Here is a 57,671-nt window from a genome sequence, read left to right as displayed (position 1 = left end):
AATGCTTTGGAAGTGTATAAAAACATAAATACCCTTAAACATTATTCTGAAAAAGATTTTTTAAAAGCGCATAAAATGCTGATGAAAGGTCTTATAGAAAATTCAGGAAAATACAGAACAAAAGGAGTTGGAATTGTGAAAGGCTCAAAAATCGAGCATGTTGCTCCTCCTTATGAAAATGTACCATTTTTAATGAACGATTTATTTCAATATGTAAAGGATGAATCAGAAATTTCATTAATTAAAAGTTGTGTATTTCACTACGAAATGGAATTCATTCATCCCTTTATGGATGGGAACGGAAGAATGGGAAGATTATGGCAAACGTTGATTTTAATGGAAGAATATCAGGTATTTGAATTTTTACCTTTTGAAACTTTAATTTCAAAAAACCAAACAGCCTATTACAATGCATTATCTGCTTCTGACAAAGAAGGAAAATCTACTAAATTCATTGAGTATATGCTCAGTGTTATGGATCAATCTTTGAATGAACTTTTAGAGAATGCAACAAAAAAACTTTCTATTGAAGATAGAATTCAAATTTTTATTGAAGATTTTGATGAAGAATTTACAAGAAAGGATTATTTACATTATTTCAAGGATTTATCATCAGCAACAGCGAGCAGAGATTTAAAAAAAGCGGTTGAAATGGGAATCATTACAAAATATGGAGATAAAAAAACAACCACTTATAGAAAGCATTAAAACTACGCACAACAGCGGTTTGTTACTATTGTGGGTCTCAGGCATATTTTGAAAATGAATCGTTTAACCAGAAACTGTTTATATTTGTTATGTTATGAGAACAAATACTTCAACGGCAGGCCAAACCAGCGGGAAGTACTATTGCTAAAAAATAAAGTAGCAAAAAAATCAAACAAAGAAACGATTGTTTTGAATCACAGCTTCCAAAGCTTTAGTATCTTTGATTAAAACCCTTTGTTGAAATGCATTGATGTGTTTCTGATGGTGTACATCGGAACCCACAAAATCATAGAGACCTTGTTCCAAGAGTTTTTTGGCCGCTTCCGCTACGTCACTGCCATAGTAACCAACAGTAGCTAACAGATTGAGTTGCAGATAACACCCTGCATTTTTCAACTTTCGGTATTCGTCAAAGTTTTTATGGTAAAAAGCATAGCGTTCCGGATGGGCCAACACGGGCTGGTACCCGGCTACTTGCAAATCAAAAAGCAAATCATATAAATGAATAGGAGCATTCAGGTACGACATTTCCACGAGTACCAAATTGTCTTTTAGGGTCAATAGCTCTCCTTTTTTAAAAAGCGTGGCAAAGTGATCGTCTAACAAATACTCAGAGGCCGCTTGCAAAGGCATGTCGAACTGCTTGGTAGCGAGATGTTGCTGGGTTTCTTGTGCTTTGGCTTCAATCCCTTCCTTGGTATTGTCCCAAAATCCACTAAAAGTATGCGGCGTGGTAATGAATTTTGTAAAACCAATTTTTTGAAGGGCTCCAATCAGATATTCGGTGTCTTCTATCGTTTTGGCTCCATCATCGATACCCGGTAACAGGTGAGAATGAATATCGATAGCGCCATCTGGGATAAGGTCTTGAAGAATGGGTCTGTTTTTGGTAAAGAAAAACATAAAGATATTTTTGTGCAAAGATAAGGAAAATTTAAACTAACCAAGAGACAAGAAGATTTTGTACTCTCCTCGTCACTTCGAGTGTTTTTTCGAAGTGGAACGGAGAAAAAATGTATCGAGAAGCGACCCAACGAGATAACGATCCCGCGTACATTTCAAAAGGCATGATGAATCGTATACAAAATAAATAGAGTCGTCACCCTCGAGTTCTCGATACAATTTTTAAAACAGCATCCAGTCGAGAACAGTAACTCACCATAGCTTTAAAAATTACTCGAACTGACGTTATAAGAAAAGATAAGGTTTTGAGGTTTCCCGTCACTTCGAGTGTTTTTTCGCAGTGAAACAGAGAAAAAATGTATCGAGAAGCAACCTGCTTCAACCAATAAAAACACCTTAAAATTTAACCATAATACCTTTTTTAGTATTTGTTTAACATCTATTTTATTACTAAGTTGCAATCCAATAAAAAGAGAAGTAAAATGAAGCAGGAAGCTTTACCCCAAGAGCACTGGGATCATGTCATAGAATCAAAAACTTCCTTATGGGATCTGAAATTAAGAGAGGTCTGGCAGTATAGAGATTTACTATTCTTGTTTGTACGAAGAGATTTTGTAACGGTTTACAAACAAACCATTTTGGGACCGCTTTGGTTTTTCATTCAACCCTTATTAACCACGATTACCTTTACCATTATTTTCGGGAATGTAGCCCAATTGTCTACCGACGGGGCACCACAGGTGGTATTCTACATGGCGGGGATTACCTTGTGGAACTATTTTTCTACGTGTCTGACCAGTGTTTCCGGAGTTTTTAATGCCAATGCGGGCATTTTTGGGAAAGTGTATTTTCCTAGATTGATTATGCCCTTAACGATAGTGATCTCCAATCTAATGAAGTTCGGGGTACAGTTTTTACTGTTTGTAGGCTTTGTAGGTTATTTCACGTTTAAAAGTCAAATAGCGCCGAACAGTTCGATTGTACTGACTCCTTTCATTATCGTGCTCATGGCTTTAATTTCTATGGGATTTGGATTGATTTTATCGTCCATGACGACCAAATACAAAGACTTGAACCAATTAATTGGTTTCGGAGTACAACTGTTCATGTATGCTACTCCCGTAATTTACCCGAGTTCTTCCGTGCCACAAGAGTATGCATGGGTGACAGACTTAAATCCTTTAGTCGGTTTGTTTGATTACATGCGTTATGCCTATCTGGGTGTGGGTGATTTTTCAATAGTGGATTTGATTTATCCTTCCGTATTTTCTATAGTAATCCTGATGATAGGGGTTTTGGTGTTCAATAAGACACAGAAGACGTTTATGGATACGGTGTAGCAGTGAATGGTGAGTGGAGAGTGGTGAGGAGTGAATAGAGGGGATTGATTAGCTGTTTATACGCCTAGGGTGTCATTCCGACAAAGGAGGAATCTCATAAAAAAGGGAGAGTTAGTGAGGAGTGAATGGTGAGGAGAGAATCGTTAAGAGTGAATGGTGAGCGATTAGTATTTTTATACGCCTAGGGTGTCATTCCGACAGAGGAGGAATCTCATAAAGAAGGGAGAGTTAGTGAGGAGTGAATGGTGAGGAGAGAATCGTTAAGAGTGAATGGTGAGCAATTAGTATTTTTATACGCCTAGGGTGTCATTCCGACAAAGGAGGAATCTCATAAAGAAGGGAGAGTTAGTGAGGAGTGAATGGTGAGGAGTGAATCGTTAAGAGTGAATGGTGAGCGATTAGTATTTTTACACGCCTAGGGTGTCATTCCGACAAAGGAGGAATCTCATAAAGAAGGGTAAAGATAAAAGTATAAACAAGAAGTTATGATTTTGAATAAAAGAGAAATAATTTAAAATTCAAAATTTAGAATATAAAATAATAGGAAATTGAGTAAAGTAGTAATAAAAGCCGAACATATTTCGAAGCAATACCGTCTAGGGTTGGTAGGTACCGGTACAGTGAAGGATGACTTAAAGCGTTGGTGGTATAATTTGCGTGGAAAAGAAGATCCGTTTTTAAAAATTGGAGAAGCGAATGATAGAAGCAGTAAAGGCGAAAGCGATTACGTTTGGAGTTTGCGCGATATCAATTTTGAAATCAACCAAGGGGATTCGGTGGGGATTATTGGCCGTAATGGAGCAGGGAAATCAACCTTGTTAAAAATATTAAGTCAAGTGACCCAACCCACTACCGGTAAAATTTATACTAAAGGAAGGATTGCTTCTTTGTTGGAAGTAGGAACGGGTTTTCATCCAGAAATGACGGGACGCGAGAATATCTATCTGAATGGCGCTATTTTAGGCATGCGCAAGCATGAAATTACCCGAAAATTTGATGAAATCATTGCGTTCTCAGGGGTAGAACGTTACATTGATACCCCGGTAAAACGCTATTCTTCAGGAATGTACGTCCGTTTGGCATTTGCGGTTGCCGCACATTTAGAATCCGAGATTTTAATTGTCGATGAGGTATTGGCAGTAGGAGATGCCGAGTTCCAAAAGAAGTGTTTAGGTAAAATGAACGACGTGAGCAAAGGGGAAGGAAGAACGGTGTTGTTTGTGAGTCATAATTTAGATGCCGTAAAAAAGCTCTGTGATAAAGGAGTGTTGTTGCATCATGGACAATTGATTCATGAAGGAAGTATTGATACTACACTTGATTCTTATTTACTAAATTATTCTTCAAATGAGAAACAATCTGAACTTAGTTATGAAATCGATGAATCCAAAGAAGCACAAATTTTAAAAGTAGCCCTTAAGGATAAAGAGGGTAATGAAATCATTGAATTTTATTCCAATCAAGAAATATTTGTTCATATTACTTTGAGAAATAGTCTATTTAATAAAGGTGCTAGATTAAATTTTTCTATCTTAGATAAATTTGAAAATGTAATTTTTATTAATAGGAAAGACTTAGATTTTATAGGAACAGCAGAGTGGATAGTTAAAATTCCTGGTGATTGTATGATTGCTAATCTGTACAAAATTGGGTTAGCCTTGGATATTCCTAAAGTGAAACTTTTAGATTTACCTTCTGAAAAAATCAATTTAAGCATTGTTAATATCGCTCAAGATGAATTTAAGTATGGAGATACGGAGAACGGAATCTTTAAAATACCAATTCAATGGATCAGTTAAAAAAGAAAATACTATTACTTTCAACAGGAGATATAAATGGTGCCTACGAAGTAATGTTTCGTTTAGGGAAACATTTTGATTTACAAGGACATCAAGTTAAAATGTTGGTTAAAATTAAAACTAAATCGGATAGTTTTATAACGACTTATACTGACGTACCCAAACCATATAAGCGAAAAAGTATTCTCGAACGGGCTCATTTAAAATTGAAACAAAAGTTAAGTAGTCCTAAAGCTACTTTAAAAATTGATTATGATTTTAACTATGACTTTATCAGTGTAGAGGAAACAAAAGTAAATGTGTCTCCAACTCGAATCATTGAATTAGTTGGATTTAATCCTGATTTCATTTACAGAGGAATGACAGATAACTTCATGAATTCAACGGATTTACTAAATCTTCAGCAGTTAACCAATGCAGAGGTTTATAACATCACGGTTGATATGAACCATTTTACAGGGGGGTGCCATTTTGCTTGGGAGTGTAAAGGGTATATTGAAGGATGTTCAGACAAATGCCCTGCAATACTAAGTGAGTATGGAAAAGATATTCCTAAAATAAATTTTGATACAAAATTAAAAAATGCACAGCTAGGGAATTTTAAAATTTTGGCGGGTTCTGGATGGACGCTGCAACAAGCAAAAGAATCTAAAATTTATAAAAACCAAGCGGTAATATTTAATGTAAATAGTTTAATTGATTTAAACCTATTTAACAATAAAAATAGAGACATTGCAAAGAGAATTTTTGAGTTAGATGAAGATAAGTTTTACATATTAATGGGATGTCAAAATGCCAAAGCTAAAAGAAAAGGTTTTGAGTATTTAGTAGAATCACTGAAAATAGTAGAAGAAAAAATCAGCCCTACTGAAAAAAATAAGATAGAAGTAATTGTTGTTTCAAAAGATGTCTCTGAATCTTTTAATGAAATCCCTTTTTCAAAAAAACACATAGACTTTATTAAGGATTATAGATTGTTGACTTTGTTATATCAGGCAGTTGATGTTTTTGTAAACTCATCTATTGAAGATTCAGGACCTTTAATGGTTTCAGAAGCTATGGCTTGCGGAACACCTGTGGTTGGTTTTGATATGGGGGTAGTAAATAATTTAGTGGTAACAGGGTATAATGGATATAAAGCGAAACTAAAAGACAGTGAAGATTTAGCAAATGGAATTCATCAAATTTTTGGTTTGCCCAAACCAGAATATGATAATTTTTCAAAAAATGCTTACAGGACTATTCAAGAGTTTTCTTCCATGGAAAGTGCGGATCAAATATTTAACAAAATCCACAATCTTTAAGGAATGAAAAACATAATTAATTCTTTATTTACCACAAAAGTTGATGCCATAGGAATATCTGTTTTCAGGATGTTCTATAGTGTGGTTTTGTTTTTAGAATTACTACAATTGTATACTTTCAGAAGTATTATTTACGATAAAGAACCGTATCAATATACCGGAGAAATAGATGTAAGTTTCATCTTTTATTTTTGGTTTCCAGTAGTTGTTTTTTTGTTTTTGGGTTTATTTACACGTTACATTACAATACTCAATTATATTTTTGGAGTCATTATATTTAGTTCGGCCATAAAGTTCGAATATCATGTGTTTTATGCCTATGTAGGAATCAATTTCTTATTGATTTTTATGCCAATATCAAGAGTACTATCGTTGGACAGTCTTTTGAAAAAACTGAAATATTCGACTTTGTATAAACCATTTTTGGAAGATAGAAAGGTATTGAAAATTAATTATGTCATACCCGTTTTTGTTGCAATTGGATTAGTCTATTTTGATTCTATTTTTCACAAATTGTCAAGTAAAATGTGGATGGATGGTTTAGGGGTTTGGTTACCCTCAAGCTTGCCAATGGTTACTTGGAACGACACTAGTGTATTACTAAATCAAAAAGGGTTAATGCTTTTTCTTGGTTATTTGGTGTTAGCATTTGAGACTGTTTTTATCTTTTTGTTTTGGTTCAAAAAATTTAGAGTGCCCTTTTTTATTTTAGGCGTTTTTTTTCACGTAGGAATCTTAATAGCATATCCCATTCCTTGGTTTGCTTTAACAGTAATCGCGGTTTATTTATTACTAGTTCCTGTTAAATATTGGAAATTTTTGGCTTCAAAGATTAAATGTAAAAATCCTATCTATACTTTTTACTATGATTTAGAGTGTCCTTTATGTAACAAGGTGGTCATTGTAATTCGTCATTTCGATATTTTTAATACAGTAGAATGCTTACCTGTTCAAGGAAATTATAAAAATAATGAGGCACTACTCAATTACGATGAAGAAACATTACTTATTAATATTCATGGCGTAACGAGTTCAGGAAAAGTGGTTTCAGGATTTTGGGCTTACGTTTCCTTATTAAAAGCGATGCGTTATACCTACTTATTAGGGCTGTTGATTTCCTTGCCTTTGATTTCTTCTCTTGGACAAAAGATATACGACTACATTGCAGGAAATAGGGTAACAGAGCGTTGTACAGCTGAAAATTGTACTATACCTATTTATACACCACCGCCAAGTGAAAACGATGATTTTTTAATTAAGGGCTGGAATAAAGTACTATTGACTACTGTTTTTTGGAAGTGTGTTATTTTGTTTCTAAGCTTTGGACAATTGTTGATGATTTGGTTTTCACCGACTATTCAGAATAATTTTCCAAAGGTTGAAAAAATTAACAAGTTTGTTTTTGTTCTTTATGAATATTCAAGAGATGTTTACACAGATTTTTTTGGAATAACACATCATGCTGTTTTTATTTTTGATGATCATTTTAAAACTTACAATAAGATTTTTAGAATTGAAGCTATTGATGTTTATGGGAATAAAATTGATTTTCCCCTTCTAGATAAAAATGGAATGCCTAGTAAAAGCTATGAAAATGGTTCAGTTTGGGCAAATGCTGCTTTTAGAGTTAATAGTTCGAATTTTAAATTGTCAATTTATTCTGAGGAGATTATAAAGTATTTGAAATATTTCGAAGTTAATAGCAAATACAGGATTGTAAGTTATAAAGTTTACTATAAAGAAGTATACGCTAAAGAAAAATGGGAGTATAATTTTTTAAAAAATCAAATTAATACTCCATGGAGAAAAGCAGGTGAAATTTTTAAATATGTTGAATCATATGAGTTTAAATGGGAAGATGATTTTGTAAAAAAACTCAATTAAAATATGAAGAAACTGGCCATATTACAATCTAATTACATTCCTTGGAAAGGTTATTTTGATCTTATTGCTTCCGTAGATGAATTCATTATCTATGATGAGATGCAGTATACTAAAAATGATTGGAGGAATAGAAATAAAATTAAAACAGTCAATGGATTAGAATGGATTACGATCCCCGTTAGAGTTGAAAATTTGTCTCAGAGAATATGCGATACCAAAATTTTTGATAAAAAATGGGTAAAAAAGCACAAAGCTACTTTACAAACCAATTATGCTAAGGCTAGCTGTTTTAATGAAACAAAAGATTTTATTTTTGGTTTGTATGAGCAAGTAGAAAATAAAGAAAATTTATCGGAAATAAATTATATTTTTATTAAAGGAATTTGTGATTTTTTGGGGATTAAAACGAAAATAAGTTTTTCAACCGATTACATTTTGGGAGTTGGAAAATCGGAAAGATTAATTAATTTGTGCAAACAGGCGGATGCCTCAGTATATCTGTCTGGACCATCAGCAAAAGATTATATTGATGAGGTTCTGTTTAATGAGAATAAAATTGATCTAGAATGGATGGATTATTCTGGTTATAAAGAATATAATCAACTAAATATACCTTTTGAACATGGAGTTTCCATATTAGATTTAATTTTTAATGAAGGAGATAACTCCCGTAAGTTTTTAAAATATTAGATAAATGAGAACACTTGCCATAATAGGTTCAGGCGATTTAGGTCAGCAAATAGCACATTATGCGCTGAGTGATAAGCACTATGATACAGTGGTGTTTTTTGATGATTTTACTACTCAAACCGAAATAAATGGCTGTCTCATATTAGGTAAAACTTCGGAAATTAGTAAAGCTTTTGAAGCGAAACAATTTGATGAATTAATTATTGGAATAGGCTACAAGCATCTACAAGTGAGAAAAGAATTATTTGAGAAATTCTCATCAACAATTCCATTTGGAACAATAATTCATTCCAGTTCCTGGATAGATACAACTGCTGTAGTAGAAAAAGGTTGTGTGATTTATCCGGGTTGTATTATAGATGCGAATACCGTTATTCATACCAATACCATTTTAAATATCGGTTGTACTATAGCGCATGATACGCATATAGGATCACATTGTTTTTTATCTCCAAGAGTGGCAGTAGCGGGTTTTGTAACCGTTCAAGAAAGTTGTATTTTAGGAATCAATTCTACGATCATCGATAATTTAAATATTGTTGCGCATACCCAATTGGGAGGAGCAACTATAGTCATAAAATCAATAGAAAAAAGCGGTTTATACGTAGGTAATCCCGCTAAATTTATACGCTAATGATACCATTTAACAAACCTTTTTTAATAGGTAGTGAAATTAAATACATTGAAGATGCGGTGCGCTCCGGAAAGATTTCAGGGAACGGAAAGTATACTAAAATGTGCCAACAATTTTTTGAACATGAGTATGGTTTTAAAAAGGCCTTATTAACGTCTTCTTGTACAGATGCGTTAGAAATGGCGGCCATTTTAGCTGATATTAAAGAAGGCGATGAAGTAATAATCCCAAGTTATACCTTTGTGTCAACGGCTCTAGCTTTTGTAAGACAAGGAGCTAAGATTGTTTTTGCAGATTCGTATTCGGACAATCCAAATATGGATGCCACTAAAATAGAAGCACTAATCACTCCAAAAACAAAAGCCATTGTACCAGTCCATTATGCGGGCATCGCTTGTGATATGGATCTGATTATGGATTTGGCTAATAAATATAACTTGTTAGTAATTGAAGATGCGGCACAAGCCATAGATAGTTTTTATACAGGTAAAGAGGGGGTAAAAAAAGCATTAGGTTCCATCGGACATTTAGCGGCTTTTTCTTTTCATGAGACCAAAAATATTATTTCAGGAGAAGGGGGAATGTTAACGATTAATGATGATCGTTTTGTAGAACGAGCCGAAATCATCTGGGAAAAAGGAACCAACCGATCTCAGTTTTTTAGAGGAGAAGTAGATAAATACGGTTGGGTGGATACAGGAAGTTCTTTTTTGCCTTCAGAAGTGACCGCGGCTTTTTTATGGGCACAAGTAGAGAATATTCAAACCATTCAAACCAAAAGAAAACAACTCTGGGAATATTACTATGAAAAAATGAGTGCTGTAGCTTCGGAAGTAGCCATTTATTTACCGCAAATTCCAGAATATGCTACCAATAATGGACATATGTTTTTCATAAATTTTGAAAGTTTAGAACAGCGAACGAAGGTAATACAGAAGCTGAAAGAGAAAGATATTTTGGCCGTTTTTCATTATATTTCTTTGCATTCTAGCCCGTATTATCAAGATAAACATGATGGAAGGGTGTTAGAAAATAGTGATAAATTTACCGATACTTTATTGAGATTACCATTGTTTTATGAACTAAATGAAAAAGAAATAGATAGGATCATAGAATGTTTTAAATAGGATATATGTTAAAACAAGTTAAAAAATATTTTAAATTAAAAATCTTCAAAGCTTATGATAATTATCTTTTAGATAAAAATCAGAAAGAGCTAGGAATATTATTTTCAAAATTTAAAAAAATGGGAAGCAATTGTGTTTTGGAACGTGATTTTCGAATTTTAGGCCCTGAACACATTGAAATTGGTGATAATTTTTTGTCACTTCACAGACTAAGACTTGAAGCTATTGATCAATATAATGAAGAAAAATTTTCTCCTAGAATTATAATTGGGAATAATGTTACATTCAATACAGATTGTCATATAGGTTGTACAAATTCAATTATTATTGAAGATAATTGTTTGTTCGCAAGTAGAATATATATAACAGATCATCATCATGGGGATACATCTGAGGAAATGTTAGAAATAGTTCCTAATAAAAGACCATTAATCTCCAAAGGTCCGGTTTTAATTAAAAAAAATGTTTGGGTTGGGGAAGGTGTTTGTATTATGCCCAATGTAACTATTGGTGAGAACAGCATAATCGCTTCCAATGCAGTTGTAACAAAAAATATACCTGCAAATTCTGTTGTTGCAGGTGTTCCAGCAATTGTTATAAAGAAAATTAAATAATGAATTTGAGTCTACCTTTAGTTTCTGTAATTGTCCCAAATTACAATCATGAAAAATATCTAAAGCAACGTTTAGATAGTATTTTTAACCAAACATACTCTAATTTTGAAGTTATTTTGTTAGATGATTGTAGTACTGATCAGAGTAGAGTTATTTTGTCTCAATGTGCTAAAAATACGAAGGTAACACATTGTGTTTTTAATGAAATGAATTCAGGAAATACTTTTTCTCAGTGGGAAAAAGGAATAAGGCTGTCAAAAGGAGATTATATATGGATAGCGGAAAGTGACGATACGTGCTCCCCTAATTTTTTAGAAGAATTAATTAAGCCCTTAATTAATGATACAGAGGTCGTTCTGAGTTATTGCCAATCAAATAGGGTCAATGAAAATGGAGAGATTACGGGTAACTGGATTACCCATACAGATGATTTAGAGGCAAGTTTATTTCAAAATGATTTTGTGATGGACGGGAACCTATTTATTGAAAAATTTTTAATTTTCAAAAATGTAATACCTAATGCAAGTGCAGCAATATTTAGAAAGTTAAGCCTTAATTTTGAAGAACATTTAAAACTTTCTAAAAACTTTAGAACTTGTGGGGATTGGTTATTTTACATAAATTTTCTTTTAAATAATAAAGTAGCTTTCATTGCAGAGTCTTTAAATAATTTTAGATATCATTCTTCTAGTGTCATAGCTAATACAGTAAACAATGAAAGTTTGATAGCAATCATTGACATTGATATTGATATGAGAAATAAGATCAGAAAGTCTTTTGCTAATAAAGAGGTTTCTAATTTGAGTCAAATAGTAACAAACAATAATTCAGTTAAAAAAAATGATATCTATAAAAAGGCTTTACTTCTGATTAAAAGAGGTCAAAAGGTAAAGGGGTATTCTACCCTATTAATGGTTTTAGATTTGTATCTGAAGAATATTAATTGGGAGAAAAAACGTAGAAATTGTTTTTTTTCTTTTTTTAAAGTTGTATGATTTCAATAATAATTTGTTCACGTGAACCAAGAATTAGTGAAGAACTCTCTCAGAATATTGAGAAAACCATAGGTTGTCCTTATGAACTAATTGTCATTGATAACTCTGAAAATACTTATTCTATTTTTGAAGCCTATAATTTAGGAATCCAAAAAAGTAAAGGTGATTTTTGGTGTTTTATGCACGATGATATTTTGTTACATACAAAAAATTGGGGGGTAGAGTTAATTAGTATATTTGACAGTGATAATAAAATAGGATTGATAGGAGTGGCTGGTGCCAAAATGAAAACAAAAATGCCTTCCACATGGTGGGATTGTCCAGAAGATCAAAAAATCTTAAATATTATACAACATTTTCCAAATAATCGTAAAGAAAATTGGTTTTTGGGTTTCAATGAAAAACAATGCGAGGAAGTGGCGGTGATAGATGGTGTTTTTATGATGGGTAAAAAGGATAATGCGATTCATTTTGATGAGCGATTAAAAGGGTATCATAATTATGATATTTATCTTTCAATGGTATACAAGCTTAACGGATACAAAATAATGGTAACACAGACTGTTTTATTAGAACATTTTTCATTAGGAAAAATTAATAAAGATTGGTATCTGTCTACATTGCGTTTTGATAACTTGTTAAAACAATTTTTACCATTGAAGATAGAAAATGTAATTTCAAAAGAACAGATTAAAAATCAAGAGTTTAAAAATGGAATGCGTTTTTGTAATGATTTAGTACTATACAATCTAAAAAAAGAAGCAATGCAGTATTGGTTTCGATTATTTTTTATAAAACCAATTTCTAGATTCCACTATTCTTTCATTAAATCATTGATAAATTAAAATGTTAGCAATCGTTATCCCATTTTACAAACTCACTTTCTTTGAGGCAACATTACAATCCTTAGCCAATCAAACGGATAAACGATTTAAAGTATATATTGGGGATGATGCGAGTCCAGAGGATTGTACATCACTATTAAAGCAATTTGAAGGACAATTTGATTTTACGTATCATCGATTTGAAACGAATTTAGGAGGCACAAGTTTAACACAACAATGGGAACGATGTATTGCGCTTTCAGAAGAGGAAGAATGGTTGATGATTTTGGGGGATGATGATTTGTTGGGAGAGAATGTGGTAGAGGAGTTTTATAAAAACAAGGGATTGGTTGACTCCGAAAACAGTAATGTTTTAAAGTTTGCCACAGTAAACATAGATGATAAAGGTATTGTAATTTCAAAAAAATATATGCACCCATTAAAAGAAAATGTGGCAACAGCATATTATAGAAAATTCATATGGGAAAGTAGAAGTTCTCTTTCAGAATATATTTTTAGAAGAACTAGTTATATTAAACATGGTTTTGAAAATTATCCTTTAGCTTGGCATGCGGATGATAGAGCATGGTTTGATTTCTCTGAAGGAGGAAATATATGCTGTTCCAATGAAGCTATTATTTATTTTCGTTTAACAAACTTCAACATTTCAGGTCAAACAGATAATGAACAAATAAAAAAACAAGCTAGCAAATTGTTTTTTTATGATTTGATTACTAAGTATTTAAATTTATTTACAAGAAAGCAACAAAGTGATATTCTCTTTGAATTTGGGATTTTGATCAAAGAATTAGATGAAATATCTTTAAAAAACATAGTATTAGTTACTTTCAAATTTTTAAAAAGAGGTTCTATCTATGATTTATTACGTTTTTGGAGACGAATGTATTTAGCAAAATTTAATTTTAAATGAATGTATCAGTAATTATACCCGCTTACAATGCTTCTCAATTTATTGAAAAAGCAATAAAATCAGCTTTAGAACAACCAGAAGTCGTTGAGGTAATCATTGTAAATGATGGGAGTCAAGATGCTACAGAAGAGATTGTTACGGATCTTCAAAAAACAGAAGATAAAATCAAATTGCTCCATCATCCAGGTAAAGTGAATAGAGGACGTTCGGCAACTCGTAATCTTGGGATCCAAAAGGCAATTTCAAAATACATAGCTTTTTTGGATTCAGATGATTTTTATTTATCCAACAGATTTAAAAATGACGCAAAACTTTTTAGTGAGCATCCTGATATCGATGGGGTATACAATGCCGTAGATTTCTATTGTTACAGAGCCATTAGTGAAGAAGAAAAAAAACAATTAGTTTTAAATACAGTTACACAACCAATTGAGCCTAGCCAATTGTTTGAGGCCCTGATTTCGGGGAAATACGGACATTTTCAAATTGACGGATTAACGGTAAAAAAAGAATTGTTTGACAGAATTGGTCTTTTTAATGAGGAACTGAAAGTGGCTGAAGATACGGATATATTTTGGAAAATGGCTTTAAAAGGAAAGTTAGTTTCAGGTATTATCGATAAGCCATTGGCTTCACGAGGAGTGCATGAAACTAACATATTTAATAATAAAGAGGTTTACGCTGTATACACGATCAAAATGTATGAATCAATGTTTTTTTGGGCAGCAAAAAGCAAATTGTCGTTATATTTTGTAGATATCTTATTAAAATGGATTTGGTTGTTGCGATTCAAACAAAATAAATCTCTACTCAAAGATATACAGTATTGGTTGTTCTTATTTAGCAATGCCCCTAGTGTTTTTCTTACGTACTTAAGTATTAAATATTTTCCACTCGTTCAAAAGAGGAAAAAGATATTTCCCTTTATTTTTAAATAAATAGAATTTGAAAAGTTTTGAAGTCTTTATTTTTAACCATTCATCAATGAATTTAAAAAGCGATGTAACTGTTGTTATTCCATGCTATAATGATGGTAAATATATTAAGCAAGCGTTGTATTCGGTGATCAATCAAACAGTTCCCCCAGATAAAATTATCATTATTGATGATGGATCGCGGGTAGAAACTAAAATAGTATTAGAATCACTAAAGCACCCGCTACTTGAAATAATATACCAAGAAAATCAAGGGGTAAGTGTAGCGCGAAACAATGCCATAAAAAAAGCGAATACTACTTACATATTAAATTTAGATGCGGATGATTATTATGAACCGACTTTTATAGAAAAAGCCCTTTTAGTGATAAACAGAGACGCACAAGTAGGAGTAGTGAGTTCTTTTTGTAGAACATTTAATCATAAAGGAGAAACTATCGAAATTATTGAGCCTCTAGGTGGTGTAACTAAAGATTTCATAGTTAAAAATAATGGCAGAGCTAGTGCGCTATTCAGAAAAAAATGTTGGGAACAAGTGAGCGGTTATGATGAGAAGATGCTAAACGGTTATGAAGATTGGGAATTTTGGATTGCTATTTTAAAAAACCATTGGCGAATGGAAATTATTCCTGAAGTTTTGTCGCATTATAGGATAAAAAAAACATCTAGGGATAAAACTGCTTTCCAAAAGCACGATTTTGAATTAAGGAAGTATATTTTTGAGAAGCATAAAGAAGTGTATTTAGAGCATCTGGATTTTTATCTCATAGAAATGTTAAGGATTAATTCGGTTTTAAAGAACAATGTACATAAATTTAAAAATTCATTAGAATATAAGATCGGTAAAGCTGTTTTATATCCTTTACGAATGATTAAAAAAATCATAGAATGGAGGTTTTAGTTTCTATAGTAGTCCCCTGTTACAATCAGGCGCATTATTTAAAAGAATCGTTACAATCGGTTTTAGATCAAACATTTTCCGATTGGGAGTGTATTATTGTAAATGATGGAAGCCCAGATAATACCAAAGAAGTATCAAAAACTTGGGTTAAAAAAGATTCACGATTTACATATCTAGAAAAGCAAAACGGAGGCCTCAGCAGTGCCAGAAATGCCGGTATTCAAATTGCGAAAGGGGAGTTCATTTTACCTCTTGATGCGGATGATATTTTACATCCTGATTATTTACAGAAAGCGGTTCCGTTATTAAAGGAAAATAAGCATTTAGGTATAGTGTCTTGTTTTAGCAATTTCTTCTATCAAAATACGAGTAATGTTGTTTTCCAACTCAAACCTATCGGGAGCACTTGGGAAGATTTATTGTTTGTAAATCAACTGATAGCAACATCTTTGTTTAAAAGAGAATGTTGGGAAAAAGTGGGAGGATATGATGAACGTATGAAAAAAGGTTTTGAAGATTGGGATTTTTGGTTGTCGGTAACAAAAAAAGGTTACCATTATGAAATAGTCCATGAATTTTTGTTCTTTTACAGAAAAGCGAAAATATCGATGTTGCAGAATACGGTTTCAAATCATTTTTATGAAGTTCGTAAAGGAATTATGTTAAAACACAAAGACCTCTATGTTCAAAAATTTGAAAACGTAATCGAGGTGCTTTTTTTTGAATTACAACAAAAAAATGATGCATATCAAAAAAATAAGAGATCTCTTGAGTTTAAGATTGGAAAATGGTTAACAAAACCTTTAAAATGGTTGGAAAAAATAAGTAAAAAATGATTTCAGTTGTTATTAGAAATAAAAATGAGGCTCCCGCACTTGAATTTTTGTTGAAAAATTTGACACAACGTTATGCCAATGACATCGATGAAATCATTGTTTTAGATAATTTATCTACCGACAATAGTGAGGAGATTGCCAAACGATACGGCGCCGAATTTGTGACCATTGAAAAATTTAGTTTTGGAGGAAGTGCGAACTTAGCCGCTTCAAAAGCTAAAAACAAGATTGTGGTAATTTTTAGTGCACATTCGTATCCGGTAAGTCATGATTTCTTTAAATTAATACAACAAAAATTTATAGAGAAACCATCAATTGCAGGAATACGTTGTTTGCATCAGCCTAATGATTACAAAAATTTCATCAATGGTATTAAAGCTAGTGAAGATCCTAACAAGTCAGGTTTGATTTTTGCGGGTTCTGCATTCAATAGAGAAATTTGGCAAAAAATCCCTTTTAAAGAAGAGGTAGCCACCTTTGAAGATAAAGAATGGACGGTTAGGGTATTGAAAGCAGGGTATGAAATTGAGATAGTACCAGCTATTTTTTGCTATGATGTTAAACGAACACCAGCTCAGTTATTTTTTAGATTTAAAAATGATGTGGTAGGAAACTATCAATTGTGGCATCAGGAGGTGACCTGGAGAAATATTTTCAACAAAACGTTAATGTCATTAATAAAGCTTGTACAATCTTTTTTTGTAGAACTCTATTATATTGTAAAACGTTTTGTTTTTCTTGTTAGATTTGTTACAAACAAACCTAAAAAATTTTAGAAGGCAGAGATGAAGCATCATAATAATTTTGACTTTTTTAGGTTTTTATTTGCACTTTTGGTAGTAATTTCTCATTCTTTTCCTTTATCAGGAATATACGAAAAAGAGCAGTGGATTTATCAATTTACAAATGGTCAAATGGTTTATTCCTCCATAGGTTTAAACGGCTTCTTTGTCATCAGCGGTTTTTTTATTTTTCAGAGCATGCAGCGTAGTCAAAACCTAGTGCAATATTTCACTAAAAGACTATGGCGAATTTTACCCGGTTTGTTCGTGGTTTTATTTTTAACACTCTTATTGTCTCCTTTTGTATACGAAGGGAAAGTTCCTTTCTTATACAATAAAGAAGTTTGGACTTACTTACCTAATAATTTATCCTTGTATGGTTTCCAAGCTACAATAGATGGGGTTTTTGATTCTAATCATTACCATGCAATTAATGGCTCTCTTTGGACCATTCGCTACGAATTTTCACTTTATATTGCTGTTGCCTGTTTGTTTTTTCTCAAAGGTAGAAAGGTAATAACGTTATTGTTGCTGCTATTGGCTTTTTTCTCCTTTTATATTTTGTATCAGTTCTATTTAGAACGCTTTGCTAGTGCTGAGATTTTTGGAATGTTGGGCTATGAAATTTTAAATTTAGGTACTTTTTTTATAGCAGGGAGTATTTTGGCTTGTGTGAAATTTGAAAAATACAAATACAACTTTGTTTTTTTTGGCATGGCAGTTTTACTTTTTGTAGGAAGCATTTATTACAACTACTATTCAATGGTGAAACATATCGTTTTTCCAATAATCATAATTTTTTCAGGATATTACACACTACCTTTTTTAAGTACATTTGGTAAATATGGAGATGCTTCTTATGGAATTTATATCTATAGTTTTCCAATTCAACAAGCTTTAGTGTATTATTTTCAGTTAGATACTTATTCATTAATTGTGTATTCTTGTTTACTATCTGTAATTTTTGGATATCTATCTTGGCATTGGGTGGAGAAGAAATGTATGAGTCTTTCTTATACAAGAACTCAATATTTTTTTGAAAAATATAAATTGTAATAATTTAGATAATAACTGTAAAAAATACATGAAGATTCTATTTGTATCCATACCCAACCACCATTTCTTTCAATGGGCGAACCAATTAAAAGATTCAGGACATGAAGTGTATTGGTTTGACATCACAGATGGGGCAGGTTTTTCCTCTAAAATAGATTGGGTTACTCAATATGCGGGTTGGAAAATAAAATGGAATTATCCTTTTCGACACCGTGTTAAAAAATATTTTCCTCAGTGGTATTCTTGGATCCAAAATAGAAACGAGCGTTCCGCGGCTAAGGTTTTTTCTCGTTTAGTTGAAAGAATACAACCGGATGTGATTCATGTGTTTGAAATGCAATTAGCAGGGTACCCCATATTTTCTGTTTTACAGAAATACGCAGCGATTCCATTAATCTATTCCTCTTGGGGAAGTGATATGTTTCAATATGAACGCTTAGGATTAACCACGACTTTTGTGCAACGGTTTTTACAACGAGTTGATTTTTTAATTACAGATTGTCATCGGGATCATGATAAAGCTTTATCCTTAGGGTTTAAGAATACTTTTTTGGGAGTGTTTCCTGGCAATGGTGGAATACATTTCTTACAAGAGGCGATCCAGCCACAAACACAACGAAAGTATATTATGGTAAAAGGCTATGAGGATGGGGTGGGTAAAGCATTGGTGATTCTAAAAGCCATGGCGCATTATATACCACAAATTTTAGAGGAATATAAACTGATAGTCTATAGTGCAGATGAACCGGTATTGAAATATCTGGGGGCATCAGCGTATTACCAAAAAGTACAGCCTATGGTTTTTCCCAGAAATCAGCACCAACCCAATGAACAAATTTTAACTCTTATGGGGCAATCGGCTTTACATGTTGCGAGCAGTGTTTCTGATGGAATGCCCAATGTGGTACTAGAGGCTATGGGAATGGGCGCTTTCCCAATTCAATCCAATCCAGGACAAGTAACAGAAGAAGTAATTCAGCACGGTAAAAATGGTTTGTTGATTGCATTTCCTGAAAGCGAGGAAGAGATAGCGAATTTGATGAGGCAAGCCATTACCAACAGTACATTAAGAGAGGAAGCACAAGAATACAATGTAAATTTCATGCATTCACAGTACGAGCGAGATCAACTTCGAGCAAAAATAGTAGCTTTGTATTCTCAAATTTTACAATAATGGAGTTTTCGTATCTCATAGTTACCAATAATCGTGTCGCTGATTTGTCTAAAACGTTAGATACAATCTACTCCTCCATTGACTTGCAAAAGGAAGAAGTACTAGTGTATATTGATGCTTGTGAAGCGACAGAACTACTTCGGACTAGTTATCCTTGGGTACGTTGGTTTTCAGGTACTAAAAAAATATCAGCTTCTCCCGCAAGAGCTTTTCTGTATCCTAAAGCATTGGGAACTTATTTGATTGGTTTAGATGATGATGCTCATATTATAACCAGTAATCATAAAGAGGTTCTCCGTACATTATTCAGTAATTCAAAAGTGGGTATATTGGCCTTTAAGGAGGTGAAAGGAATTTTTGAATCGGATGTTGAGGCTTTAGAGGAAGTAGGAACAAAAGTATGGTGTTATCCAACAAATGATTTCATTGGTTGTGGTTTTGCAATAAGAAAAGAAGTTTATGATGCAACTAGAGGTTTTCCCACTTGGGTAGATATTTATGGAGAAGAACCATGTTTATCCTTTGAAGTACTTGATTTAGGCTATGAAATCTGGTTTACGAATCAAATAGCGGTGAATCATCGAATAGATAGAGACAAACGTAAACTACAAGGGAAAAATTATTTTCGCTTTGAAAAGCAGTTACAAAATTCTTTTTTTACCTTCTTGAATTATTATCCTCAACCTTTTTTACCTATTGTAAAATTATTCTATCATAATTTTAAGAAATATGCTTTGCAAGATGGCACCTATTTTAGGTTGTATTTTAAAGTAATCGCGAATATTATTTTGAATTATCAACAGAAAAAAAAGTTTAGAAAACCAATTTCGGTAAAAACATTAGATAAAATTAGGGCTCTTAAATCTTTAACTTATTAGGACATGCTATTCAACACTTTTACGTTTGCTTGGTTTTTTCCACTAGTTTTTGTTTTGTATTGGTTGTTACAAAAGAAAGATTTAAAGTGGCAAAACGGCTTGTTAATCGTGGCGAGTTATTATTTCTATGCGTGTTGGAATTGGAAGTTTTTGTTCTTATTGATTTTTTCGACAGCTTTGGATTATGCCTCAGGGATTCAAATTGAGAAGAGTACTTCTGAAAAAAAGAGAAAGTTTTGGTTTTGGTTGAGTATTTTGATCAATTTAGGTTTTTTAGGGGTTTTTAAGTATTACAATTTCTTTGTGGATTCGTTGGTGGAATTATTCGCCTCTTTCGGTGTTTCGTTACACCTTGCTACATTACAAGTGTTACTTCCGGTAGGGATTTCTTTTTATACGTTTCACGGCCTGTCCTATGTGATTGACATTTACAAACGCCGCATTGCCGCGGAAAGAGATTTTGTGGTGTATAGTTTGTTTGTCTCGTATTTTCCCTTGTTGGTGGCGGGTCCTATTGAACGGGCTACACACTTGTTGCCTCAGTTGAAACAAAAAAGAATCTTTACCTACGAACAAGGTGTCTCTGGTTTGCGACAAATTTTATGGGGTTTGTTTAAAAAGATAGTGATTGCGGATACTTGTGCACAGTATGCCAATCCTATTTTTAATAATCCAGAGGCGTATTCGGGAAGTACGCTCTTTATGGGGGCTTTATTTTTTACTTTTCAAATCTATGGCGATTTTTCAGGGTATTCTGATATTGCTTTGGGGACTTCCAGATTGTTAGGGATTGAACTCTTGAAGAATTTTTCATTTCCGTATTTTTCAAGGGATATTGCGGAGTTCTGGCGTCGTTGGCACATTTCTCTATCCACTTGGTTTAAAGATTATGTATACATTCCATTAGGGGGAAGTCAGGGTGGTCGTTGGATGCAAATTCGCAATACGTTTATTATCTTTTTAGTCAGTGGTTTTTGGCACGGAGCCAATTGGACATTTATTGCGTGGGGTTTTTTAAATGCATTGTATTTTCTCCCTTTGTTGTTAACCAACAAGAATCGTTCTCATGTTGAAATTGTGGCTAATCACTCAATGTTTCCTTCATTCAAAGAAATCATCGGTATGGGGATTACTTTTTTATTAACGGTTTTTGCTTGGATTTTTTTCAGAGCGCCTTCAGTATCCGATGCGTTGTATTTTATTCAGAAGATATGCTCAAAAAGTGTATTACAATGGCCAACGGTAAGACCTACATTTTTAATAGTCTTGTTACTGTTTTTTGTGTTGGTAGAATGGTGGGGGAGAAAAGGTAATTTTGCGCTAGAAAAGCTTTGGGTGAAGCAATCCAGAATCCTTCGTTGGAGTTTGTATCTATTACTTCTAGTTTTATTATTTTTGTTTCAGGGGGAACCGGAAACATTTATTTATTTTCAGTTTTAATGAAAAAATGGGGATTACATATCGCTTTGTTTAGTCTTTGCTTTTTAGTCTTGGATACCGGCTATTTTTGGGTGCTCAAACAGATTCCTGTAAAACAGCCGGACAGAAGATTGGAAAAGCTCATTACAGGAAAAATCAATGCCGATATTCTTATTTTAGGATCTTCACGCGCAGCACATAACCTTTTGGCTGAAGAATTAGAAAAACAAGTACATCAAAGTGCTTTCAATCTTGGGTTCAGAGGAACCAATGTTTCTTTTCATCTGCAAGTGTTACAGTGGTATTTGCAAAAAAATAAGACGCCTAAGATTCTTGTATATGTCGCGGATGTGCCTTTTCTTTTTGATCAAGAAGCCTTAAAATACAGAACCGATTTACTCTTACCATTTGTATGTTATTCAGAATATAACAAAGAGTTAATTCGTCAGGGAGCTTTATCGAAACTGGCTTATGGTTTGAATTTTGCCAAAAGTACTTATCAGACGGCTTTTACTACACCTAGAAAAACCATAGAAAATCATACGGATACGAGAGGTTCTAATCCTTTGCCCGTTGAGAAATATAGAGGCAATGGAGACCATTTTGTGGCTCATAAAAAAATAGTGGAGGATAGCAAGAAAATAGAGGATTTCCAACAATTACAAAAGTTGTGTAAAAAAAATGGAATCCAGTTAGTGGTTGCCATTCCTCCTAATAATGAACCATTGGATGTAGCATTTGTATCAACGTTGAAGGAACAATGTTGGCCTTCTACTGCATGCTACACCTACCAAAGGAAGTATACGACACCCAATCATCGTTACTTTTATGATGTTTCGCACTTAAATCAGTTGGGTGCTAATCTATTTACGCAAGAAATCAGTACATTTTTACTTTTAAATCCATAAATCATGAAAAAAGTAGCCCTTATCCCCTTACGAAAAGGTTCTAAAGGAATTCCAGGAAAAAACAAAAAGAAATTATTAGGACGTCCCTTGTTTTCATGGGTGTTGGGGGCAGCTGTTTTTTCTGATTTGGACGAAGTGTATGTGTTTACGGATGATGAAGAGATTTTGTCTTTTGTCCAAAGAGAGTATGATTGGACCCCAAAAGTGAAGGGCCTTTTACGCAGTGAGATCAATGCCAACGATACAGCGTCCACGGAAAGTGCTATGCTGGAATGGGCAGAGAAAATCAATTACGATTTTGAGGTGTTGTGTTTGTTACAAGCTACATCGCCTTTAACCACTTCACAAGATATTAATAATGCGTTATTCCAAATAACTAATGAAGGAAAAACATCAGCATTAAGTGTGGTAAAAACCCATCGTTTTACTTGGAATGCAGAGGGCACACCCCAAAATTACGATGTTTTTAACCGACCAAGACGACAGGATTTTGAAGGACTTTTAATGGAGAATGGCGCCGTATATGCTACCACTAAAGAGGCTTTCGTGAAAAGTAAAAATAGAGTAAGCGAGAAGATAGGTTTGGTGACCATGCCAGAGGAAACGTTGGTGGAAATTGATAGTCTTTCCGATTGGAATATCGTTGAAAATTTGTTGGCCGAACGTCAAAAAACAGCGAAACGTCAGGAACGAATTAACTATTTAGTTTTAGATGTAGATGGAGTTTTTACAGATGCAGGGGTGTATTATGGTGCAGAAGGAGAGCTGATGAAAAAATTCAACATGCGTGACGGGATGGGACTGGAGATTCTAAGACAAAATCAGGTAGAGGTAGTGGTAATCACTTCTGAAAATTCAGATTTAGTAGCAAAACGCATGCAGAAACTTCAAATCAAACATACCTTTTTAGGAGTTAAAGATAAATATTCATTCCTTCAAAATTTTATAAACCAACAACAAACTTCATGGGCTAATTTGGCCTATGTGGGTGATGATGTAAATGATTTGGCTAATCTTTGCACGGTAGGTTGGTCATTTGCTCCAGCTAATGCGACATCAGTTGTAAAACAACAAGTAGATTTTACGTTATCTCACAATTCTGCCGATGGTGCCATCAGAGAAGTTTGTGAGTGGGTGATGAAGTATAATGCTAGGTTTTAGATTAAATTAATCTCGACTTCGCTCGATTTGACAGAGCAGTGCTTAAGATATGTAATCCTGCTATTGTCACTTCGAGCGCAGTCGAGAACTACTGAAAACCATCTCAGTTCCACTCGATTTGACAAAGCAGTGATTCTTAGAAAATCTAAATTCTACTATTGTCACCCTGAGCTTGCCTGTACTGAGCTTTGTCGAAGTATCGAAGGCTGATGAAAACTATCTCAACTTTACTCAATTTGACAAGTTTTCGACTTTGCTTGATATGATAGCGCAGTAGTGCTTGAGTTATGTGATTTGATTGTTAATAATTTAAATCAAGATTTTGTCAAGTCGAGCGAAGTCGAGACTTTTTTTATTTATTGAATAATTCCTATTTTTACAAATACAAATATACACGCCATGAAAATTTATTATGTATACATCCTCAAATGCTCTGACAGTTCTTATTATGTAGGAATGACTTCAAATCTAGATAAGAGAATCATAGAGCACAACCTCGGAAAATTCCAAAACGCCTATACCTTTACGAGAAGACCAGTGGAACTAGTTTGGTATCAGGATTTTTTAGAGCCTAATCAGGCAATATCTTTTGAAAAGAAAATAAAGAAATGGAGTCGAGCCAAAAAAGAAGCAATCATCCAAGACAATTGGGAGGTCTTACCGAAGTTGTCCGAATGTAAGAATGAGACCCATCATCGAAATAAAGCGTTCGACTCTCACTAGACAATTCAAAATAGACCTCTTATAGTTAAGCTCAGAGAAGATTGCTCAGTCTGAAAGTTTGGTAGAGTAAAAAAGGACTTCGATTGCGCTCAGTCTGACAAAGTAGTTAATAAGAATTTCGTCTAGTATACTCAGTTTAGCAAAATCATCGATATTACAGAAAATTGTTTGTTAAGTTTTAGCCTCTTGTCAGTTCGGAGTTTCTTGTCAGTTCGAGCGAAGTCGAGAACAATAAAAAAGCTTTAGCCTGTCCTGAACTGGTCGAAGGGAAGTCGAGACTCATTTATTAAGTTTTAAAATATAGAATGACTTTGAACCTCTTTTAACAAGTTAAAGAGTATTACTTACTTAGACTGAAAAGTGAGTAAAGTAAAAAATATTTCGACTCCGCTCGACCAGACAGGCTTCTAGTTCATAAATGTCTCAAAGACTTTCAGTTTGTTCACTAAAGCGTTAACCAAATAATAATCCTTTAACATTGTGATTATTCGATAAAATTATTTTTCTTTGTTCATCTAATATAAAAGAAGGATGAATACATACAAAGCCCCTTATGTAATTGCTGAAATAGGTTGTAACCACAAAGGAGAAATGGAAATTGCTAAAGAGTTGATTAAAATCGCTAAGATTTTTAGCAATGCCGATGCAGTAAAATTCCAAAAAAGAAACAACAAAGAATTATTAACGGAAGAACAATACAATGCGCCTCATCCTAATCCTTCCAATTCTTATGGAGAAACCTATGGAGCGCATAGAGAATACCTTGAGTTTGATGTGCATCAACACGCTGAACTAAAAAAATATTGTGAAGATTTAGGAATCGTGTATTCGACTTCTGTTTGGGATACGACCTCAGCAAAAGAAATCGCTTCTTTAGAACCAGAATTCATTAAAATCCCTTCGGCTTGTAATAACAACTACGAGATGTTGGGGTGGTTATGTGATCACTACAAAGGAGAAATTCATATTTCTACTGGGATGACGACAAAAAATGAGACAGATGATTTGGTTAACTTTTTTGTGGATAAGGGAAGAAACCAAGATCTAGTATTGTACAATTGTACGTCGGGGTACCCAGTACCTTTTGAAGACGTTTGTTTGTTAGAGATATATAGGTTAATAGAAAAATATGGGGATAAAGTAAAACACATCGGTTTTTCAGGTCACCATTTAGGAATTGCGGTAGATGTGGCAGCCTATACTTTAGGGGCTAACGTGATTGAACGACACTATACTTTAGACAGAACCTGGAAAGGAACGGACCACGCGGCTTCCTTAGAACCGGAAGGCTTACGTAAATTATGTCGTGATTTAAAAGCGGTCTATAAAGCGTTACGTTTTAAAAGTCAAGACATATTGCCAATAGAGCAAGTGCAAAGAGACAAACTAAAAAACAAGAAGGTATAAGTATGTTTAAAAATACCCTCCGATTGTTCTGGTGGAATGAAATAATTATCCAAGGCAAATCCAAAGAAAATTATGGGGATGTCTTGGGTAAATTTTTAGTAGAAAAAATTTCCGGTAAAAGAGTGATTTTTGCTTGGCCTAAAAAGTTTTCTTTTTTGGATTTTTTTAGTCCAATTTATGTGACTGTTGGCAGTATCTTGGCAAACGTGAACTCTAAATGCATTGTTTGGGGGAGCGGTATCATTAACCGACAAGTAAAAATTAAAAAAGCGAAGTTTTTAGCCGTTCGCGGTCCTCAAACTCGAAAATTCTTAATGGATTTAGGTTATGACGTACCAGAAATATACGGTGACCCTGCATTGTTATTACCACGTTATTTTCATCCAGAAGTTGAAAAAAAATACCGATACGGAATAGTGCCACATTATAACGATTATAAAGTAGTGGAGAAGTGGTTTGAAAATCGCTCCGATATTCATTTAATCGATATGATGACAAATGATATTGAGTCTAAAACGGTCGAGTTTTTGCAATGCGAAAAAATTATTTCTTCTTCTCTACATGGAATAATTATAGCCCATGCTTATGGAATCCCGGCGGTTTGGCAGAAATTTTCAGATAAAGTTTTTGGCGACGATATCAAATACCAAGATTATATGGAATCGGTACATATTCCATTTTATCATCCCGAAATAAAAGCCAAAGCTTATACGGACGATGAGATGGAAAGCTTATTTGAGCAATACAAGACATTGCCTAATTCTCAAGTGGTGGAAGATTTACGAAATGGATTAATGGAGGTCTGTCCTTTTTTAAAAAAAATAGATTGTTTTTGATCCGTTTTTGTTGAAAAATCTTTTCAATACCTTCAGAAATACTATATTTGTTTTCACACGAAATATTAAAAAATGAATAAAAAAGCCTTTGTCTTTTTGCCGGATGGCGTGGGGTTACGCAATTTCGCGTTAACCCATTTTAATCCAATAGGGAAAGCGTTAGGATACGAAATTGTGTATTGGAATAATACACCTTTTAAAATAAAAGAAGAATTAGGGTACGAGGAAGTAAGGATTACGAATCAGGAATTACATCCTTGGACAACCGTTTACACACGTGCCAGAAAACGTTGTGAATTGAACGTCTTTGATAAAAAATTCAATGAAACGGTGTACAATACCTATAATTTTCCACAATCGTACAAGGGAATAAAAAATGCCATTAAAAGTTTGTCTGTCGATTTTCTGGTAGCTACAAAGTCAACCGAGAAAGGGGTGGAACAACTTCGAGCCAAAATTAAAAAATTAGAACGCAGTACTGCGAAATATGAGTATTGTAAAAAGCAATTACTAGAGCACCAACCCGCTATTGTTTTTTGTACCAATCCAAGACCTACCCAAGCCATAGCCCCTATTTTAGCGGCGCAAGATTTAGGAATCCCTACGGCTTCCTTTATTTTTTCTTGGGACAATTTACCCAAAGCGACCACCTTAATAGAACCTGATTTCTATTTTGTGTGGAGTGATTACATGAAAAAGGAATTGTTACAATATTGTCCGTATGTGAATCCCGAGCAAGTTTTTATAACGGGGACTCCTCAATTTGAAAGTCATTTCGATTCACATTTACTGCAAACCAAGGAAGCGTTTTATCAAGAACATCAGCTGGATTTGGACAAAAAATACATTTGTTTTTCAGGTGATGATATCGTGACCTCTCCATTGGATCAGTATTATTTAGAAGATTTAGCCCTTTCAGTTCGAGAGTTGAATCAACAAGGATATAATTTAGGGATTATTTACAGAAAATGTCCGGTAGATTTTACCGACAGATATGAGGCCATTCTAAAACAATACCAGGATGTAATTGTTTCTATTGCTCCTTTGTGGCGACCGGTGGGAAGCAGTTGGAACGAAATCATGCCGACCAAAGAAGATTTTGCGTTACAAGCCAATATCTGCGAGCATACCGAGTTTGTGGGGAATATCGCATCATCTATGGTATTTGATTTTGTAGCACACAATAAATCCTGTTTGTTTTTTGATTATGAGCAACCCCAATTAAAGAAAGGGATTCGTGATATTGGACAAAATTATAAATACATTCATTTCCGTTCGATGCCTTCCAAAGAAGCGGCTTTGTTTGTATACGATAAAAAAGAATTGACGTCGATCGTAAAAGCAATTTTAGAGGGGAAAGTAACGAATGTACCAGTCGGAAAAAAATGGTTTGAGGTCGTGGTCGGCGCCGAACCCACTAAAGCTTCGGAAAAAATTTGGGAAGGAATCAATGCAATTCTAAAATAAGATTATGTTTTTCAACTCTTTATCCTTCGCCCTATTTTTACCCATCGTTTTTATATTGTATTGGTTGGTTTTCAATAAAAACAAAACCACTCAAAATACGCTCTTAATTGTAGCGAGTTATTATTTTTATTCCTGTTGGGATTGGCGTTTTTTGTTTTTGTTGGTGTTTTCTACTTTACTGGATTATTCCAGTGCGATCATGATGGAAAACAGCACTTCCGACAGAAAACGAAAGTTTTGGTTGTGGTTGACCATTGGGATTAATTTAGGGTTCCTGGGAGTTTTTAAGTACTATGATTTCTTTGCCCAATCCTTTGCCGATTTACTCAATGGTTTCGGGTTTCAGGTCAATCCGGTTTTGTTAAAATTAATCCTACCAGTAGGGATTTCGTTTTATACCTTCCATGGTTTATCCTATGTGATTGATATTTACTACAAGCGCATCACTGCCGAGCGTAATTTTGTGGACTATTCCTTGTTTGTGAGTTATTTTCCTTTGTTGGTGGCGGGACCGATTGAACGGGCAACGCATTTGTTACCACAAGTGAAAGTGAAACGGGAATTCAATTTTGAAAAAGCCAAAGAAGGGGTATATCAAATCCTTTGGGGATTAGTTAAAAAAGTGGTCATTGCCGATAGCTGTGCCACCTATGCGAATGCGGTTTTTGACAATTACGAATCCATGAATTCCTTGTCTTTAGCCTTAGGAGCGGTCTATTTTGCTTTTCAAATCTATGGCGATTTTTCAGGATATTCGGATATAGCCTTAGGAACGTCTAAATTATTCGGTATTGATTTGCTGAAGAATTTCAATTATCCCTATTTCTCTAGAGACATAGCCGAGTTTTGGCGTCGTTGGCATATCTCCTTATCATCGTGGTTCCGCGATTATTTGTACATTCCTTTAGGAGGAAGTAAAGGGGGGATGATGATGAAAGTACGCAATACGTTTATCATTTTTCTGGTGAGCGGCTTTTGGCATGGAGCCAATTGGACCTTTATCGTTTGGGGTTTGTTGAATGCGATTTATTTCCTGCCGCTACTGTTACAAAACAAGAATCGCTCTAATATGGGGGAAATTGAAATGGGTTGGAATAGAGCGAGTGTGAAAACCCTAGTAAGTATTTTAGGAACTTTTGCAATCACTTGCTTGGCTTGGATTTTCTTCCGTGCGAAATCCATATCCGAAGCTTTAGGGTATATAAAAAGGATGGTCACCGATTTTCATTTTGAAAGTCAATACTTAAATAACGAACGTTACAACTATGAATTGTTGTTGTTAGTATTCGTATTTGTGGGAGTAGAATGGTGGAATCGCTCTAAAGTAGAACCATTGTCCGGAAAAGGCAGCTGGGTAAAAGTCAGTTTGGCCCTGATGGCTTTATTGGCTTTAGGAGTGTATTCGGATTACAAAGAATTTATTTATTTCCAGTTCTAATGAAGTCATTTTTAGTATTTATCGCAAAAATTTTGCTCTTGCTTTTGCTCGTGGCAGTCGCTTTGGATTTTGTGTATACGACTGTTTTTGCAGCGTCTGAAAATCGAAATAAGGTCGAAAAGGTTATTAATTCGAAACCTCAAAATTATGATGTGATTATTTTAGGAACGTCAAGAGCAAACAATCATTTTGTGCCGGAATTATTCGAACAACAAGGCTTGAAAACCTTTAATTATGGGATGAGTGGCTCGCACTTATTCGAAGCGTCGTTGTTACTGAAATTGATGGTGGAACGCGGTTGGGACATCAAACAGATCCTCTTGGAAACCGATTTGAATTTATCCAACGAAAAAAGAGATCCCGGAACCAGTGCATGGATGATGCCTTTTTTACACCGTTCCGAAACCATTCGGGAGCATTACTACAAGGAACCGGATTTTAACCAACTCTATTACATCCCGTTTTATCGCTATATCGAGTTTGACAATCGCATAGGCTTTAGAGCCTTATGGAAAACCGCAACACAGCAGCCTACGGTGTTCCTGAAGAATCAAGGCTATTACCCACTGCCCAATACTAGTAAAGGGAACATGAAAAACAATATTAAGGCACTGCGCCCTCTGCGAAACCGCTATTACGAAGAGATTAAAGATATTTGCCGAAAAAACAACATCCAATTGATTGCGGTTACCACACCGATGTGTGAGAATACGGAAGGGATGGAGTATTTTAGCAAAGTAAAGCAGTTGTATCCTGAAATCAGGGAATACGAACAAGCGGTACAAGGTGATGAATACTTTTCTTCCTGTGGGCATTTGAATGATAGGGGGGCAAGAAAGTTCACGGAAATAATTATTAATGATTTGTTGAAGAAGAAATGAAAATAGCTTTTCTTACACCCGAATACCCTCATCCTGAAGTGAAGCACGCCGCCGGTTTAGGGACTAGTATAAAAAACCTAGCCGAGGCTTTGGTGGCGCAAGGGGTTCAGGTAACGGTTTTAGTGTATGGGCAATCCCGTGATGTTGTTTTTGAAGAAAAAGGAATCGTATTCCATTTGATAGCAGATAAAAAATACCGATTCGGCAAATGGTTTTTCTATCGAAAATACCTCCAAAACTATACAAATAAGGTGATACAAAAAGAAGGGATCGATTTGATCGAAGCACCGGATTGGACAGGAATTACTGCTTTTATGCGGTTTAAAGTCCCCTTGGTGATTCGTTTTCATGGAAGTGATACGTATTTTTGTCATTTGGAGCAACGCCACCAAAAATGGAAAAACCGCTGGTTTGAAACCATAGCGGTTCGGAGGGCTCAGGCATATATAGCTCCCACAAAATATGCAGGGGAAGTTTCGGCAAAATTGTTTGGACTGTCTGAACAACAGGTAAAAACCATTCATTATGGATTGGATTTGACACAATTTCAAAATGAAAAACCAGAGTATTTTGAAAAAGGACTGATCCTATACATAGGAACGATAATCAGAAAAAAAGGTGTTTTGGAGCTCCCTTCCATTTTTAATCTGGTCAGAAAACAATGTCCAGAGGCTCGATTGGTGTTGGTAGGAAGTGATTCAGCCGACATTCAAAGCGGCAGCGCTTCTACTTGGGAATTGGTAGAACAACAGTGTAACGAAGAAGACCGAGCCTATGTTACTTATCTAGGGAAAATACCGTATAACGAGGTGCAAGAGTATATGAAGAAAGCAAATGTTTGCGTCTTTCCTACTTATGCAGAAACCTTGGGGATGGTGACCATCGAATCGATGGCAATGCAAAAACCGGTGGTGAACAGCAGTTTGGGGTGGGCCCAAGAATTGATGGAAGACGGGAAGAGTGGTTTTCTAGTACATCCTTCGCATCATGAGGAGTATGCGCATCGGATTATTACATTGCTAAAAGAGGAGGCATTATGCAGAGAAATGGGAGTGGCAGCAAATACCTTTGTAACACAGAGATTTGATATCCAAAAAATAGTAAAGGAAAATATTCGGTTTTACAAAACAATACTATGATTGTACTACTTCACAATTTTTCAACAGTTACCGATATAGTCGGCGTTGAGCACGAAAAGGTAAAGACGGAATGTCTAGGAAAGCCTATGGCATTTAGCCTTTACAAAGTAGCGGAGTACTTTCCAGACAAAATAGTAGTTTGGTGTTACAAGGAGTTGTATGCTCAAGTAGATTTTGATTTTATTGTAAGGGCTTTTCCGCACAATCGGTATATGTATTCATTCAATCCTTCGGGGAATTTTTTCCCGGATGCCATAGGGTATATTGAAGAATCTCCCTATATTAAGGTCAATAAAAAGGTTCACTATCCTACTTGGCAAATGAGTAGCGTGGTAGGAGCAATACATTCGAGTACTATTTTAAAGATATCAAAATCATTTTGGGAAAAAAGGGAACATTTTGATTGGGTTTTGAGTGCTGTAGCGAAACAGTATCAACCGTTGGGGATGTTCTGCTATTCAGAGCCTCAACTTTTAAAGGATCCGATGCTTTCATTATCCTTTCCTAAAGCCAATGCGGTGGAATTGTTTTCCTTTGTAGCTCAGCATTACAAATGGGTATGGAAGCATTTTCTAGTGTTGAGTATGGGTATCTATGATAAGAAATTCCCTTTAGCGGCTTGGGTATTGTCTTTTTTTAAGAAACAAGGAAGCACTTCTGATGAAGCCTTGTCATTTGATCATAACCCAATAACGATAGATTGGGAGCAAGAAACGATAGACGTCATCATTCCCACCATTGGAAGAAAAACGTATCTAAGGGATGTGCTAAAGGATTTGAGTGTACAGACCCATCTGCCCAAAAATGTGATTATAGTAGAACAAAATCCACAAGAAGGCAGTGTTTCAGAACTAGATTATTTAGAGAGCGAGTCATGGCCTTTTTCGATTCGGCATATTTTTACCCATCAAACCGGTGCCTGTCAGGCTAGAAATAGAGCATTAGAATGGGTAGAAAGTAAGTGGTGTTTTTTAAATGATGATGACAACAGATTTGATTCTAATTTACTTAAAAATGCGATTCTTAATTTAAGACAATTAGAGGTACAAGCGATTATAACCTATTATCCTGTAAAATCAGAAGTCCAAAAATATTTTCATATCAGCCAAACGACTATTTTTGGATCTGGAAATGCTTTTGTAAACTCTAATGTTTTAAAGTTTATCCGATTCAATCTTAAATTAGAATTTGGTTATGGGGAGGATACTGAATTTGGTTTGCAGTTGAGGAATAAAGGGGTGGATGTGATTTACATCCCGGATCTTAAAATCTTACATCTTAAAGCTCCAATAGGAGGGTTTAGGACAAAATTTGTTCATCCTTGGAGTAATGAAAGCATCCAGCCAAAACCTTCTCCTACTATTATGTTTGTAAAACAAAAATTCAGTACAAAACATCAAATTTTAGGATATAAAATACGATTGTTTTTTAAAACTCATAAATATAAAATTTGGAAATTTTCAAGTTTTCAGAAACAATGGCAACAAAGTGAATATTGGGTTAAAACATTATAAGAAATGCTCCTAAGGAAAATAAAAAACAGATTTTTAAAATTTAACACACATCCATTAACGAAAACGAATCCTTATGGAGCGCTTTTTAGGTATTTGCTTTTTAATATAACAGCAAAAATAAACAATCGCCCTAGAATATATAATTGGATCAATGGGTTGAAATTTTTGGCTCAGAGGGGGGATGCAGGAATAGTGCCTAATATCTATTTTAAACTTTTTGATTATGAGGATTCTAGATTTGTTTTGGATAACTTAGGAGAAAAGGATGTTTTTATAGATGTAGGGGCTAATGTGGGGCACTTTACAATGTTAGCGGCTTCGAAAAAGTGCAAAGTCTATGCTTTTGAACCTGTGCCTTCAACCTATGAAAAATTGATAAAAAATATTGAATTAAATAATTTAAAAGTTTGTGCATTAAATAAAGGGGTAGGGGCAGAAAAGGGTATTTTAAATTTCTCTACTCAGAGAGGAGTGATGAATAGTGTTGTTTTTGATGCAACAATTGCTTCTCTAGAAATAGAAGTAGTAAAATTAGATGAGGCATTAAAATCGATGGAACCCTCAATGATTAAAATAGATGTTGAAGGCTTTGAATGGTTTGTTTTACAAGGAGCAAAAGATTTGTTAGAAAACAAAAAATTAAAGTATATTTTAATAGAGTTGAATAATTCTGGGATTAAGTTTTCAATTCAAGATGAACTAATTCATAAATTTTTAGTTGATAAAGGATTTTATCCTCATCAGTATGATTTTGAGAGTAAAAAACTGAATCAAATCACTGATTATCGACGAGATAAGTTTAATACGCTTTATGTAAGAAATCATGCTTAAATTCTATACCCTTACCCAAGAGATTACACCGGAGCATCGCAGACGGATTTTTCCTTTGCTTTTTGATTGGTGCTATCTCGAAGATGCAGAACTAAGAAATCATTTTCAACAAGTAGCAACCCTCGAAGAAGCTGAGGTTGCGATATTACCTATCGATTTAGGGTATTATTTGAAGCATGGCCAAAAGAAAGAAGAGGAGAGATTTATTCAATCAGCCAAGGAAGCCCATAAAAAAGTTTGGGTATACAGTGGCGGTGATTTTGGCACGACTTTATCTGAAGAGGTGACTACGTTTAGACTGGGTGGTTTTCACAGCAAGATGAATGCGAATACTAATGTAATGCCCTCTTTTATCAATGATCCGTATGAAGTGCTATTGACAGGTACTTGGTTTCCTTTAACAAAGACAGAAAAACCAACAATTGGCTTTGTGGGAAATGCGGAAGGTTCATTCAATAAATGGCTCAAGGAGTTCTTGATTTATGGTAAACAAAGTCTGAACCGTCTTTTGAAAAAAGATCCTACCGATTGGCAATCTTTTTTTCCGTCCAGCATCATTCGTTTTCAAATGTTGCAAAAAATTAAAGAATCGAGTAGGGTACAGACGGATTTTATTTACCGAAATAAATATAGGGCTGGAGCAACCAACGAAGAAGAAAAAAGGAAAACGTCTTTAGCCTTTTACCAGAATATAGAGAAGAATTTGTATACGTTTTGTTTGAGAGGTTCAGGAAATTTTTCGGTTCGCTTTTATGAGACCTTAATGATGGGGCGAATTCCTTTACTGATCGATACGGATGTTAGATTGCCCTTTCATGACAGGATACAATGGCACCAACATTGTGTGCTAGCAACTAGAGAAAATTATATTGAAAAACTTGTGGATTTTCACCAGCAACATTCGGAGCAAGAATTGAAAAAGATTCAGGAAAGTAATCGTCAATTAGCAAAGGAGGTTTTGAACCGAAAAGCTTATTTTATTGCGATCTCAAAAGAAATAATGTCATCATGAAATTTACACTAATTGTTTGCACTTACAAACGTCCCCATGCTTTAGGGAATTTATTGGCTTCGGTAAAGTTACAAACGGTATACCCCGATGAAATTTTGATTGTGGATGGTTCGCCGGATGACGCTACACAAAGGATGTTAGAAGCCAATCCTATGGTGCATTTGACCTATTACAAGGTGGATGAGTCGAACAGAGGATTAACGAAACAACGCAATTATGGTATAGCCCGGGTAGCCCCAAGCAGTGAAGTAGTTTGTTTTCTAGATGACGATACGGTGTTGAAGCCAAATTATTTTGAAGCGGTTATTACAGCGTTTCAAAGCAATGAAAAAATAACCGGTGTGGGAGGAGTGGCTGTAAATGAGAACCAATGGGTGCCAATAAATCCTTCTAAAAAGTACAAGAGAAACGAGTTTTTTACTTTGGAAGGATTTGTAGTAAAAGAAGCGCTAAGGAACAAGATAAGAAACGATCTAGGGTTACAATCAAATCTTTTACCGGGGAAAATGCCCGACTATTCGCATGGCAGAACTTGTGGTTATCCTTTAACCGGAAAAAATTATGAAGTGGATTTATTGATAGGAATGTCAATGTCTTTTAGAAAGAAAGTGGTGGATTCCATTTCATTTTCAAAATATTTCGAAGGATACGGTTTATATGAGGATGCCGATTTTAGTATACGGGCGTTACAGTTCGGCAGCAATGTAATTTGTACTCAAGCACAATTAGAACACCACCATGATCCCGCCGGTCGTCCAAATCAATACCATTATGGAAAAATGGTCGTGCGTAACGGCTGGTATGTATGGCGTGTGAAATATCCCTATCCTTCTTTTTCGGCACGATGGAAATGGCACGCCATCACACTTTTATTGACAGCAATCAGAGCTACTAATATCATTACTACCTCAAAAAAGAAAGAGGCGTTTACAGAAACGTTAGGAAGAGTCGTAGGTTGGTGTTCTTTGTTTTGGGATAGGCCTAAGATTTAGTTTCGAGTTTCAGGTTTTAATTTTTGTGGAATTATGAATAGTGATTAACGAATTTTGAATTTTGAATGGGTTGGAACGCGTATTAAACGTGTCTGCTTGGGCGAAGCGCTGATGGAGATAGATTATTTTTCTTATAATACTTTTAAAATAGCCTATTCAAAAGTTTTAAAAAAGCTGTCTCCTTATTTTCAAGAAACAGCTTTTTATTTTTAATTAACTTTTACCAATTCAACGCGACGATTTTTAGCTTTATTTTCGTCTGAATCGTTGGTCACTAAAGGTTTTTCCGAACCAAAACCTATAGCTGATAATCGAGTTTTATCAATCCCTTCTGTAATTAAAGCATTCATCACCGCATTTGCCCGAGCATTAGATAGTTTTTTGTTGTGTACCGCATTCCCTGTATTGTCCGTATGGCCTTCAATCGAAATTTTTATCATTTTATCTTTTTGAAGTGCTTCCGCAATTTGTGTGACCATTTCCTTTCCATCAGTCGTAATATTGGATTTATCGACATCGAAATTAATGTACAAAATCGATTTTCCTTTTTCAGTCAAATCCTTCGCAATAGCATCGGAAGTTACGCGGGTAATGGTTTGTTTAAAAGCTTCTTCCTGAACAATATTTACTATTCCTCCTGCATTATCCGAAGTGAATTGGATATAAATATTCCCTTTGTCCTTAGTTCGAATAATAAAAAACTTGATGTTTTGGTCCCAATACCCCATGTCTCCAGCATCTCCTTTATTAGGGTCTTGTTTGTTGTAATTGTCGTATTCTTCTCGGGTGATTTCGCCATCAAAAACCTTAACCGCTCCGACTGAAAGCAAATAATCTTCCATACTTTTTTCGAAATAACGTTGCGAATATGCTTCGCCACGCACTGCGGAAATATTTGCTTTATACAATTTGCCTTCAAAAGGTGTCATAACCCCCTTGATTGGAAAGAAACAAACATCAAATTTTCTTTGAATAGCCCCTTTGTGAGCTTCTAATCCTTTTGGAAGATGCATAAAAGGGAAATCGCCAATATCGGCAGTAGAAAATGCAATATCTTCAATGTTGAAATTAGCAGCGGTATTTGTTTCTTCTGTTTTTACTTCGTTTGATTCCAAGGTGACTGCTGTGGCATCTGCTGTGCTCTCCTGTTGTTTCGCAGATTGATTACAGGAAACCATCAAGGCGGCTAATCCAAGAATAAAAGCTGTTTTTTTCATTTTTTTACTATTTGTAGGCTAAAGTTTAGTGTTGTATGAATCAAAAAAAGTATTCCATTTATTGTTTTGCACCTTCAAAATCAAAATAAATATCTGTTGCGGATTGCTCATTTGTGCTAACATTGATGTTTTGATTCGAACCATAATAATGAAAAAAACCTTCTAAGCTCCCTGATAAAGAAACAATATCCTGTGTGTTTTCACCAAAAAAAGCGCCTGTTTCTACGGTAAAGGTTTTAGGAGTAACAAAAGAGTACGGTTCGCCTGATTTGGGCACAATTTTTAATTTATTAACACCTTCTTTTGTTACGATAACAGTGGCATCGAACCATTCATGTACATCACCAGGATTAGAAGGCGATGTATATAACCTTCCTTTATACGTTCCTACAGCCGCATCAATAGTGCCTTGTGCTGGTTGTTCGAATCCCTCATTATCATCACTGTTACTACAGCTTGTTGTTAGGGTCCCCAATGTTAGTAACGCTAAAATTCCTAGACCTGCCATTCTTGTGCTTAGTTTTTTCATAATGTAAATGTTATTTATTTTCAAATACAAAATTCTACAAAATGAGAAATTAGAACAATCATCGAAAACCTTGATTTTATTTCTAATGGTTTACCATGGTTTTTTCGAAAGGGCAAAAATGAAACACTTTTATTTAGATATTTGCATTTTAATTGCAATGCTATGTTCAGAACTATTTTCGCTATTCTATCTCTTTTTTTCTTTAGTACTATGCTGACAGCACAGCAACTTGTTCCTTTAGACGAAATAAAGTATTTAACACAAATCAATAGTGAAATTAAAAACAATGCAAATGATAGTATTCGTTTGCATAATTATTTATTACTTTCCGAATATTGGTCCCAAACCGATAGTCTAAAAAGCAGGCAAGCACTAAACACTGTACTATCCTCCAAAAAAAAGATATTACCTGAAGGTATTTTAGATTATTATCAGGGTGTTTTTTATTCGCATCAAGGTGATAAACCCCGTGCTTTACAATATTATGAAAAGGCGATACATACTTTAGAAAAAGGTTCTAAAAACATCGATTTTCTTATAAAATCTTTATACAATTACACCTACATGCAAGTAGAAAGCAAAGGCTACGATTTTATGGTTAAAACACTAACCGAGCGCTGTATTCCATTGGGTGAAAAAAGTAAAAACAAAGAACTATTGGCCTTTAGTTATACCCAATTGGGTTTGACTTTTATGTCGGTAGGACAGTTCGAAAAAGCAGAAGAGTATCATAAAAAAGCGTTAGCGCAACTTGATGAAATTCCCCAATCAACAACGGTTCACCTGATAACGTATCTCAATCTTGTGAGTAATTATTGTTACAAACCCGACAGTAAGTCTGCTGAGATATATCTTAAAAAAGCAAAGCAACTTATTGCACCCTATCCCAATTCGCAGCATTATGCCAACTATTATTACCAAGAGGCGATGTATTACACTACGAAACAGGATTTTAAAAAAGCGTTAATCAGTTTGGATCAGGGAGCAAGATTAGCCAAAAGCAAGAACCAAGGCAAACTGTTGCATATGCTTTATTTTCGGGCGTATAACGTTTATCTGATGCAGAAAGATTATCATAAAGCTAAGATGCAGTTAGAGCATATCTTACAAGAAAACATTTTAAGTAAAGAAGCTGTAAACCGCAAAATTACCTACACACAATTGGCGGCGGTAAATGATGTATTGGGAAATTATAAAGAAGCTTATGATTGGATGAAGAAATCGAGTGCTCTGAGTGATAGTTTGCAACAGCAGAAATTATTGGAAAAGATGAATGAGCTTGACATCTTACACCAAACCGCTGAAAAAAAACAGATGATTGATACATTGAAGCAAGAAAAAAAAGAAAATGAGCTGATTGCCAAAAATAAAAATCTACGGATAACCATTTTAGCTATAGCCCTAGGGTTGAGTTTGATTATTGCTTTTTTAATTTATCTTACCTACAAGAATCAAAAGAAATTGAACCAGCAAATCAGCATCAGCCACCAGCAAGATCTTTTACATATTGAAAACGAACGCAAATACGAAGCTACAAAAGCAGTCTTGCAGGGCGAAGAGCAAGAACGGCAACGCATAGCACAAGACTTACATGATAGTATGGGAGGCATGCTTGCGAACATTCGCATGTCGATTTCTCAAAAACAGGATCAAAATTCGGATGCGTTATTGCAAAAGATCGATAAATCCATTGTAGAAATGCGTCGTATTGCTCGAAACCTAATGCCCGAAACCTTGAAAAACCTTGGATTGGAAATTGCAGTGAAAGAACTTTGTGAATCCATGTCCCAAAAACAATTTCACATTCAGTTTGAAGCTTTTGATTTATCCGATAACATCCCTTTTAAGGTTCAATTGCCTTTGTACCGCATTGTTCAAGAAAGCATCAGTAACATCATAAAATATGCTCAGGCAAACAATGTTATTGTGCAAATTAGTCAGCACGAAAACATCTTAAATCTGACGATTGAAGATGACGGAATTGGTTTTGACACCACTAAAGTAGCTTATGGTTTAGGCATAAAAAATATTAAAAACCGTGCTGCGCTTATGAATGGAACGGTAGAGATTTTGTCGGAAGAAGGAAAAGGAACCACAATAAATGTAGCATGCCATGTATAAAAATGATGATTTGAATTTGGTAATTGTTGATGATCATCCAATGGTATTGGAAGGATTAAAATCGCTATTGCATCAGGAAGAGAAATTTCGAATATTCGCTTTTACAAAAGGATCATCGGCATTGGATTTTATTCAAGAAAATAAAACCGACATTGTTTTACTTGATATTGTTTTAAGTGACGGAAGTGGTTTGAATTTTTGTCAGTTGATTAAACAAAAATCGCCTAAAACCATTGTCATCGGAATTAGTAATCAAGCAGAACGCAGTATTATATTTCGTTTTTTGGAAAATGGTGGAAACGGCTACATCTTAAAAAATGCAGATGCTGATGAAATCATTCAATGTATTGATAATGCTATAAATGGAGGAATTGCTTTAAGCAAAGAAGTTCAGGAAATTATGTTATGTACCGCATCCAACTCTTTTGAATTACCGAGACTGACCAAGCGAGAACAGCAGGTATTGGAATCAATTGCCATAGGAAATACATCAGCTGAAATTGCTGAAAAATTATTTATTTCTATTATTACTGTAGAAACGCATCGTAGAAATTTATTGCAAAAATTCAAGGCTAAAAACATGATCGAATTGGTCAAAATAGCTACGGAAAATAAATTGATATAAACCCGTTATTATTGGATGTTATTTTTATTCGTTTAGCAAATTGTTTCTCTTTGTAGTTTTTGCTCAATATTATAAGTTTCACCTATAAAATTATTAGTAGCTTTAAGCAAATACCTAAAAGTGAGTAGCTCCACTATAGGAGCAATCATGTTTGTAGAAACAAACGAAGGAATAGCCACCTCCAAAGTTCCATCCCCACTTTTAATATTCGTAGTAAAGGAATCAAACAAAGGATTTCCTACTTTTTCACGACTATTAAATTCGATTTTCAGTACTAATTCAGATGTATTTTCAGGTGTTCTTTGAAACATGTATGATTACGTATTTTTTAGGTTTTGGGTTTTGGGTTTGTGGCACGCGGATAAAACGGATTTGCTAGAACAAAACGTGGAGGTAGCGGATTTTTTGTTTGCTGTATGTGGTTAATGTTTAGTTGTTGATTTTTGTTTTTGAACTTAGATTGGAGAATGTAAGAAATGATGAAAATTAAATTAAGGAGTTATCTTGAATTTTTTTCTCAGAATTGTCACTTCGAGCTTGCCTGTGCTGAGCTTTGTCGAAGTATCGAGAACTAATGAATGAGTTTCGTTTCTGGTTTAACTTCGTTCTGTTCGGCTGAGCTTCTGGCTAGATTTCAAGTTTCAAGTTGTTTTTTGAACTTGCCCTTGAATTTGTCATTCCGCCAAAGTAGGAATCTCCTACAAAGTAGGTCAATCTTTAAGCAAAGCGAAAACAATTGCCCTTATTTTTTCCAAATTGTTTAAAATAACACTGTGTGCTTAGTGCAAGCCTTTGTACCTTGTGGTTATAAAACAAAAAGCCCCAACAAATTGTTGAGGCTCTTTAAATTTAGTGCTACTCAAAATTAAACAATATCAATTAAGTTCAATACATTAAAAGCTCCATTACGTAGCGGATATTGTACACCATTAACCTCTTGAAAAAATTCAATAAGTAACAAATACAGTTGTGTTCCAGTACCTGTTGGTACTCCAGCTGGAGTTAGTGTAATAGTTGTCGGATTCATATCAAGTACCGTATTTACAACAGTACTATACTGTGTGTCAAACTCGCCAGAAACAAAATCCAAATTAATAAAAGCACTACGGAAAGACACGTGAGAAGTTCCTTCAGGAATCTGCAATTGATCTAACGGAACAAAATCTGCAATAGTTACAACTCCAGTTAGAGTGTCTAAATTGAAAGGTGCATGAAATACAGCTTGTAAGGCAAACAATTATTAAAATCAAAACCTTTTAATAATTGTTTGCCATTTAAAGTCAATAATCCTTCGCTGACTACTCGTTCACCTCTTGCAGAACTGCTATCCAATTGTCGAACTTTACTCAAAATGCCTATCATACGACTACTCATGCGAGGATCTTTTGCTCGGTTCAGCATCGTTCCAATGGCATTACGTAATAATTTTCCAGACTGAGCTGTAGTGCCAAATTCTGCAATATTCTCACGAGTTCTGATGTAGGCAGGATCATTCATGATTCTACCTTTTGAAACCCCACCCTTGGTACGAACCAAGTGCCCATCTACACTTTTATAAAAAGTGAGACCATCTAGCGTTCCCGCTACTTTTAAAAACGACTTTTGCTTAGCCATAATAATAAAAATTAAAAATGAAACAATAAATTTTTGAATCGGGCCCTGAATTCGATTTCAAAACTAATACGACTTTTACAATCAAAAAAACAATAGGTTCCGTTTGCACTCAAATGTGCCATTTTGTTTCATTTTGTAACATAATAACCGCTTAAAAAATCACCTACACAACCAATTTCACTTATGTTTTTAATTCTTCAATCTTGCAACCTTTACCCCATAATTCGTAATTGTTAATTCGTAATTGTCCCATACATATCCCATACATATCCCGTACATATCCCATATATCCTCTAATACAATGAAGTATAAATAAGTTCGATTTTTTTTCAGGAATAGGGAGGTCGTCCAAAAAAAGTTTTCAACAGTAAAAATTATAAGATTTAGAGGCTTTTGTGGTAAATCTGCAATTCTCTAATAAGACTTATCACCACAAATTACCTCATATCCCAACATTAAAAATGGAAACAATTTTCCAAATATTTTTATCAACAACTACCAAATTTTCTCTAGCGTTAAAACAGTAAAAAGTTGAAGTAAATTAGCAATACAATTGCAAAAACAAGGTGTCCTATTTTTTAAAAAGACTTGAAAGTAAGTTTGCATACAGAAAGTTGTTTCATGTCACAACTTTTAAAAATAAGTTGATTTTACTTTGCTTCAAGTAAGTTATAAGAAGTAAAACGATGTGTCCTATTTTTTAAAAAGACTTGAAAGTAAGTTTGCATAGAGAAATTTGTTTCATGTCACAACTTTTAAAAATAAGTTGATTTTACTTTGTTTTCAATAAGTTATAAGAAGTAAAATGATGTGTCCTATTTTTAATAAAGTGCTGATTTTACATTTGTAAAATAAAATTTTAAAAAGTGTAAATTTTCACGTTACACATTTTGTTTTGAGCTTGTTTTTAATTTGAAATATAATTTGAAAACGAATATGAATTTTAAGAAAAGAATAGTAATTTAATAAATTATAGAGTATGTCACGATTAATTATTAGACCAAAAGACGTTGAGGTTATTTTAGGAGTAAGTTCTAGCTATGCAAGAAGAGTAGTTAGAGTTATCAAAAGAAAAAATAAAAAAGAAAAATATCAGAAAATAACAGTAAAAGAATTTTGTAGAGATCAAGGTTTGGATGTTAATGATGTTATACAGGAGTTGAAAGAATTTTACAAAGGGAAATAACAATTGTATTTAGGTTAATTGTATATTTACTTTTTAAATCTTTTAAAAGGTAATGAATTTATCACAGTTAATTTCATCCGATTACAAAAAGTATAAAAAATATGGAGGTAACTTTATTACCATCGTTTTTTTTACACAAGGTTTTTGGGCTTGTTTTCAATATCGAATAGCACATGCAGTCTATAAGATGTCATTCCCAATAGTTAAGCAATTGTTACAAGGCCTTTGTTTGTTTTGGCAAAAAGGTATTGAAATAACCACAGGAATTTCCATTCCATCTTCTGTTCAAATCGGCCATTCATTCTACATTGGTCATTTTGGAGGCATTATTTTAAATGCAAAAACAATCATTGGAGATAATTGTAATATTTCTCAAGGCGTTACGATAGGGGTTTCGGGTCTGGGAGAGAAAAGAGGAGTACCCAGAATTGGGAATAACGTCTACATCGGAGCCAATGCTGTACTTGCAGGGAATATTATAGTAGAAGACAATGTTTTGATTGCGGCTTGTTCTTTGGTGAACACTAACGTCACAGCAAATGGTGTAATGCTAGGGGTTCCTGCCATAAAAGTTTCAGAAAAAAGTTCGGAGGGCTATATTTAGTCAGTTTCAACATTCAGGTTTTAAGTTTTTTGGGACGCGATGTAAGAAATACGAGTACTCTCTAAAAAATTTTATTCTGCGTAGTGTTTACTTATATTCCCTTACATGCCTTATATGTTTTAAAATTTTTATGTTTTTTAAAATAAGAGATATTAAATGATTTATCCAGAGAGATTGATTACACGTATCAGAGTTTGTTGTTTCTAGTTGAAATCGTAACTTGCAACAAAAATCAATGTATCTTGAAGCTTTTAGTTATATCTTCAGCACCAGTGGTTGAAATGGAGGGTAAATCCTATTTGTATGCCCCTTACGAAAAAGAAATGCAATGGTGGGCGAAACATGCTAATACAATTCAATTTTGTTGTCCCATTTGGAAAGAAGATAGAAAACTTTTAATTGCTCCGATTTCTTTTAAAGTTGATTCAATTGTAGCACTTCAAGAATTTGATATCACTTCATTTTCAAATAAACTGAAAGCAATTCCTCTTGCCTTTGTGGCTTTAGTAAAAATCTTCAAAGCCATGAAACAGGCCGACCATATTCATTTGCGTTGCCCAGGGAATATTGCTTTGTTGGCTTGTTTGGTTCAAATTTTATTTCCTAATAAACAAAAAACGGCTAAATACGCAGGAAATTGGGATCCTAAAAGCCAACAACCTTGGAGTTATCGCCTTCAAAAATGGATTTTATCCAATACTTTTTTAACACGAAATATGCAGGTACTGGTATATGGGGAATGGGAAGGAAGTACGAAGAATATTAAACCGTTTTTTACGGCTACCTACAGCCAAGAAGAAGCTAGATTGTGGTCACTCGAAGCCAAGGTGAGCCCTGAGGAAAGTGATTGCTCTTCAACGCGCTCAGCGCAAGCTAAACAACCTGACACCAGACAACCCATAGCATTGGTCACTCCAATAAAATTTCTTTTTGTCGGAACACTATCCAAAGGCAAACAACCTTTATATGCCATTCAGTTAGTAGAACAATTGTCTCAAAAAGGCAGAAAAGTAAACTTAGAGTTGTATGGGGAAGGAGTGTTAAGAACGGAACTAGAGCAGTATATTGCCCAAAAGAATTTAGGAGCTATAGTATTTTTACGAGGAAATCAGTCCAAAGAAATTATTCGGAAAGCATACCAAACCAGTCACTTTCTAATTTTACCTTCCAAAAGTGAAGGTTGGCCCAAAGTGGTGGCAGAAGCACTATTTTGGGGTTGTGTACCAGCAGCCTCTCCCGTTTCCTGTGTGCGGTACATGTTAGGCAATGGAAGTAGAGGGGTTCTTTTACAAGAACAAATAGATCAAGATGTAAGAGAAATAGAAACCGTTTTAAATAACCAAGAAGTATGTCAAAAAATGGCTTTCGAAGGACAAACTTGGTCTCGACAATTTACTACGGATAAATTTGAAGAAGAGATTAGAAAATTGTTGATAGGCTAGTTTGAAGATTGGCCTCGGATCGAACGGATCTGCCTTGGCGGAGTTCAGGAATCGATGGTTTTTGTAATTTGTTGTAGGCTTCAAGTGTCGAGTTTCAGGAATACAGAGGGAAGCAATTCGTGTACATAATAGTTTGTTTGTCATGCTGAACTCGTTTCAGCATCTCTAGGATGAATTTTATAACATAATCCATCAAACAAAAAACGTACAGGATTTATAGGTTTTTAAATTTTAGTTTTTTGGGAACACGGATTGGTGAACTGGAAGAAAATCTTTAAAATTTTCTTATGTTTTGTGGTGTAAGAGACGCTTTGAAGTAAGACAAACAAAACGTTGAATGTGTTCTGGGTAAAAGGGTTGAAATTTCCGTAAAATAAAGCGATAGCTTCTATTTTCTTTTATAAATTAACTTTTACTTGAATTGACGCTTCTTCTTTTGATTTTTTCTATTTTTACAACTTTAACCAAATCCACTACAACCATTGGCGAATCCCAAAGAAATACGAGTGATTCAATTAATTGACAGTCTAGAACCTGGCGGAGCGGAACGTATGGCGGTGAATTATGCTAATGCTTTGGCTAAAAAGGTGGGGTTCTCTAGTTTAGTAGCGACACGGGCGGAAGGGCTTTTAAAGGAACATTTGGCGGCTGAGGTAGATTATCTTTTCCTTAAAAAAAAGAGTAGTGTGGATCTGCAAGCGCTGATCCGATTAAGAAATTATATAAAAAAACACCGAATCAACACTATACATGCCCACAGTAGTTCTTTTTTTATGGCGATACTGCTTAAATTAAGTTGTAATGTAAAGATAGTATGGCATGATCATTTTGGGAATAGTGAATTTCTAGAGAACAGGCCTTTGTGGATACTCAAGTGGTGTTCTTTAGGTTTTGATGGGATTATTGCGGTTAATTTTCAATTGCAACAATGGGCGATTAAGCATTTATGGTGTTCAAGAGTGATGTATTTGCCTAATTTTGTTGACCTGCAACCAAGTGATATTCCTTTTGTTATGGCAGGAACCTCAGGCAAAAGAATCCTATGTCTAGCCAATTTTAGACCTCAGAAAAATCACGGTTTGTTAATCCGTGTTGCGGAAAAAATACATCAAAGTTTTCCAGATTGGACTTTTCATTTGGTAGGAAAAGATTTTCAGGATGCTTACTCAGAGAGTGTTAAGAAGGAAATCGGGCAAAAAGCGCTAGAAAATACAGTGTATCTATATGGTAGCACCACAGCAGTGGAAAAAGTGGTTCGTCAATCGGATATCGGTATTTTGACATCCTTGTCTGAAGGCTTACCCGTAGCCTTGTTAGAATATGGGTATGGAGGATTGCCTGTGGTGGCAACGGCAGTGGGAGAAATTCCTCAAGTATTAAGTCCGGAAAGTGGCATGGTAGTACCTTCCGGAAATGAATCCGAGTTGGTGCAAGCCCTGACCCAATTGGTAACCAACGAAGAGTTACGACGAAAAATGGGGACGCATTGGAAAAATGAGATACAGCTAAACTATACGCAAGAGGCTGTTATGGAACGATATTTAAAGTTTGTACTTCATGGAACAAAGTAAGGAGAGCGGATACATCAAACTTTTGCTGGGGCATGCAGCGATTGGAGGGGTAGCTTTTGTACTTCCAATACTAATGAAGATATACAGTATACTAATTTTTCTGTATGGGGTTTATTTTATTTACAAGCATCAAAATAAAAATAATGAGGCCCTAGTGATGTCGGCTTATGTAGTAGGAGTAGAGGTGTTGTTGCGAATGACCAATGGAATGCACTTTAACGAGTACGCCAAGTACAGTATCATTATTTATATGATTTTAGGGATGATATATTCAGGGATGTCTTTAAAATCCTTTGTGTATATATTGTTTTTACTGTTTCTAATCCCCGGAGTGGTCTTATCTACGGTGACACTTTCTTTTGAAGCCAATATTCGAAAAGCGATAGCCTTTAATATTTCAGGACCGGTTTGTTTGGGAATTTCCGCACTCTATTGTTACAGCCGCCAGATCAGTTGGAGTCGTTTTAAGACGATTTTAAGTGCGTTTGGTTTACCATTAGTAGCGATTGTAGTCTACCTTTTTTTATATACCCCTAGTATTAAGGATGTGGTTACGGATACGCAATCTAATTTTGAAACTTCAGGAGGTTTTGGTCCCAATCAGATGTCAACTATTTTAGGATTTGGGATTTTTATTTTTTTTGCGCAACTACTGCTAAATTCTCCTACAAATAAACTACGATTATTACATGCGTCTCTAGCGATGGTTTTTGCTTTTAGAGGAATTGTAACATTTTCCAGAGGAGGAGTGATTACCGGAGTGGTGATGATAGTGTTGTTGTTGGGAATATTGTTCCTGTACTCCCGACCTAAAGTGAAGATGCGAATCGCGGTAATTTTTGCTTTTTCATTGTTTGCAGCCTTAGGTGTCTGGACGTACAGTTCGTTACAAACAGGGGGATTAATTGAAAACCGGTATGCGAATAAAGATGCAAGAGGGAGAGAAAAAGCAAGCAAGTTAACCGGTAGGGAACAATTGATTGAATCGGAATTGAAAATGTTTATGGACAATCCTATTTTAGGAATTGGGGTTGGAAAAAATAAAGAGTACCGGGAAGAGACAACGGGAATACAAGCGGCCTCACACAATGAAATCACCCGGATGTTGGCCGAACACGGGATGTTTGGAGCATTCAATTTAATGATCTTAGTGGTGACGCCATTGATATTGGCATTTAACAATAGGATGAATTTTTTTGTACTCCCATTTGTTGCCTTTTGGCTACTGACAATCAATCATGCGTCTATGCGACTGGCAGCCCCAGCTTTTGTGTATGCCCTAGCACTTTTAAAAGTAAGATTTGAGAATGAAAATACTGTACCTCGGGAATCAGCTCAGTAAGCACGGTTTCAATAAAACCACCATAGAAACATTAGGGCCGCAGTTGGAGCAGCAAGGCTATACTGTTTTTTATGCTTCCAATCAGTCGTCTTTTGTACTTCGCCTGTGGGAAATGTTGCGAGCGGTTGTGGTGTATCGGCAACAAGTGTCGTATGTGCTAATCGATACCTACAGTACCAAGGCTTTTTGGTATGCTTTTTTATCGAGTCAGCTGGCAAGGCTTCTGAAGATTCCGTATATTCCTATTTTGCATGGTGGTAATTTACCACAGCGATTGAAAAAAAATCCCATACTCTGTAAGATGCTTTTTGGACAGGCCTATCAAAATGTAGCTCCTTCTACTTACCTAAAAGAGGTTTTCGAACGAGAGGGATATCAAAGAGTGCTTTTTATTCCCAATACGATTGAGATTCAGCAGTATCCTTTCCAAAAGCGAAGCCATTTAAAACCTAAACTCTTATGGGTTCGTGCTTTTGCAGCGATTTACAATCCGACCCTAGCAGTAGCGGTGTTGAAAAAAGTACAGGAACACTACCCCAATGCCGAGTTGTGTATGGTAGGTCCGGATAAAGACGGTAGCTTACAGACAACTCAAGACTATGCCCGTCAAGAGGGCGTTTCGGTTCGGTTTACCGGAGGTTTGAGCAAAGCGGAATGGACCACACTAGCTCAGGACTATGAGGTGTTTATCAACACCACCCATTTCGACAATACACCGGTGAGTCTTATGGAAGCCATGGCTTTGGGATTGCCCGTGGTTTCTACCAATGTGGGAGGAATTCCCTATTTAGTCAAAGACAAAGAAGAAGCGCTTTTGGTTCCAGATAATGATGTTTTGGCGATGAAAGAGGCAGTAATCAATCTTTTACAATCTCCGGAATTGGTCAACCGATTGACAACAGCTTCTCGAAAAAAAGTAGAAAGTTGGGATTGGCAAGTAGTTCAAAAACAGTGGATTGATTTGTTGTCGTAGACTTTTGTATTATAGTTGTAGATAATTTAACATGAGAAGGTTTATTTTTCTTAAATTTTTCTTAATTTCGGCAAAATATAGATTCTAATGGCCTCGCATCATCCCATTCACTTTGAAGTTTCAGAACGAAAAATTTTACTTCGTTTGATGGATGTTTTCTTTGTCTTGTCGGTCTTGCATTTGGTCGGTTCTTTGCTGGACTTTCATTATTTCACGATTTCGTCAGAGAATTATCTCTGGACCATGGTGTTGGCTTTTTATCTGTTGTTTTTCGGAACGGTGTTTGAAATGTACAACCTACAAGTGGCCAGTAATCAGTTTCTAATCGGTAAAAGTATTGTACTCACCACTTCAATGACTGTTTTGGTGTATTTGTTAACACCCAAAGTAACGCCTACGTTGCCGGATAACCGTTTGCAAATCCTCTTGTTTTATTTTTCAGTTTTCGGAGCCTTGTTGTTATGGCGAATGGTGTATGTTAAGTTTTTGGCGGCCAATCGATTTATCAAAAGGGCTATTTTTGTCTGTCATCAGAGTGAACTTTCGGAATTGGTAAAGGGGATTCAAAAAATAGATCCTCATTTTAAAGTAGTGGGATTTGTGAATCTTTCTGCGGATTTTGTAGAAGGTCTTACCGAAATAGAACATATCAAACTTCAGGAATTAGAGTTGTACTTGCAGGAGCATAAGGTGCCGGAAATTATCATAGCTACCCAAAAAACGGAGGGTATTACACAGGAATTGTACCATCATTTAATCGAGTTGTTGGAGAAGGGTATACAAGTCAGAGAATATACCCAAGTGTATGAAAGCATTACTCATCGTATTCCCGTGCAATTTGTTGCTAGAGATTTTTATAAATATTTTCCGTTTTCACGAAACAATCAGAACAAACTGTATTTGATTGTGGTACGGACTCTTGAAATTACACTGTCGTTAGTCGGTTTGGGACTAGCGATTCTAATTAGTCCAATCATTCTCATTGGAAATGCGGTGGCCAATCCGGGGCCTTTGTTTTATACTCAGGAACGGGTAGGGCAAAACGGGCGACTTTTTAAAATTTACAAATTGCGATCGATGGTGGTAGATGCTGAAAAAAATGGAGCAGTATTCGCGACTTCTAACGATGCGAGAGTGACAACTTTTGGTAAGATTCTTCGAAAATCCCGTTTGGATGAGGTGCCACAATTCATCAATGTACTCAAGGGTGATATGGCAGTAATAGGTCCGAGACCAGAGCGTCCGGTTTTTGTGAAAGAAATAGCAGCGATCATGCCTTTTTATGAGACCCGACATGTGGTGAAACCAGGATTAACCGGTTGGGCGCAAGTCAATTATTCGTATGGTGAAACCTTGGAAGATAGTCTGATTAAACTGCAATACGATCTCTATTATATCAAACACCGTAGTTTATTTCTAGATTTGAATATTACGGTGAAGACGATCAGTACGATTTTGTTTTACCGAGGACAATAGTGTTGTCGTATTAATACGATTAGTTCGTACGGGTATACTATTTTGATTCTATTCCAAAAATAATTAGAACTGAAGAGAAAGCATGAGATAATACTTTATTTTTCCTATCACTTAGCCCCTCTCTTACGATACAAACGAAACAATACAATTGCGGTGCCTATCAGAAGTGGAGACATCATTACGAAATGTGCTTTATTGAAACCATAAATGACGTAAGCTCCGAGTAGTAATAAGATTAACCCACTAAACTTTCGAACTCTTGCGGTTTGTTGTTTTGCTAGCATATAGGCTAGTACTAACAATAGCGGATTGAATAATAGCATGTTGTAGTTCCATAGTACTTCTCGGTGTAAAGAATAAAAGCCAACAACGGCAAAGAACAATCCAATGCTTCCTAAAATACTAATATAAACGATGGTGGTTGCTTTTTTATTGGGTAACACAAAAAGCGCTACAAGAGCGATTAAGGCATAAATACTATTGAAAAAATTAAAAGGCTTTTCGACTGTAGTGGCCTGAAATAAAGTAACCGGTGCCGAAGCCAAGGGTTTCCCTTTGTACATAGTGCTTGTTAAGACTTGCATTAAGTCTAAAGGTAAAAAAAGTACCTGAGCCGGTTCGTCCGTTCGTTTCCCGAAAATAGCATTGATCCCTAAATTCATCCAGAATTGGTCCTTCTGATAAGGATAGAGTACACTACGATAACTTTCTTCGGCGTGAAGGGTGTTTCGTATGGGTTGACCTTCTAACACCGAATTGACGGCATCGATTACTTTGGTGGTACAATTACGGTCGATGAATTTGTAGGTATAAAATTTTTCTTCTGTGAATATAGAACGGCTGAGTTTATCAAACAATTGTTGTTTTTCTTCTAGAGAAAGGTGTAATGTTTGTTCATATATCGTGCGATTTTCCTGTTGGTAACTGTACTCAAAAATCTGAAAAGGATAGGCTTCGGCAAAATACTGTAAATCTCCTTTGATGAACTTGAGAATAAAATGAGGGGTGTTGAAATCAAACATTCCATAATTCCAAACATAATCAAACTGTTGGGCTTCATTTTTGATTCGGATGGCAGTATGACCATATAAAGTATGCGATTCCTGAGCCACATCGACAGTTAGTATGCTGATTTGGGTTTCTTCGGTGATAGGGTTACTCTGAGAAAAAACAGCAAAGGGAAATAAGATCAGTAGTAGGAAATATCTAAGTTTTTTCATGTTTGGGTCAAAAGCAGTTGATTCGGTCAAAGATAATAAATTTTAAGGCAGCCTAACGTTGACTTAAAGTAGCAGGATAGTGCTTCATGAGTGTAAAAACAGTTATCTGAAAATGGATAAATCTACTTTCAAAGAAAAGACATTCGAATACAAAGCTGCACTTTGATTCCCTAAATCGGTCAGGGCATAATCAACGGAAATCCCTTTGTAGTGAAATCCTAGTCCAATATTGGGTTGAAAAGTAACTCGATTGCGGTTGCTATCAATGAGCAAAGAGGGACTGTTTTGGAAGTTACCCACTCCCGCTCGGATAAAAGCCAAATTGTCGTATCCGAATTCGAAGCCCACAGCAGGTGTCATGCTCAGAACCTCAGAAGACAAAATGTCGTTGGTTCGTTGGAATTCCATATTAAGATTAACTGCAGTTAATAAACTCATTCCGTTGTGAAAGTCCACTTTTCGAGCGACACCCAATTGTGCTTTGGGTAAAGTAATTTCGGTGTTTTCAGGTAATTCCTGATTTTGTGAAGGATTTTGAGTTTGTGCCTCCTGAATTTTTTTAAACTCTTCTTCGTTGATGTTCCAAACGTTATACGTAGTGGTGATATCCCGTACCATAAGTCCAAATTTCCAGTCTTTGACATAGTATTGCATACCCAAATCAAAACCGAAGCCCCAAGAACTGGCAAAATCACCAATAATTCTTCGGATAACTTTGGCATTCACACCATATTGAAAACGTTGTACCGGTAATTTTCTAGCATAGGAGAAAGTAACGCCGTAATCGGCAGTAGAGAACAAGCTGATACGATTATAATCGATGTTTCCTTCAGAATCAATCAATTGGGTCGTGTTTAAAATATCATCGACTCCAAAGCGAATTACAGACAGTCCCCAAGCGCTTCGATCGTCTATTTTTTTAGCATAAGCGACATAGTCGTATTGAGCAATATTGGCAAAATAGTTGGCATGCATCAGTGCTGCCTCCTGATCTTCGATTTGTAATAATCCCGTTGGGTTCCAATAGCCTGAATTGACATCACTAGTATGGGATACCATGGCATTAGCCATCCCAAAGGCACGGGCATCGACCCCAATATTCATGAATTCATTGGAATACTTTCGGGCAGTTTGTGCGAAACTGTGTAATCCCGTGATTATAAAGAGTATGAGTATGCTTTTTTTCAAGACCAAACGTTTTAGCAAAGATGAAATAAAAATCTGAAATATTAAACTCAACAACTTATAAACTTATTGTCAGCCATTGAACGTCATTACCGATAACGTTAATTGTAGTGTTTTTGTAAAAGTAAACGAAGCCAAATAAGTATCGAGAATCGTTTTCAAAGCTGGTTTTTCTTGTTCCTGATACTATTTTTAACGCAAATCCTTCGAATGGAGGAAAAATTATCCCTAAAAAATAATTACACGCAATGAGTTATTGTAGTACATTTGCGTATTATGAATATAGCGTATTAAAAAACTATTTTATGTCGATAAAATCTCAAATCCCTAATAGTATTACCCTTTTGAATCTTTTTTCAGGTTGTATAGCCGTTGTTTATGCTGCGGAAGCTCAATATGAACTGGCTTTTTTCTTTGTGGCCTTAGGGATTTTCTTTGATTTTTTTGATGGTTTCTTTGCGCGATTATTCCATGTGCAAAGCGAATTAGGGTTGCAATTGGATTCCTTGGCTGATATGGTGACGAGTGGGGTAACTCCAGGATTGGTGATGTATCAGTTTTTACGATCGTTACCTATGGAAGGAGTATTGGCGCCGTATTTGCCTTATGTTGGTTTTGTAATTACGCTAGGCGCTTGTTTTCGATTGGCTAATTTCAATATAGATACCCGTCAGACCGATTCATTTATTGGCTTGCCAACACCAGGTAATGCGTTGTTCATTTTGAGCATTCCCTTGGTGGTTTTGGAACAGGATTTTGGCTGGATCGCCTCTTTTTTGACACAACCGTGGGTTTTGATTCTTATTAGTTTATTGAGTGCCTATGTAATGAATGCTGAAATTCCTTTGTTTTCTTTGAAGATAAAAAACTTCAGTATGCAAAAACATGCCTTGCCGTTAGGGTTCATGGTTGGTTCTGCTATTTTATTGGTACTCTTGGGGTATTTGGGCGTGATTATAGTGATTTTAGCGTATATTTTATCGTCACTTTTTACACAATTGAAAGTTAAAAATTAAAGAATCCCATGGCATCGCCGAAACGAAAGACGGTTACCCGAAAAGCACCGCCTAAAAAAAGAGTAGAACGTCAACCTTCCTTTTTTTCGAGTTCTCTTTTTTTTAAAATTATCGTGGGATTTGGCTTTTTGGTTTTTTTCTACAGTCAGCGCAATGTGTTGTCCCGTTATTTGGGATTTACAACCGATAAAATTGTTTTTTCTGAGGCACGAGCTATGCCGGTCGATAAAGTGCTAGACGCGCATATCGAGAAATCTTTCGGTATAGATATTTCTGAATACCAACATCAGATTCATTGGGATCAAGTCAAAGAAATTGAAGGAGGATATCCCATAGAGTTCGTTTTTATTCGTGCTAGTGTGGGTAACGACAGACCCGATTATAAGTTTAAAAAATATTGGAAGAAAGCCAAAGAGAAAGGATTGGTGTGTGGGGCGTATCATTATTATCGTCCTAATGAAAACTCATTAGAACAAGCAGAAAATTTTATCGAACAGGTTACTTTGGTACAAGGTGACTTTCCTCCGGTATTGGATATAGAAAAGTTACCGAAAACCCAATCGATTGAAAGATTGAAAGTCGGTTTACGACGTTGGCTGGAAAGAGTAGAACAACACTATGGGGTAAAACCGATTATTTACAGTAGTGAAAGTTATTATGAGGATTTCTTAAAAGAGGATTTCGAAAATTATCCCTTTTGGATAGCGAATTATACAGCGTTTTATCAAAATATAGATAGCGAATGGTCGTTGTGGCAATTCACAGAAACCGGCAAAGTTCCCGGGATAAAAGGCCCTGTGGATATTAATATATACAACGGGAATTCGGTATCGATGAAGGAACTATTGATTCGATGAAGCTTTTGAATTGTAGTTTTACCATTAAATTTTTTGGGCTGAATTAGGCAAGAATAACATCATTATAATGATCGCTAGAGTCATCAAAATAAAAATGAGCTGCCCTTTTTTATTCGCAAAGTTAACTGTCCAACCCATCCATTTGATTCTTTTGTCTACCCAAGCTCTAGGATCTTCTGGATTGTAATAAATACTACCCCATTTCCAGTTTTTGGGATCGTTATGCCATTTTTCGATTTGTTCCTTTGTAGGCTGCATACTTCTGGATTTTATTTCAGTCAACTCAGTAAACTAGAACAGGATTAAAATTCTAATTTTTTTCTTCTTAACTCAAAGTTTTGACCCAAATAAACACGGCGTACCATTTCGTCTTCTACCAATTCTTCAGGAACCCCTGCTTTAAGAATTCCTCCTTCGAACATTAAGTAGGTTTTGTCTGTAATTGCTAACGTTTCCTGAACGTTATGGTCGGTGATTAAGATACCAATGTTTTTATTTTTTAGCTTGGCTACGATGCGTTGGATGTCTTCTACAGCCACAGGATCGACCCCTGCAAAAGGTTCGTCTAATAGGATGAATTTAGGGTCTGTTGCCAAACAACGCGCTATTTCTGTACGACGGCGTTCTCCACCCGAAAGTAAGTCTCCGCGATTGGTACGAATATGTCCTAAAGAAAACTCTTCAATTAAGGCTTCCATTTTGGCTTCTTGTTCCTGTTTAGAGAGGTTGGTGAGTTGTAAAACACTCATGATATTATCTTCGATACTCAATTTTCGGAACACAGAAGCTTCTTGTGCCAGATAGCCAATGCCATGTTGCGCTCTTTTATACATAGGGAAATCCGTGATATTCATGTCATCCAAATAGATGTTTCCTGAATTGGGTTTCACTAAGCCTACAATCATGTAAAAGGAAGTAGTTTTTCCGGCACCATTAGGTCCCAAAAGACCAACAATTTCTCCTTGGTTTACTTCAACCGAAATACCTTTTACTACGGTTCTTTTTTTGTAGGTTTTGACTAAATGATCTGCTCTTAATATCATGCTTTACATTTGAAAATTTGAAAATTTGAAAATGAATAAATTACTCATTATCACTTTTTAAAGTCAGTTTTAAACAAATAAAGTCAAAAATAAACAATAGAATAGATGAATTAACAAAGGTTTTGCATCTTCAAAATTTCAAATTGGTTAATTTTCAAATCAATTAATTGTTTTCTAATGCTTCCCAGAATTCGTAGGCTCTTCTTAGGTGAGGAATTACGATGGTTCCACCCACTAGGGTAGCTACACTCATGGCTTCCATCATTTCTTTACGATTGATTCCTAATTTGTAACAAGTCTCCAAGTGGTATTTAATACAGTCGTCACAGCGTAATACTGCCGAAGCTACTAAACCTAATAATTCTTTGGTTTTAACATCCAAAGCGCCTTCAGTATAAGTGTTGGTGTCTAGATTAAAAATGCGTTTGATGACTTTATTGTCGTCCGCTAAAAGTTTTTCGTTCATTTTAGAACGATAGTCATTAAATTCTTGTACTAAGTTGCTCATTTTTTTCTTGTCGTTTAACTACAAATTTAGAAATTAAGATACTGATTTCATAAATCAGAAGCATGGGAACCGCCACAGTAATTTGGCTTACCACATCCGGTGGTGTTACAATAGCCGCAATAATTAGGACTATCACCACAGCGTATTTTCTTGTTTTTTGTAAGAAAGTAGGGGTTACCAATCCAATTTTGGTCAATAAATAGATGATGATAGGTAATTCAAAAAACAATCCTCCAGCCAAAACCGAAGTTTTGATCATGCTGATGTAGGATTCTAGATTGAATTCATTTTTTACGATAGCACTCACCGAGAAAGTAGCCACAAAGTTGATCGACATGGGAACAATTACATAGTAGCCAAATAATACTCCTATAAAAAACAAGGCAGAAGCTGTAAGGACAAAAACCTTGGCATATTTTCTCTCGTTTTCATAAAGTGCAGGACTGATGAATTTCCAGATTTCCCATAAAATATAAGGAAATCCTAGAATAAAACCGGCTGTGATGCAAGTCCATACGAACACATTTACCTGGCCTTCCATAGTGGTATTTTGTATGGTGAAGGGTAATTCTTCAATACAAATAGTATCTGCAAAACCTAGGTAATGCGAAGCATCACAAAAAAAGCGATAGGTTACAAAATTGACTTTGGTAGGGCCAAAGATAATATCGTCAAAAATAAAGTCAGAGATAAAGAAGACAGCCGTTGCTAAAATTACAATAGCAATAGAGCTTCTAACCAATAACCATCTCAGTTCTTCCAGATGGTCTAAAAAGGACATTTCGCCCAGCGTTTTCTTTGCCATTTTATATAATTCCTTCTTTTAAAATATCGTGAATATGCAATATGCCTACATACTCTTCTTTGTCAAAAACCGCCAATTGGGTAATGGAGAAATTTTCCATGATATTGAAAGCATCTACCACCATACTATCGGTTTGGATTGTTTTTGGATTTTTCGTCATGATGTCCTGAGCAGTGAATCCGGTAATAGTTTCTGTTTTGTTTAGCATTCTTCGAATGTCACCATCAGTAATAATTCCGGCTAGTTTTCCGTTGGCCATTACGGCAGTTACACCTAAACGTTTTTCGGAAATTT

Annotated in this window: 57 protein-coding genes (2 of these 57 running past the window's edge); 44 read left to right on the top strand and 13 right to left on the bottom strand. The window is 35.2% G+C overall.

The window, feature by feature from the left end; all coding sequences use genetic code 11:
• A protein-coding gene (locus tag NAT50_RS07020; RefSeq protein WP_250592514.1) for a Fic family protein crosses the window boundary here: on the top strand, positions 1-708 show its 3' portion. Its footprint begins 246 nt before the window's first position; 708 of the gene's 954 nt are visible here — the last part of the coding sequence; its start codon lies off the left edge, out of view; the stop codon is at positions 706-708.
• Between the two features lie 168 nt (positions 709-876).
• Here NAT50_RS07020 and NAT50_RS07015 read toward each other — a convergent pair whose 3' ends face one another.
• Complete coding sequence (locus tag NAT50_RS07015; protein WP_250592513.1) at positions 877-1,611, bottom strand: tyrosine-protein phosphatase; 735 nt, start codon at positions 1,609-1,611, stop codon at positions 877-879.
• Between the two features lie 482 nt (positions 1,612-2,093).
• On the opposite strand from NAT50_RS07015, the gene NAT50_RS07010 reads away from it, so the two are divergent.
• The 32 genes from NAT50_RS07010 to NAT50_RS06855 all read left to right on the top strand — a co-directional run bounded on the left by NAT50_RS07010 (position 2,094) and on the right by NAT50_RS06855 (position 36,043).
• A complete protein-coding gene (locus tag NAT50_RS07010; protein WP_250592512.1) occupies positions 2,094-2,951 on the top strand; it encodes an ABC transporter permease in 858 nt (285 codons plus the stop codon).
• Positions 2,952-3,499: 548 nt separating this feature from the next.
• Positions 3,500-4,750 carry an ABC transporter ATP-binding protein gene (locus NAT50_RS07005; RefSeq protein WP_250592511.1) on the top strand — a complete coding sequence of 417 codons (1,251 nt, stop codon included), beginning with the start codon at positions 3,500-3,502 and terminating at the stop codon, positions 4,748-4,750.
• On the top strand, positions 4,738-6,054 hold the full coding sequence (locus tag NAT50_RS07000) for a glycosyltransferase (RefSeq protein ID WP_250592510.1): 1,317 nt from the start codon (positions 4,738-4,740) through the stop codon (positions 6,052-6,054). Before NAT50_RS07005 ends, NAT50_RS07000 begins: the two co-directional genes overlap by 13 nt.
• A 3-nt stretch (positions 6,055-6,057) precedes the next feature.
• Positions 6,058-7,938 carry a DCC1-like thiol-disulfide oxidoreductase family protein gene (locus NAT50_RS06995; RefSeq protein ID WP_250592509.1) on the top strand — a complete coding sequence of 627 codons (1,881 nt, stop codon included), beginning with the start codon at positions 6,058-6,060 and terminating at the stop codon, positions 7,936-7,938.
• Between the two features lie 3 nt (positions 7,939-7,941).
• Positions 7,942-8,628, top strand: a complete 687-nt coding sequence (locus tag NAT50_RS06990) for a WbqC family protein (protein WP_250592508.1) — start codon at positions 7,942-7,944, stop codon at positions 8,626-8,628.
• A gap of 4 nt (positions 8,629-8,632) precedes the next feature.
• Positions 8,633-9,262: an acetyltransferase gene (locus tag NAT50_RS06985; RefSeq protein WP_250592507.1), complete on the top strand. Its 630-nt coding sequence runs from the start codon at positions 8,633-8,635 to the stop codon at positions 9,260-9,262.
• Positions 9,262-10,389 carry a dTDP-4-amino-4,6-dideoxygalactose transaminase gene (gene rffA / locus NAT50_RS06980; protein ID WP_250592506.1) on the top strand — a complete coding sequence of 376 codons (1,128 nt, stop codon included), beginning with the start codon at positions 9,262-9,264 and terminating at the stop codon, positions 10,387-10,389. The genes NAT50_RS06985 and rffA overlap by 1 nt, the downstream gene beginning before the upstream one ends.
• A gap of 5 nt (positions 10,390-10,394) precedes the next feature.
• Positions 10,395-11,003 (top strand): acyltransferase, encoded by a 609-nt coding sequence (locus NAT50_RS06975; protein WP_250592505.1) that lies wholly within the window; start codon positions 10,395-10,397, stop codon positions 11,001-11,003.
• Positions 11,003-11,998 (top strand): glycosyltransferase family A protein, encoded by a 996-nt coding sequence (locus NAT50_RS06970; protein ID WP_250592504.1) that lies wholly within the window; start codon positions 11,003-11,005, stop codon positions 11,996-11,998. The genes NAT50_RS06975 and NAT50_RS06970 overlap by 1 nt, the downstream gene beginning before the upstream one ends.
• Positions 11,995-12,843, top strand: coding sequence for a glycosyltransferase (locus NAT50_RS06965; protein WP_250592503.1), 849 nt, complete (start codon positions 11,995-11,997; stop codon positions 12,841-12,843). Before NAT50_RS06970 ends, NAT50_RS06965 begins: the two co-directional genes overlap by 4 nt.
• Before the next feature lies 1 nt (position 12,844).
• Entirely contained in the window at positions 12,845-13,753 is a 909-nt protein-coding gene (locus NAT50_RS06960) for a glycosyltransferase family 2 protein (protein WP_250592502.1), read from the top strand.
• Positions 13,750-14,691, top strand: coding sequence for a glycosyltransferase family 2 protein (locus NAT50_RS06955; RefSeq protein WP_250592501.1), 942 nt, complete (start codon positions 13,750-13,752; stop codon positions 14,689-14,691). Before NAT50_RS06960 ends, NAT50_RS06955 begins: the two co-directional genes overlap by 4 nt.
• Positions 14,692-14,698: 7 nt before the next feature.
• Positions 14,699-15,589 carry a glycosyltransferase family A protein gene (locus NAT50_RS06950; RefSeq protein ID WP_250592500.1) on the top strand — a complete coding sequence of 297 codons (891 nt, stop codon included), beginning with the start codon at positions 14,699-14,701 and terminating at the stop codon, positions 15,587-15,589.
• On the top strand, positions 15,577-16,425 hold the full coding sequence (locus NAT50_RS06945; protein WP_250592499.1) for a glycosyltransferase family 2 protein: 849 nt from the start codon (positions 15,577-15,579) through the stop codon (positions 16,423-16,425). Before NAT50_RS06950 ends, NAT50_RS06945 begins: the two co-directional genes overlap by 13 nt.
• Positions 16,422-17,201 carry a glycosyltransferase gene (locus NAT50_RS06940; protein ID WP_250592498.1) on the top strand — a complete coding sequence of 260 codons (780 nt, stop codon included), beginning with the start codon at positions 16,422-16,424 and terminating at the stop codon, positions 17,199-17,201. Before NAT50_RS06945 ends, NAT50_RS06940 begins: the two co-directional genes overlap by 4 nt.
• Before the next feature lie 9 nt (positions 17,202-17,210).
• A complete protein-coding gene (locus NAT50_RS06935) occupies positions 17,211-18,263 on the top strand; it encodes an acyltransferase family protein (protein WP_250592497.1) in 1,053 nt (350 codons plus the stop codon).
• Positions 18,264-18,291: 28 nt separating this feature from the next.
• Positions 18,292-19,437, top strand: coding sequence for a glycosyltransferase family 4 protein (locus NAT50_RS06930; protein WP_250592496.1), 1,146 nt, complete (start codon positions 18,292-18,294; stop codon positions 19,435-19,437).
• Positions 19,437-20,315: a glycosyltransferase family 2 protein gene (locus NAT50_RS06925; protein ID WP_250592495.1), complete on the top strand. Its 879-nt coding sequence runs from the start codon at positions 19,437-19,439 to the stop codon at positions 20,313-20,315. The genes NAT50_RS06930 and NAT50_RS06925 overlap by 1 nt, the downstream gene beginning before the upstream one ends.
• A 3-nt stretch (positions 20,316-20,318) precedes the next feature.
• Entirely contained in the window at positions 20,319-21,755 is a 1,437-nt protein-coding gene (locus NAT50_RS06920; RefSeq protein WP_250592494.1) for an MBOAT family O-acyltransferase, read from the top strand.
• Entirely contained in the window at positions 21,755-22,642 is an 888-nt protein-coding gene (locus NAT50_RS06915) for a DUF1574 domain-containing protein (RefSeq protein ID WP_250592493.1), read from the top strand. The genes NAT50_RS06920 and NAT50_RS06915 overlap by 1 nt, the downstream gene beginning before the upstream one ends.
• A gap of 3 nt (positions 22,643-22,645) precedes the next feature.
• Positions 22,646-23,803, top strand: a complete 1,158-nt coding sequence (locus NAT50_RS06910; protein ID WP_250592492.1) for an acylneuraminate cytidylyltransferase — start codon at positions 22,646-22,648, stop codon at positions 23,801-23,803.
• Between the two features lie 399 nt (positions 23,804-24,202).
• Positions 24,203-24,526: a GIY-YIG nuclease family protein gene (locus NAT50_RS06905; RefSeq protein WP_250592491.1), complete on the top strand. Its 324-nt coding sequence runs from the start codon at positions 24,203-24,205 to the stop codon at positions 24,524-24,526.
• A gap of 531 nt (positions 24,527-25,057) precedes the next feature.
• On the top strand, positions 25,058-25,933 hold the full coding sequence (locus NAT50_RS06900; RefSeq protein WP_250592490.1) for an N-acetylneuraminate synthase family protein: 876 nt from the start codon (positions 25,058-25,060) through the stop codon (positions 25,931-25,933).
• A gap of 2 nt (positions 25,934-25,935) precedes the next feature.
• A complete protein-coding gene (locus tag NAT50_RS06895) occupies positions 25,936-26,769 on the top strand; it encodes a polysaccharide pyruvyl transferase family protein (protein WP_250592489.1) in 834 nt (277 codons plus the stop codon).
• A 72-nt stretch (positions 26,770-26,841) separates the two neighbouring features.
• Positions 26,842-28,236 (top strand): glycosyltransferase family protein, encoded by a 1,395-nt coding sequence (locus NAT50_RS06890; RefSeq protein WP_250592488.1) that lies wholly within the window; start codon positions 26,842-26,844, stop codon positions 28,234-28,236.
• A 4-nt stretch (positions 28,237-28,240) separates the two neighbouring features.
• The gene (locus NAT50_RS06885) at positions 28,241-29,674 is read left to right on the top strand and encodes an MBOAT family O-acyltransferase (RefSeq protein ID WP_250592487.1); all 1,434 of its coding nucleotides are present in this window, start codon (positions 28,241-28,243) and stop codon (positions 29,672-29,674) included.
• 38 nt (positions 29,675-29,712) lie between these two features.
• Complete coding sequence (locus NAT50_RS06880; RefSeq protein WP_317236675.1) at positions 29,713-30,555, top strand: hypothetical protein; 843 nt, start codon at positions 29,713-29,715, stop codon at positions 30,553-30,555.
• Entirely contained in the window at positions 30,552-31,694 is a 1,143-nt protein-coding gene (locus tag NAT50_RS06875) for a glycosyltransferase family 4 protein (protein ID WP_250592485.1), read from the top strand. Before NAT50_RS06880 ends, NAT50_RS06875 begins: the two co-directional genes overlap by 4 nt.
• The gene (locus NAT50_RS06870; protein ID WP_250592484.1) at positions 31,691-33,208 is read left to right on the top strand and encodes a glycosyltransferase family 2 protein; all 1,518 of its coding nucleotides are present in this window, start codon (positions 31,691-31,693) and stop codon (positions 33,206-33,208) included. The genes NAT50_RS06875 and NAT50_RS06870 overlap by 4 nt, the downstream gene beginning before the upstream one ends.
• 3 nt (positions 33,209-33,211) lie before the next feature.
• Positions 33,212-34,039 carry an FkbM family methyltransferase gene (locus NAT50_RS06865; protein WP_250592483.1) on the top strand — a complete coding sequence of 276 codons (828 nt, stop codon included), beginning with the start codon at positions 33,212-33,214 and terminating at the stop codon, positions 34,037-34,039.
• The gene (locus NAT50_RS06860) at positions 34,032-35,051 is read left to right on the top strand and encodes a glycosyltransferase family 47 protein (protein ID WP_250592482.1); all 1,020 of its coding nucleotides are present in this window, start codon (positions 34,032-34,034) and stop codon (positions 35,049-35,051) included. Before NAT50_RS06865 ends, NAT50_RS06860 begins: the two co-directional genes overlap by 8 nt.
• Positions 35,048-36,043 (top strand): glycosyltransferase family 2 protein, encoded by a 996-nt coding sequence (locus NAT50_RS06855; RefSeq protein WP_250592481.1) that lies wholly within the window; start codon positions 35,048-35,050, stop codon positions 36,041-36,043. The genes NAT50_RS06860 and NAT50_RS06855 overlap by 4 nt, the downstream gene beginning before the upstream one ends.
• Positions 36,044-36,252: 209 nt before the next feature.
• On the opposite strand, the gene NAT50_RS06850 is transcribed toward NAT50_RS06855, so the two are convergent.
• Together NAT50_RS06850 and NAT50_RS06845 are read right to left on the bottom strand one after the other, a co-directional pair.
• Entirely contained in the window at positions 36,253-37,260 is a 1,008-nt protein-coding gene (locus tag NAT50_RS06850; RefSeq protein ID WP_250592480.1) for an OmpA family protein, read from the bottom strand.
• 58 nt (positions 37,261-37,318) lie between these two features.
• Positions 37,319-37,789 (bottom strand): hypothetical protein, encoded by a 471-nt coding sequence (locus NAT50_RS06845; protein ID WP_250592479.1) that lies wholly within the window; start codon positions 37,787-37,789, stop codon positions 37,319-37,321.
• A gap of 162 nt (positions 37,790-37,951) precedes the next feature.
• On the opposite strand from NAT50_RS06845, the gene NAT50_RS06840 reads away from it, so the two are divergent.
• Both NAT50_RS06840 and NAT50_RS06835 read left to right on the top strand, forming a co-directional pair.
• A complete protein-coding gene (locus NAT50_RS06840) occupies positions 37,952-39,910 on the top strand; it encodes a tetratricopeptide repeat-containing sensor histidine kinase (RefSeq protein ID WP_250592478.1) in 1,959 nt (652 codons plus the stop codon).
• The gene (locus tag NAT50_RS06835; RefSeq protein ID WP_250592477.1) at positions 39,903-40,535 is read left to right on the top strand and encodes a response regulator transcription factor; all 633 of its coding nucleotides are present in this window, start codon (positions 39,903-39,905) and stop codon (positions 40,533-40,535) included. The genes NAT50_RS06840 and NAT50_RS06835 overlap by 8 nt, the downstream gene beginning before the upstream one ends.
• A 32-nt stretch (positions 40,536-40,567) precedes the next feature.
• On the opposite strand, the gene NAT50_RS06830 is transcribed toward NAT50_RS06835, so the two are convergent.
• The 3 genes from NAT50_RS06830 to NAT50_RS06820 form a co-directional block, all read right to left on the bottom strand.
• Complete coding sequence (locus NAT50_RS06830) at positions 40,568-40,846, bottom strand: hypothetical protein (RefSeq protein ID WP_250592476.1); 279 nt, start codon at positions 40,844-40,846, stop codon at positions 40,568-40,570.
• A gap of 554 nt (positions 40,847-41,400) precedes the next feature.
• Positions 41,401-41,772: a hypothetical protein gene (locus NAT50_RS06825; RefSeq protein ID WP_250592475.1), complete on the bottom strand. Its 372-nt coding sequence runs from the start codon at positions 41,770-41,772 to the stop codon at positions 41,401-41,403.
• Positions 41,730-42,149 (bottom strand): hypothetical protein, encoded by a 420-nt coding sequence (locus tag NAT50_RS06820; RefSeq protein ID WP_250592474.1) that lies wholly within the window; start codon positions 42,147-42,149, stop codon positions 41,730-41,732. Before NAT50_RS06820 ends, NAT50_RS06825 begins: the two co-directional genes overlap by 43 nt.
• 979 nt (positions 42,150-43,128) lie before the next feature.
• On the opposite strand from NAT50_RS06820, the gene NAT50_RS06815 reads away from it, so the two are divergent.
• The 7 genes from NAT50_RS06815 (at position 43,129) to NAT50_RS06785 (ending at position 50,743) form a co-directional block, all read left to right on the top strand.
• Positions 43,129-43,335, top strand: a complete 207-nt coding sequence (locus tag NAT50_RS06815) for a hypothetical protein (RefSeq protein ID WP_250592473.1) — start codon at positions 43,129-43,131, stop codon at positions 43,333-43,335.
• A 52-nt stretch (positions 43,336-43,387) separates the two neighbouring features.
• Positions 43,388-43,939 (top strand): serine O-acetyltransferase, encoded by a 552-nt coding sequence (locus NAT50_RS06810; protein ID WP_250592472.1) that lies wholly within the window; start codon positions 43,388-43,390, stop codon positions 43,937-43,939.
• A gap of 242 nt (positions 43,940-44,181) precedes the next feature.
• Complete coding sequence (locus NAT50_RS06805) at positions 44,182-45,381, top strand: glycosyltransferase (RefSeq protein ID WP_250592471.1); 1,200 nt, start codon at positions 44,182-44,184, stop codon at positions 45,379-45,381.
• 506 nt (positions 45,382-45,887) lie between these two features.
• A complete protein-coding gene (locus NAT50_RS06800) occupies positions 45,888-46,952 on the top strand; it encodes a glycosyltransferase family 4 protein (protein WP_250592470.1) in 1,065 nt (354 codons plus the stop codon).
• Entirely contained in the window at positions 46,939-48,294 is a 1,356-nt protein-coding gene (locus tag NAT50_RS06795) for an O-antigen ligase family protein (protein WP_250592469.1), read from the top strand. The genes NAT50_RS06800 and NAT50_RS06795 overlap by 14 nt, the downstream gene beginning before the upstream one ends.
• Positions 48,260-49,267: a glycosyltransferase family 4 protein gene (locus NAT50_RS06790; RefSeq protein ID WP_250592468.1), complete on the top strand. Its 1,008-nt coding sequence runs from the start codon at positions 48,260-48,262 to the stop codon at positions 49,265-49,267. The genes NAT50_RS06795 and NAT50_RS06790 overlap by 35 nt, the downstream gene beginning before the upstream one ends.
• A gap of 87 nt (positions 49,268-49,354) precedes the next feature.
• Positions 49,355-50,743, top strand: coding sequence for a sugar transferase (locus tag NAT50_RS06785; RefSeq protein ID WP_250592467.1), 1,389 nt, complete (start codon positions 49,355-49,357; stop codon positions 50,741-50,743).
• A 107-nt stretch (positions 50,744-50,850) separates the two neighbouring features.
• On the opposite strand, the gene NAT50_RS06780 is transcribed toward NAT50_RS06785, so the two are convergent.
• Positions 50,851-51,963, bottom strand: coding sequence for a lipoprotein N-acyltransferase Lnb domain-containing protein (locus tag NAT50_RS06780; protein WP_250592466.1), 1,113 nt, complete (start codon positions 51,961-51,963; stop codon positions 50,851-50,853).
• Between the two features lie 102 nt (positions 51,964-52,065).
• A complete protein-coding gene (locus tag NAT50_RS06775) occupies positions 52,066-53,151 on the bottom strand; it encodes a putative type IX sorting system protein PorV2 (protein WP_456298731.1) in 1,086 nt (361 codons plus the stop codon).
• Positions 53,152-53,453: 302 nt separating this feature from the next.
• Here NAT50_RS06775 and NAT50_RS06770 point away from each other — a divergent pair, with 302 nt between their 5' ends.
• The gene (locus NAT50_RS06770) at positions 53,454-54,164 is read left to right on the top strand and encodes a CDP-alcohol phosphatidyltransferase family protein (protein WP_250592465.1); all 711 of its coding nucleotides are present in this window, start codon (positions 53,454-53,456) and stop codon (positions 54,162-54,164) included.
• Positions 54,165-54,172: 8 nt separating this feature from the next.
• On the top strand, positions 54,173-55,021 hold the full coding sequence (locus NAT50_RS06765; protein WP_250592464.1) for a glycoside hydrolase family 25 protein: 849 nt from the start codon (positions 54,173-54,175) through the stop codon (positions 55,019-55,021).
• A 24-nt stretch (positions 55,022-55,045) separates the two neighbouring features.
• Here NAT50_RS06765 and NAT50_RS06760 read toward each other — a convergent pair whose 3' ends face one another.
• From NAT50_RS06760 to NAT50_RS06740, 5 genes are all read right to left on the bottom strand, one after another.
• A complete protein-coding gene (locus tag NAT50_RS06760) occupies positions 55,046-55,279 on the bottom strand; it encodes a DUF5808 domain-containing protein (protein ID WP_250592463.1) in 234 nt (77 codons plus the stop codon).
• Between the two features lie 44 nt (positions 55,280-55,323).
• Complete coding sequence (gene lptB / locus NAT50_RS06755) at positions 55,324-56,064, bottom strand: LPS export ABC transporter ATP-binding protein (RefSeq protein WP_250592462.1); 741 nt, start codon at positions 56,062-56,064, stop codon at positions 55,324-55,326.
• A gap of 163 nt (positions 56,065-56,227) precedes the next feature.
• Entirely contained in the window at positions 56,228-56,572 is a 345-nt protein-coding gene (locus NAT50_RS06750) for a carboxymuconolactone decarboxylase family protein (RefSeq protein ID WP_250592461.1), read from the bottom strand.
• Positions 56,547-57,377, bottom strand: coding sequence for a twin-arginine translocase subunit TatC (gene tatC / locus NAT50_RS06745; protein WP_250592460.1), 831 nt, complete (start codon positions 57,375-57,377; stop codon positions 56,547-56,549). The genes NAT50_RS06750 and tatC overlap by 26 nt, the downstream gene beginning before the upstream one ends.
• A 1-nt stretch (position 57,378) precedes the next feature.
• Positions 57,379-57,671, bottom strand: partial view of a KpsF/GutQ family sugar-phosphate isomerase gene (locus tag NAT50_RS06740; protein ID WP_250592459.1) — the 3' end only. It continues 673 nt past the right edge of the window; only the last 293 of its 966 coding nucleotides appear in the window; its start codon lies beyond the right edge, outside the window; it ends in the stop codon at positions 57,379-57,381.

The sequence above is a fragment of the Flavobacterium luminosum genome (assembly GCF_023635005.1).
In the GTDB taxonomy this organism is placed as follows: domain Bacteria; phylum Bacteroidota; class Bacteroidia; order Flavobacteriales; family Flavobacteriaceae; genus Flavobacterium; species Flavobacterium luminosum.
This window is presented reverse-complemented; position numbering and strand designations above follow the sequence as displayed.

What these genes read in the sequence shown, in the direction of transcription:
- NAT50_RS07015 (WP_250592513.1), bottom strand. Translation starts at nt 1,611, where the DNA reads ATGTTTTTCTTTACCAAAAACAGACCCATTCTTCAAGACCTTATCCCA.
- NAT50_RS07010 (WP_250592512.1), top strand. Translation starts at nt 2,094, where the DNA reads ATGAAGCAGGAAGCTTTACCCCAAGAGCACTGGGATCATGTCATAGAA.
- NAT50_RS07000 (WP_250592510.1), top strand. Translation starts at nt 4,738, where the DNA reads ATGGATCAGTTAAAAAAGAAAATACTATTACTTTCAACAGGAGATATA.
- NAT50_RS06995 (WP_250592509.1), top strand. Translation starts at nt 6,058, where the DNA reads ATGAAAAACATAATTAATTCTTTATTTACCACAAAAGTTGATGCCATA.
- NAT50_RS06990 (WP_250592508.1), top strand. Translation starts at nt 7,942, where the DNA reads ATGAAGAAACTGGCCATATTACAATCTAATTACATTCCTTGGAAAGGT.
- NAT50_RS06985 (WP_250592507.1), top strand. Translation starts at nt 8,633, where the DNA reads ATGAGAACACTTGCCATAATAGGTTCAGGCGATTTAGGTCAGCAAATA.
- rffA (WP_250592506.1), top strand. Translation starts at nt 9,262, where the DNA reads ATGATACCATTTAACAAACCTTTTTTAATAGGTAGTGAAATTAAATAC.
- NAT50_RS06975 (WP_250592505.1), top strand. Translation starts at nt 10,395, where the DNA reads ATGTTAAAACAAGTTAAAAAATATTTTAAATTAAAAATCTTCAAAGCT.
- NAT50_RS06970 (WP_250592504.1), top strand. Translation starts at nt 11,003, where the DNA reads ATGAATTTGAGTCTACCTTTAGTTTCTGTAATTGTCCCAAATTACAAT.
- NAT50_RS06965 (WP_250592503.1), top strand. Translation starts at nt 11,995, where the DNA reads ATGATTTCAATAATAATTTGTTCACGTGAACCAAGAATTAGTGAAGAA.
- NAT50_RS06960 (WP_250592502.1), top strand. Translation starts at nt 12,845, where the DNA reads ATGTTAGCAATCGTTATCCCATTTTACAAACTCACTTTCTTTGAGGCA.
- NAT50_RS06955 (WP_250592501.1), top strand. Translation starts at nt 13,750, where the DNA reads ATGAATGTATCAGTAATTATACCCGCTTACAATGCTTCTCAATTTATT.
- NAT50_RS06945 (WP_250592499.1), top strand. Translation starts at nt 15,577, where the DNA reads ATGGAGGTTTTAGTTTCTATAGTAGTCCCCTGTTACAATCAGGCGCAT.
- NAT50_RS06940 (WP_250592498.1), top strand. Translation starts at nt 16,422, where the DNA reads ATGATTTCAGTTGTTATTAGAAATAAAAATGAGGCTCCCGCACTTGAA.
- NAT50_RS06935 (WP_250592497.1), top strand. Translation starts at nt 17,211, where the DNA reads ATGAAGCATCATAATAATTTTGACTTTTTTAGGTTTTTATTTGCACTT.
- NAT50_RS06930 (WP_250592496.1), top strand. Translation starts at nt 18,292, where the DNA reads ATGAAGATTCTATTTGTATCCATACCCAACCACCATTTCTTTCAATGG.
- NAT50_RS06925 (WP_250592495.1), top strand. Translation starts at nt 19,437, where the DNA reads ATGGAGTTTTCGTATCTCATAGTTACCAATAATCGTGTCGCTGATTTG.
- NAT50_RS06920 (WP_250592494.1), top strand. Translation starts at nt 20,319, where the DNA reads ATGCTATTCAACACTTTTACGTTTGCTTGGTTTTTTCCACTAGTTTTT.
- NAT50_RS06915 (WP_250592493.1), top strand. Translation starts at nt 21,755, where the DNA reads ATGAAAAAATGGGGATTACATATCGCTTTGTTTAGTCTTTGCTTTTTA.
- NAT50_RS06910 (WP_250592492.1), top strand. Translation starts at nt 22,646, where the DNA reads ATGAAAAAAGTAGCCCTTATCCCCTTACGAAAAGGTTCTAAAGGAATT.
- NAT50_RS06905 (WP_250592491.1), top strand. Translation starts at nt 24,203, where the DNA reads ATGAAAATTTATTATGTATACATCCTCAAATGCTCTGACAGTTCTTAT.
- NAT50_RS06900 (WP_250592490.1), top strand. Translation starts at nt 25,058, where the DNA reads ATGAATACATACAAAGCCCCTTATGTAATTGCTGAAATAGGTTGTAAC.
- NAT50_RS06895 (WP_250592489.1), top strand. Translation starts at nt 25,936, where the DNA reads ATGTTTAAAAATACCCTCCGATTGTTCTGGTGGAATGAAATAATTATC.
- NAT50_RS06890 (WP_250592488.1), top strand. Translation starts at nt 26,842, where the DNA reads ATGAATAAAAAAGCCTTTGTCTTTTTGCCGGATGGCGTGGGGTTACGC.
- NAT50_RS06885 (WP_250592487.1), top strand. Translation starts at nt 28,241, where the DNA reads ATGTTTTTCAACTCTTTATCCTTCGCCCTATTTTTACCCATCGTTTTT.
- NAT50_RS06875 (WP_250592485.1), top strand. Translation starts at nt 30,552, where the DNA reads ATGAAAATAGCTTTTCTTACACCCGAATACCCTCATCCTGAAGTGAAG.
- NAT50_RS06870 (WP_250592484.1), top strand. Translation starts at nt 31,691, where the DNA reads ATGATTGTACTACTTCACAATTTTTCAACAGTTACCGATATAGTCGGC.
- NAT50_RS06865 (WP_250592483.1), top strand. Translation starts at nt 33,212, where the DNA reads ATGCTCCTAAGGAAAATAAAAAACAGATTTTTAAAATTTAACACACAT.
- NAT50_RS06860 (WP_250592482.1), top strand. Translation starts at nt 34,032, where the DNA reads ATGCTTAAATTCTATACCCTTACCCAAGAGATTACACCGGAGCATCGC.
- NAT50_RS06855 (WP_250592481.1), top strand. Translation starts at nt 35,048, where the DNA reads ATGAAATTTACACTAATTGTTTGCACTTACAAACGTCCCCATGCTTTA.
- NAT50_RS06850 (WP_250592480.1), bottom strand. Translation starts at nt 37,260, where the DNA reads ATGAAAAAAACAGCTTTTATTCTTGGATTAGCCGCCTTGATGGTTTCC.
- NAT50_RS06845 (WP_250592479.1), bottom strand. Translation starts at nt 37,789, where the DNA reads ATGAAAAAACTAAGCACAAGAATGGCAGGTCTAGGAATTTTAGCGTTA.
- NAT50_RS06840 (WP_250592478.1), top strand. Translation starts at nt 37,952, where the DNA reads ATGTTCAGAACTATTTTCGCTATTCTATCTCTTTTTTTCTTTAGTACT.
- NAT50_RS06835 (WP_250592477.1), top strand. Translation starts at nt 39,903, where the DNA reads ATGTATAAAAATGATGATTTGAATTTGGTAATTGTTGATGATCATCCA.
- NAT50_RS06830 (WP_250592476.1), bottom strand. Translation starts at nt 40,846, where the DNA reads ATGTTTCAAAGAACACCTGAAAATACATCTGAATTAGTACTGAAAATC.
- NAT50_RS06820 (WP_250592474.1), bottom strand. Translation starts at nt 42,149, where the DNA reads ATGGCTAAGCAAAAGTCGTTTTTAAAAGTAGCGGGAACGCTAGATGGT.
- NAT50_RS06815 (WP_250592473.1), top strand. Translation starts at nt 43,129, where the DNA reads ATGTCACGATTAATTATTAGACCAAAAGACGTTGAGGTTATTTTAGGA.
- NAT50_RS06810 (WP_250592472.1), top strand. Translation starts at nt 43,388, where the DNA reads ATGAATTTATCACAGTTAATTTCATCCGATTACAAAAAGTATAAAAAA.
- NAT50_RS06795 (WP_250592469.1), top strand. Translation starts at nt 46,939, where the DNA reads ATGGAACAAAGTAAGGAGAGCGGATACATCAAACTTTTGCTGGGGCAT.
- NAT50_RS06790 (WP_250592468.1), top strand. Translation starts at nt 48,260, where the DNA reads ATGAAAATACTGTACCTCGGGAATCAGCTCAGTAAGCACGGTTTCAAT.
- NAT50_RS06785 (WP_250592467.1), top strand. Translation starts at nt 49,355, where the DNA reads ATGGCCTCGCATCATCCCATTCACTTTGAAGTTTCAGAACGAAAAATT.
- NAT50_RS06780 (WP_250592466.1), bottom strand. Translation starts at nt 51,963, where the DNA reads ATGAAAAAACTTAGATATTTCCTACTACTGATCTTATTTCCCTTTGCT.
- NAT50_RS06770 (WP_250592465.1), top strand. Translation starts at nt 53,454, where the DNA reads ATGTCGATAAAATCTCAAATCCCTAATAGTATTACCCTTTTGAATCTT.
- NAT50_RS06765 (WP_250592464.1), top strand. Translation starts at nt 54,173, where the DNA reads ATGGCATCGCCGAAACGAAAGACGGTTACCCGAAAAGCACCGCCTAAA.
- NAT50_RS06760 (WP_250592463.1), bottom strand. Translation starts at nt 55,279, where the DNA reads ATGCAGCCTACAAAGGAACAAATCGAAAAATGGCATAACGATCCCAAA.
- lptB (WP_250592462.1), bottom strand. Translation starts at nt 56,064, where the DNA reads ATGATATTAAGAGCAGATCATTTAGTCAAAACCTACAAAAAAAGAACC.
- NAT50_RS06750 (WP_250592461.1), bottom strand. Translation starts at nt 56,572, where the DNA reads ATGAGCAACTTAGTACAAGAATTTAATGACTATCGTTCTAAAATGAAC.
- tatC (WP_250592460.1), bottom strand. Translation starts at nt 57,377, where the DNA reads ATGGCAAAGAAAACGCTGGGCGAAATGTCCTTTTTAGACCATCTGGAA.